Below are 56,079 nucleotides of genomic sequence, written 5' to 3'. Positions count from 1 at the left end.
GATACTGCACGTACCAACTATGGCCGGTGATGTCCAAATCTCGCGGCAAGTGGTCGCCTTCGAGGGACTGTTTTCTTAGAGCGAACTCAGCCGTCAGGCTCCATAGCTCTTCGTTGTATTGCAACGAGGCAATCCAGGGCTGAAAACTAAAGTCTGCAGCATTGCCTGCTAAGTCAGCGTCTAGCTTCACGTTGGCAGCGCTTAAGGCAGCAAGAAACTTACCGTTCTGGTCTTCGTATAAAAGCTGAGAAATCGCCGATAGCGATGACGAGGAGACGTGAGCGTCAGTATCACCAAATAGCTGTTTAGCGAGCAGGGAACCTGTTTGTGGTTGGCCAACGCCGCTAACGAGTCGCAGCGTCCCTGATGGCAGGCGCTCCTCCAGATAAACATTAACGCCATCGGCGGCCAGCCCCAGCGCCCGGGTGCGGTCAAAATAGATCGATTGAGGCAGTAAGATGCTTGGCCGTGTAAAGGCCACGTCACGGGTTTGATTGTAAAGCCCAAACGGGTTTTTGAACCTGCCCGCCTGTACGCCCAGCGTACGCGCTTGGTTCGAGACCATCTGATAATCAATCACGCCATAGTCTAACGTGGGGCGCGCATCGCTGGCGTCACCGCCTGCCCGGCGGCTTAGTAACTGGGCCGCAACCAGTACATTTTGATGAGGGCGAAGCGAGGCGTTAACCCCAAGCTCGGTAAACTCTACGCTACCCGCATCGTGACTGCTGGGGCCAAAAAAATTGTTCTCGTCGGTGACGATAAGCGCCTGGCTCAGAAAGCCGTGCACCTGCAGCGTATCCAGTAGGCGCTCATCGGCCAGGCTGGCCGCTGGGGGCGTTAACGACACAAAGCACGCCATCAGCGTTTTGGCGAATTTGCGATCACTCCATTGAAATGACTTGGACGCTTTCATCCAGGTACTCCCTTTCAAGGTATCCCAGCGCACCGGGCGTATTGGCAACTTTTTCGTGCATTTCAGTCAGGTTGCTCACCCGGTTGGGTGCTTGCCCCCTGCCAGAAAACACCACGCGATCCCAGGCCAATTGAAGCTGATGAGGGTAAACAGCGAGCTGCTCTTTGGTAAAGCGTAGATGGGCGGGGTCGCGGTTGGGTAGCACAAACACCTGTACGGCTTGGCCATCTGGCCAAGAGCGTTGGCGCATGGCGAATATCGCGCGAGTGGTGTCCCGCGTTAGCCAGCGGGTGGGAACGTCGGGGTGTGCCACTAATACAATCACGCTTTCATCGGCGACCGACTGGGCTTGTGTAACCCCTGGAACCAGCGCAAGCATCAGGCAGATGGTGACCCAAGCAAACGGCTTGCGTGTAGCACTAAAAAAGCAGAACGGCGCGGAGCGTCTAGTCATTGCCCGTTAAACGCCAAGCCTTGCACGCTGCAGGCTTTGCCCACACGGAAGATGTAAATGCGTAAATGACGTTTCTCCTTTGCAGCCGCTATTTCAAAAGTCCTTAAGTGAGGAGCTTATCGGTATTTTTTATTGACGGAAACTACAAAATAATTAGGCCGACGTAACCTGTTATACCTAGCAACACTACAGTATCGGTAGGGCATTGACCGATACACAAAACGTATCATTGTTACATGACATGAAGCCTGCATAACGAAAGCGCCCGGCAAAGGCCGAGCGCTTTATCACTCTACCACACAGGCTTACTGGATAAGTTCAAGCAGGCGGTCAGGGTAGTCAGTAAACAGCCCGTTTACGCCCCAGTCTAGCAAGCGCTGCATCTCGTCGGTCTCGTTGATCGTGTAAATATGAACCGGTAATCCATTGGCCTGTGCTTGGCGGATAAAGTCTGCGTCTATGACATCATTGCCATCATAGGTCACGTTAGTGCCAATCCCGACAGCGTATTCAGCGACGGCCTGGAAGTCTTCATCAGTTATCTCGGCTGGCCCCGGCGTTACGTCTGTCCACTCTTGTAGCGATGAATCATCCTCTTCGCTGGTGTAGTACCACACCAGTTGGATAAGCGGTACGTTCTCGTTTAGCTCGCGCATTTTAAGCAGACTATCTTGCTCGAATGACTGAACCAGCACGCGGCCCGTTTCAATCATATCGTGGGCTTCTAACACTTCAACCAGGGCTTCTTCCAAACCGGGGTTTAACTGCGGTGATTTGGTTTCAATGTAATACCGTGCATCATGGCCAAAACGCTCAAACAGTTCGTTTAACGTAAGCATTTGGGCGCCTTCAAAGTCGGCGTTTGCCCGATCAGCATTGGCTTCATTGAACCAAGCGCCAGTGTCCAGCGCTTTTAGTTCTTCCAGTGTGTGGTCATTAATCTTGCCCTCACCGGTGCTGGTGCGATCAATGGCATCATCATGAAATACCACTAGCTCACCGTCGGCAGTGATTTGAACATCCAACTCTAGGTAATCGGCACCCCACTCATGGGCCAGCTCGTAGGCGGCCATCGTGCTTTCCGGTGCATGGCCGCTGGCGCCACGATGGGCAATCACCTGGAACGACTCGAGATCTTTTAGCTGCTGCTCCAGCGGTGTTGTTTCAGCCAGCGCAGAGGACGTGGCAGCACCAGCGAAAAGACCTAGCGATATAGCGGTAATCAACGGATGACGTGGCATAGAGGTTCCTTAATTGAATGGTTGTTCAATTATCCTACATGCCCTCACAGTAGAATGCCAAAAAGGACATTTTTGGGCGTTTTATCGAAAAGCGCGGAATACTCCATCCAAGCGACCGCATTGGGTGGAGATGGATAGCGCGGCGTCCGCTAGGGCGCCCTATACCTTGCAGCCTTACATAAATATACCTAATCTGTAGGGTATGAAAACCGAACGCGCCTACCAATACCGCTTCTATCCCACGCCCGAGCAGGCAACCTTGCTGGCGCGGACGTTTGGGTGCGTGCGGTTTGTCTGGAACGCGGTGCTGCGCTACCGCACCGATGCGTTCTATCAGCGCCAGGAAAAGATCGGTTACACCGACGCCAGCGCGTTTCTCACCCAGTTGAAAAAGCAGCCGGATACGGTCTTTTTAGCCGAGGTCAGTTCGGTGCCACTGCAACAATGTCTGCGCCACCAACAAACCGCTTTCAAGAATTTCTTTGCTAAGCGGGCGCGGTATCCCAACTTTAAATCCAAGAAGCACCGGCAGTCAGCCACCTTTGCCAGTTCGGCATTTTCGTACCGTGATGGTCAGATCACGCTCGCCAAGTGCCGTGAGCCGCTGAACATTCGCTGGAGCCGCGAGCTACCGTCAGCGCCTAGCACCGTCACCGTGTCAAAGGACGCAGCAGGCCGCTACTTCATTAGCTGTCTGTGCAAGGTAGATACTGAGGCGCTGCCGATCACACCGAAGATGGTTGGTATCGACCTGGGGCTGAAAGACCTGTTCGTGACCAGCGAGGGTCAACGGGTTAATAACCCGCGCCATACGGCACGTTATGAGAGGAAACTGGCGCGGGCGCAGCGCCAACTCAGCCGTAAGCAAAAAGGCTCCAACAACCGTGCCAAGGCACGGTTAAAGGTCGCTCGCTGTCACGCCAAGATCGCTGACACGCGACGTGACCACCTGCATAAACTCACCCGTCAGATCGTTAACGAGAACCAAGTGATCGCAGCGGAGAGCTTGCAGGTGAAGAACATGGTCAAAAATCGCCATCTCTCTAAAGCCATCAGCGATGTTGGCTGGGGGGAGCTGGTGCGCCAGCTTGAGTACAAAGCGGCGTGGGCAGGACGCCAGTTCGTCCAGATCGACCGTTTTTACCCCAGCAGCAAACGCTGCCATGGCTGTGGCTTTGTGATGGATTCACTACCGCTTGATGTGCGCACCTGGGACTGCCCAGATTGCGGCACCGAAGGCATTGACCGTGACCTCAACGCCGCCCGCAACATCCTACAAGCAGGCACCGCGCTATTAGCCGGTGCCGAGCGTTGAAGTAACTACCGAGGGGCACTCGGGAATTGACGCCTGTGAAGTTTGTGTAAGACCGGCAGTGCCAAGGCATTGATGGCAACGGACAGCGAAGCAGGAACCAGGAAGGCAACAACCTGGGAATCCGCCACTACCATCTCTGATTTAGTGGTCGGAGGATGTCAAGTATAAGCACGGGTATCACCGCTGTTTTTGAGACACACCATAGCGCCTAGCAACCCGGTCAAGGGTTGAATTTCGTCGATGTGTCTACACTCATGGTAGATACACCATGGGTAGGTAAGCCATTAGTCAATATGCGCGTAGCAGGCCACTATCTAGCCAGTGTCTTGTTCAAATGAAGCATGCAAGAAAGACATTCAAGAGTGACATTCACAAGGAGTCGTTATGACAACGTTAGTGATTGGAGCCAATGGACAAATTGGTAAACATTTTTGCGAATTGGCCCAGCAGGCGGGCACGCCTGTTAAGGCGATGATCCGCAGCAAAAAGCAGGCGCCGTGGTTTGAAGAGCGCGGCATCGAAACCGTGATTGCCGACTTAGAGGGCGAGCTTGAGCACGCTTTTGAAGGCTGCGACCAGGTTGTCTTCACCGCGGGCTCAGGCCCTCACACCGGGCCTGATAAAACGCTGATGATTGATTTATACGGGGCTATTCGCGCTGCTGATATCGCCTATCAAAAAGGCCTTTCCCGCTACATCATGATTAGCGCGATGCGCTCTGAAAAACCGCTGGAAGCGCCTGAAAAAATGCGCCCCTATATGGCGGCGAAATTTGCCGCCGATGCCCATCTAGCGAACAGTAAAATTCCCTATGTGATTCTGAAGCCAGGGCGTTTAACGGATGAACCCGCAAGCCGCGAGTTTGCTAGCACTGTTGATGAAGCAGGCGATAACCAGATTTCACGGGCCAATGTCGCCCATGCGCTGCTGCATGTGGTGCAAACCCCCAATGTGGTGAATCAAGAGTTCCTGCTGTTAGATGGTAAGCGCCCCATTAAGGAGCTTATTGGCTGAATCGGCACGTGTGAAACTAGGCCAAATCGTCGGTAATGACGCTGTAGTAAGGGGCTAATACCCACCTGTTAAAGCTTCTTGCTAATTTTAGCTCTACACGCTCTGCGTGTGCTCAGTGACTCAATAAATAACGATAAGGAGCATAGAGATGAGCAGTAAACAAATTTTAATGATTACCGGCGACTACACCGAGGATTATGAAACCATGGTGCCTTTTCAGGCACTGATGGCGGTCGGGCATCGTGTTGATGCGGTATGCCCTGGAAAAGCCTCGGGGGAGACGGTGGCCACCGCCATCCACGACTTCGAAGGGGACCAAACTTATTCTGAAAAGCCCGGCCACCGCTTCGCTCTCAATGCTGATTTCGCCAGCATCAACCCTGCCGACTACGACGCCCTGGTGGTGCCGGGTGGTCGTGCGCCAGAATACCTGCGCTTGAATAAAGACGTGCTCACCATGGTTCAGCACTTTTTTGAGACGAACAAACCTGTCGCCGCCATTTGCCACGGTGCTCAGCTATTAGCCGCGGCTAAGGTGCTGGAAGGCCGGCAGTGCTCCGCCTACCCAGCTTGCCAGCCGGAAGTGGAGCTGGCAGGGGGCCACTTCGCCAACCTAGAAGTGACCGATGCCGTTACCGATGGCAACTTGGTAACAGCGCCAGCTTGGCCTGCTCACCCGGCGTGGCTCGCACAGTTCATGGCATTGTTGAATAAGTAGGCATCAAGGGTGGGCGTCGTTTGATAGTCGCGCCCAGACGTTTGCTGGGCGCCTTTCATGATGCCCGCTATCCTGAGATGAGGCCTGAACGTAAAGAGAATCCTCATGTGTAAACTGTTTATTAAAGCCGATCCCGAGCTGTGGCGCAGCGCAACGCATTCGCTACGTATCGATGGCATGGTAACAAGCGTGAGAATGGAGAATTACTTCTGGCACATCCTCGAACAGATTGCCCAGCGGGATGGTATGAACACTGCCCAGATGATTACGCGTCTCTATCATGAATCGATTGATGCGGGGCACGATTTGGGAAACTTCACCTCCTTCCTGCGCGTGTGCGCACTGCGCTACCAAGCGCTTCAGTTAACGGGGGATATTCCCAGTCATCAAGAGGTGCCCATCGCTACCTTGGATGCTGATGATATTCTCGCTCGCGAACGGCACAGTGGGTTTAATCAAGTCCACTAGCGCAGGGCAGGAGTAGAGCAGATAAATAGCGGCGCACTTAAGAGTGAACGCAAAGATCAGCGCGGGTGATTGCCTAGCCGGTAGCTTCTGAACCACATCAGCGGTAGGGTCAGCGTTAAAGGTCAACTGACTGAGGCAGTTATGGAACTCTTTCTAAACGCTACATCCCCCTATGCCCGCATGGCGCGCATCATCCTGCTGGAAAAAGGCCTAGCTGGTGACGTAACGCTGCGCTGGTGCGACCCCTGGGTAGACGACCCCGCGCTGCTGGCCGTTAACCCTGCGGGTCGAATTCCCGTGCTGATCACCCATAACGGCACCGCACTTAGCGAATCGCTGCTGATCGCGATGTATCTGGACGCGCAATACCCAAATACGCCGATTATCCCTGATGCCCAGCGCGGCGATGTGCTGCACCTAGCGGGGCTGGCGCAGAACCTGATGGATGCCGCCTTCACTACGGTGATCGCGCGAAAACATTACGGCCCTGAAATCGATCAAAGCGAACTCGGTTTAAGGCGCCAGCGTGCTATTCAACGGCTAATAAAGCGGCTTGGCGAAGAGCTTCACGAAAACCAGCTAACCGAATCGCTCACCCTGGGTGACATCGCAACGGCAGTGGCGCTGGATTATCTTGCGTTCAGGCTCCCCGAGGTGGACTGGCAAGCAGCGTGCCCGCCGCTTCAGGCATGGCAGGTCAAGGTGGTCAGGCGCGAAAGCTTCCAGCACACCGCCTTTGCATAATCCGAGCGTCTTAACCGACACGCTGGGGAGTTTGCGTGGTTGCTATGCCTTCAGTTTTTCCTTAAGCCAGTTGGCCAGCGCATCGCTACGGCGAGCGTTGGCGTGTTTGGGCAGCCACAGGCAGAGCTGTGCCGGGGTTTCGATGCTGCCCCAAGGGGCGACAAGCCGTCCGTTTTTGAGATCATCTTCTACGAGTAGTTTCGGGGCGATGGCGACCCCCAGGCCCGCAACGGCAGCTTCTATGAGGTAGTACAGGTGCGCAAAGCCTTGGCCCTGTTGGAGGGCTGTTTTCAATGCGGCGGTTTCCAGCCCTTGGGCGTCTGCCCACTGGGGCCACGCTTGGGGGCGTGAGGCGGTATAAAGCAGTTTGTTGGTAAACAGCGATGCGGGATGAGAGGTATGGCACGCATCCGCCAAACGTGGGCTGGCCACGGCGCAGATTTCCTCAGACATCAGTGCAATTAGCTCGCCCTCGTCAGGCCAAGGTGGCTCGAAAAAGGCCAGTGTTGCGCTGGTCTCCGGCTGGCCGGGCTGCTCAGAATCGCTCACTACTACCTGAAGTTTTAGCTCCGGCAGCGCCTGGTTTAAGCGGTCTAAACGGGGAATCAGCCAGCGGGCCAGCAGGCTGCCGGGGCAGGCCAGGGTAAACGGCGCTTCTTCCACCTCATGCTTGAGCCGGGTGCAACTATCCCTGAGTTTAGCGAAGGCTTCCCCCACGCCGCTTTGCAACCGTTCACCGTGGTGAGTGAGCACTAGCCCCCGCCCAGCTTTGGTGAATAGCGCCACGCCAAAATGCTCATCCAGGCTCTTAAGCTGGCGGCTTACCGCGCCGTGGGTCACGCTTAGCTCATCGGCGGCGGCGGTCACGCTGCCTAGCCGGGCGGTGGCTTCAAAGGCGCGCAGAGCACTTAAGGGCGGCAGGCTGTGTTGCATGGGTGCCTCTTCAAATAGTTGCGTAAAACTCACAGGTGATTGCCATCTTATCGATTTTTCTTCCCGCCTGCCTGCGCTAACGTCATCACAACCCTAAATCGCACCCAAAACGCAGAGGTCGTGATGAACAAACCTTTAAGCCTACCCGATGCCAACGGGCTGTTTGGCAGTTTCGGTGGCCGCTTTGTCGCTGAAACCCTGATGCCGCTGATCCTTGAGCTGCAGGATGAGTACACCACCGCCAAAAACGACCCGGAGTTTCAGCGCCAGCTCGCCTATTTTCAGGGCGACTACGTAGGCCGCCCCAGCCCGCTCTACTTTGCCGAGCGGCTCACCGAGCACTTCGGCGGCGCGAGCATTTATCTCAAGCGTGAAGAGCTTAACCACACCGGCGCGCACAAGATTAACAACTGCATTGGTCAGGTGCTGCTGGCCAAGCAGATGGGCAAAAAGCGCATCATCGCGGAAACCGGCGCGGGCATGCACGGCGTGGCGACGGCTACCGTAGCGGCCCGCTTTGGTTTGCCCTGCGTGATTTACATGGGCGCGACCGACATCGAACGCCAGCAGCCCAACGTGTTCCGCATGAAGCTGCTGGGCGCAGAGATCGTGCCGGTCACTTCCGGCACCGGCACGCTGAAAGACGCCATGAACGAAGCGCTGCGCGACTGGGTCACGAACGTCGACGACACCTTCTACATCATTGGTACCGTGGCAGGCCCGCACCCGTACCCAGCGATGGTGCGCGATTTCCAAGCGGTCATTGGCCACGAAACCCGCACCCAAATGCTCGAAAAACAGGGCCGTTTGCCGGATTCGCTGATTGCCTGTGTGGGCGGCGGCTCCAACGCTATGGGCCTGTTTTACCCGTTTATTGATGATGAAAGTGTCCACATGGTGGGCGTAGAAGCAGGCGGCAAAGGCGTCAACAGCGGCCTGCACGCCGCCAGCCTTAACGGTGGCACCCCCGGCGTGCTGCACGGCAACCGCACCTATCTGCTGCAAAACGAAGATGGTCAGATTATCGACGCTCACTCGATTTCCGCAGGGCTGGACTACCCCGGCATCGGCCCCGAACACGCTTGGCTGCACGAGCAAGGGCGGGTCGAGTACGTTTCCGCCACCGATGACGAAGCGCTGGAAGCGTTCCAAATCTGCTGTCGTCAAGAGGGCATCATCCCCGCGCTAGAAACCGCCCACGCTCTGGCCGAAGTGGCTAAGCGCGCGCCAACGCTTCCCCGCGAGCACCTGATGGTGGTCAACCTCAGTGGTCGTGGCGATAAAGACATGATGAGCGTGGCCCACCACCTGGGCGATAAATTCGGAGTGAAAAACGTATGAGCGCGCTACAGGAGAACGACATGACTAATATCTCTCGTCTTGAACACTGCTTTACCGCGCTCAAAAAGCAAAACCGCCCGGCGCTGATCAGTTACCTCACCGCAGGCGACCCGGACGCCGAGACCTCCCGCCGACTGTTGCACGGGTTACCGGAAGCAGGCGTGGACATCATCGAACTCGGCATGCCGTTCAGCGACCCCATGGCCGATGGCCCCGCCATACAAAAAGCCGCCCTGCGAGCGCTGGAAAACGGCCAGACCCAAGCCAAAACGCTGGAAATGGTGCGCCAGTTCCGTGAACAGAACAGCACCACCCCCATCGTGCTGATGGGCTATTACAACCCGATTTACTGCTACGGCGTCGAGCGTTTTCTAACCGATGCCGCCAAGGCCGGGGTAGACGGGCTGATCGTGGTAGATCTACCGCCCGAACACGACGAAGAGCTGTGCCAGCCCGCCGCTCAGCACGGCATCGATTTTATCCGCCTCGCTACGCCCACCACCGATGCCAAGCGCCTTCCCAAAGTGCTGGCCAACGCCTCCGGGTTTATCTACTACGTTTCCGTGGCGGGGGTGACGGGCGGCAGCGCCCCCACGCCCGAGCGTTTAGAAAGCGCCGTTAATCAGCTGCGCGAACACACGCCGCTGCCCATCGCGGTGGGCTTTGGCATCCGCACCGCCGAACAGGCCGCTACCATTGGCCGCTACAGCGACGCCGTGGTGGTAGGTTCTGCGCTGGTAGATTGCATCGAACACGCCAGCAGCGGTGATGACGCCGTGACGCGGGTGCATGGGCTGGTGAAAGAGCTGGCGGAAAGCGTGAGAGGTTGTCGAGAAGCCCAAGAGGAGCACGCAAGTTTGCCAGCCTGATGGGAAGCCGTATCAAAAAAACAGAGCGGGCAATGGCTCGCTCTGTTTGTATAACGTTATGAAAGATTGAGGCAAAAGTCAGACAGGGAAGCCGTGATGGCTACCGTCGGGTAGCTCAATATCAACGCGAACACGGCCACCCAGTGCCTCGACGTAGCGTTTTAGAGAGCTAAGGCGCATGTCCTGGCCTACCTTCTCAAGTCCTGCAATCGTTGGTTGTTTTACGCCCATGGCATCGGCAATGTCAGCTTGGGTTTTTTCTGCCAGCAGCCGAATTTCGGCAAGTCTAATGTCAAGCAGCATATCGCCTGCTTTCGCCTTAGCCGCTGCTACCACCTCCGGCTTTTCCTGCGCCAGCAAGTCTTCTAATTTTCTTGCCATGATGCTCACCTCACTTCAGCGTTTCCAGATGCGCCGCGTATTCACGGTCCGCTACCGGTATCATCTCATCGTAAAACCGTTTGTCGTTCCCACCCTTGTCGCCAGCGCATAAAATGATGCCTGTTCGAGTCGGGTCAAACGCAAAAAAAGCTCTAAGCGGTCGACCAAAACTTTGAATTCGCAACTCTTTCATGTTGGCAAACTGCGAGCCTTTCACTGTATCGGCATGCGGTCGAGACAACATTGGGCCGCGTTCCTGTAGCAATAGTACTGAGGCCAGCACATTCTCACGGTCAGCATCGTCAAGCGAGAAAAACCACTCTTCAAAAATTGGCGTTTGTTCAATCGACCACATAACACCCTCCCTGGTATAGCTTATAAGCTATATAGGCTATCGCCTATTTTCAAGTGGTGTTTCTGAAAAGATTGTGTGAATTTGTGGATACGAAACCACCACGCTCCACTTGCCGCTGTTTCTAGAAAACAGGCATCATCCAGGTTTGATAGTGGCGGCAACGCGCCACGACGACACAAACAGAGGCAAATAATGGGCAAGCTCTTTTCATTGCTGGTACTGCTGGGGCTGGGCTACGCAGGACTCTATGTCTACTACGGAGTGGTGATCGAGAAGGAAGTCGAGGAGCAGTTAGAAGCCCGTGGGCTTTCATCGGTAAGCGTGGATAACGTCGAGTACGACTGGCTGGCCCCAGTGAGCGACAGCACCAATATCGCCGTTACCGTGGGGTATCGTGGCTCCCAGGCAGCGGTCAACGTGCGCGTGCAAGGCCACCCGCTGTTTTCTGATGAGGTCACGGTACAGCTCGATAGCCTACAAGCGCTGCGCTTGGGCCTTAGCTTTGGGCAGTAGTGCTGAATAGCCGCCTCGTGCAAACAACCACCTAAAAGGACACCCCCATGTTTACCGGCCTGAGTGCGTTTCCGTTAACCCCCATGAATGAGCAGGGCATCAACGAGCAGGAATTTACCCAGCTAGTGGCTCGTTTGGCCCAGGCGCAGGTGGATTCCATTGGCGTGCTGGGTTCTACCGGCAGCTACGCTTATTTAAGGGTGCAAGAGCGGGCGCGGGTGGCCAAGCTGAGTGTGGAGAGTGCGGCGGGGGTGCCGGTGGTGGTAGGCATTGGTGCGCTGCGCACCCGCGATGTGCTGGCCAATGCCGAGCATGCCCAGCAGGCCGGGGCGAGTGGGCTGCTGTTAGCGCCTGTGTCGTACCAAAAGCTGACCGATGACGACGTGTTTAACCTGTTCAGTACCGTCAGCCGGGCCATCAGTGTGCCGCTGTGCGTGTACGACAACCCCGGCACCACGCACTTTACGTTCAGCGATGAGCTGCACGGGCGCATTGCCGAGTTGCCCCAGGTGCGCTCGATTAAAATTCCGCCAGTGCCCAACAATCTGGAAGACGCCAAAGCCCGCGTGGCGAGGCTGCGGGCGCTGATTCCTAGTGATGTAACCATCGGTATCAGCGGCGACCCCGCCGCCGCGACGGGCCTGCTGGCAGGCAGCGAGGCGTGGTATTCGGTGATTGGCGGGCTCTACCCAGAACTCGCGCTGGCGCTCACCCGCGCCGCCCAAGCGGGAGACGCCGAACAGGCTCAAGCCCGCTCAGACGCTTTAGCGCCGCTATGGGCGCTATACAATGAATATGGCGGCAGCCTGCGGGTAGTGGCGACTATTGCTGAACTCACCGGTCGCGTTAGCTCACCCTGCTTGCCCCAACCGCTGAACACCCTGCAAGGGGAGGCCCGCCAGCAGGTTGCAGCGGTGATTGAGACGCTTGGGCTTCATTAAATCGCTCAAAGCCCTTGTGCGCCGCGCCGCAGCCAGTCGTGAACAAACGCCAGCTTTTTCATCGCGACATCGGAAAGCACAAACGGATAAAGATCCGACAGCCCCATCGAGCGGTTCACATGGTTCACGCCCGCCACTAACGAGGCGGCAATGTGAATCAGCCGCTCGGCATCCGGCTCGGCGTAGGCATCCCAGTTGTAGGTATTGGGCAAGGCCGGAGAGGTCATGCCTGAAGACACAAAACTGTCGGTAATATCGGTTAAGTGCAGCAAGTGCGATGCGGTTTCAGCAAAGTCTTCATGCGGGTGTGCTGATGCGTAGGTAGTGAGGAAACGCTGGCGCCAGTCGGGCGGCGGACCATCTTGGTAATGGCGTTGCAACGCCGCTGGGTAGTCCGCTCGCTCATCGCCAAACATCTCACGAAACGCATCCAAAAAGTCATCCCGCAGGCTCAGCCGCCACCACAGCATGTGGGCAATTTCGTGGCGCATATGGCCAATCATGGTGCGGTAAGGCTCATCCAACGCCTCTTTGCGGGTGGTGCGCAGCACCGGGTCTGCCTCGGCCACGCTAATCGTCACCACGCCGCCCACATGCCCCATGGGCACCGGGATGCCGCCTTCCGCCAGCATATGAAACACCGGCGGTGCGCCGGGGTCTTCCGGGCGAAACCAGTTCCAACGGCCCAGGTTGTCAATCACCCAGCGCTTGGCTGCCTCGGTTTGCGTCCAGTTGGGTATCGCATCGGAAATGGAAGGGTCTGGGGCCAGGGCGGTCATCGCGCAGGCGCGGCAGAACTCGCCCTGCTTCGGGGCAATCCAGTTACAGCCAATCACGTCGCGGTTGGCACAGAAGGGCGGCATGGGAATAAACGCCCGCGCCTGGGGGTCGTAGGCCACCGGCACACCATCCGCCGTGACCAAATTATCAAACCAGAGTGAACCGGCACCGACCGGATTAGAAAAAACGCGCATAGGTCGGGTATCTCAAGAGAAACGAAACTTCAGTCTAGGAGCCGAAGCCTGGGTACGCCAACGGCGATTGCAGGCATGCTCTATTGCGATAAACCCACACGCTGCTACTCGCGCCGTGAGGCAATGGTAAATTAATCATTCCAAACAACGATGCACAGCTAAGGTGACATGTTATGCAACCTCGCCACCCTTGGGCCGAAACGCTGCCCCAGCTTCACGACCACCTGTGGGCACGCTTGATTCGCGGCGTACACGACCGCCACGCACCCGCGCGGCATCCTACCTTGGCAACCGTCAGCCCAACCGGCATGCCTCAGGCACGCACAGTGGTACTGCGTAGCGCAGACAAACAGGCCGCCACACTCACGCTATATACGGATGTGCATTCAGATAAGGTGAGGGCGCTGCACACCACGCCCGTTGCCGCGCTGCATGTATGGGATGCCACCGCCCATCTGCAAACGCGTATTGAGGCAAGCGTGACGGTGTTAACCGACGATGCTGCTCACGAACACTGGCAGCGGGTGCCTGAACGCTCGCGAAGTGCGTACAGCAGTGGCTCCGCTCCTGGCCAATCAATAGCCGAGTCGTTGGCTTATTCCAAAACGCCAGATCAGCAGGCCTTTGCCGTGCTGTTACTCCAGGTCAACACCATCGATGCGCTGCACCTGGGCTCGCAGCACCGCCGCGCCCTGTTTACGCGTGAAGACGGCTGGGCAGGGCAGTGGGTGGTTCCCTAACGCACTAGCAACGCAAGCGGCCACCGCCACGCCCCAGTCGCCAAGGCCGCCCTGGCTCAGTATCATCACCCGCTCATTCACCACAGAAGCCACTGCTTATGTCTTGCCCGCCATGCCCCCGCTGCCAGTCCGAATTCGTCTATCAGGATCAACGCCTGTTCATCTGCCCCGAATGCGCCCACGAATGGAACCCTGAAGAAGCCGCCGCCGAAGAGGCCGTGAACGTGGCGGATGCCCACGGCACCCCGCTCGCCGAAGGCGACAAGGTCACGCTAATCAAAGACCTCAAGGTGAAAGGCAGCTCCCAAGTGCTCAAGATCGGCACCAAAGCCGTCATCAAACGGCTAAAAGAGGGCAAAGACCACCAGCTAGACTGCAAAGTAGACGGCGCAGGCGACATGATGGTGACCGCGCAGTTTGTGAAGAAAGCTTGAATTAACGAAGGACTGTTCCAAGAGGCAATCAAACATGGCTGATCGAAACCTGGGTGCAGAAATCCTCAATGGTATCCACGAGATCCAGCAATTCAAGAAAGGTAACGTGGCTCTGCGTACCCATGAGCTAGCAGAGCCATCACACCCCAAAGTCATTCGACACAAATTGAACTTATCGCAACTCGCTTTTGCGGGCTTGTTAGGGGTTAGCGTACGTACATTGCAAGACTGGGAGCAAGGCCGTAGGGAGCCCCAAGGCCCGGCTTTGGCACTTTTGCTCATTGCGGAACAACATCCAGAGGTGTTTGATTAGCTTCACTAAATCCAACGACGCTTTTTACCTACTGTGCTGAGCGATTTTCCGTTACTGCTCGATCGTACCCCCAGGTTAAAGGCAACAAGGTCGCTGCAGATGTTGGTGGAAAGCCTGCTCTGTTTCGCCACAGTGAGCAACTGATGAGCGCCGACCTACTGGCCTCGATAGTTTCAACGGTACAAAGCTATGAAAACGGTGTCGTTTAAAGAAGCGAGTAGCGATTTAAAAGCGGTACTAGATAGTGTTGCTAATGAGACAGATATAACAATTATCACACGCAAGGGTGCCGATGATGTCGTGGTGATGTCATTGGACCATTACCATAGCCTCATGGAAACAGTACACCTGCTTCGTTCACCTAGGAATGCAGAGCATCTAAACCGTTCAATAAAGCAATATCGCGCGGGTCAAACATAATCTGGCCGCTTATTACGCCCCTGGCCACGAAAGCGGCCTAATCAACGTTAACAGCACCCGCATCGCCCTGGCCGTTTGCGCCGACTTCACCCACCAAGACCACGCCGCTACCGCCGCCGCCCAACAGGCGGACGTTTACCTCGCCAGCGCGCTGATCTCCCCAGGTGGCTATGCAAAAGATGCCGAGCTGCTCACCGCCATCGCAAAGCGCCACCAACTGCCGGTACTGCTCGTCAACCACGTTTCTACTACAGGAGGTTGGCAAACCTGCGGCAATAGCGGCGGCTGGAATACAGCCGGGGAGTTAGCGATTAACGCCAAAGGCACGCAACCCAGCTTAGTGATGTGCCGCATTCACAACGGTGACATAAGTGGTAGCGTGGAAGTGATGACTAACTTACATAGCTAAGTATGAGTTACCGACTAAAAACTAACCATCTAAAGTTGGCTTAACCTAGATTAACTGCTAGTCTCGAAGCATTAGAGCAAACAATGCCGCAGGGACTACACGATGCAGGATGCCCGCATAACGCTTCACTCTAGTCAGCAGCGCATGCAAGTGCGGGTGGATGGCATTCTGCTAGTGGAAACTATAAAAAGTACCAATACGCTGGAACTCCACGAAACACGGCTACCCGCCACGCCACTATTTCCCACGTAAAGACGTGCGTATGGACTTACTCACTGTTTCGGAAACGACCACTTATTGCCCGTTTAAAGGACATACAGTGTCTTTTTCGCTGGGTGATCGGCGGGATATTGCTTGGAGTTATGAGGAGCCGATTGAGGGTGTGGGAGCTATTGCGGGTAGGGTGGCGTTTTATAGAAAAGGTAGCAAATGATGCTGTTCGGAGCACAATGGTCATGCCGATAAATGCTGCAAGAAAATTAATTATGCTTTATATGTCAGGCGCAATGGTTGGTGTTATGCTGATAATTTTATAATTATTATTTATTTTATTTCAGTGAGTTAGGTTATGGGTGGATTCCTAGGTAGCATTTTGTACATGCTGGTGCATGCATCTTAAGTCACAGCTTTATGCCTAGTTAATATTAGCTTTCTCGTTTTTGGTCTTTCAAGTAAGGAGTATGGTTTGTCGAAATTGTCACAATCACAGAAAGTGGTTAAGTATCTTCAGGATAATCCGAAAGAACGATTCAGCGCGAGAAGTATTGCTGAGGCCATAGTTAATCTCTACCCAGATGACTATGCAGAAAAACGCAATAATCCTAGGTTTGTTGATGAAAAAGCATTCATCACTCAGATTGTTGCAGAAATAGGTGCACAGAAGGAGCAAATTGCAAATCAAAGCTCCCATGTCTTTTGGCAAGATAAGCCTCGCCCGAGACTGTATTGGTATGACCCAGATAGAAAGTCAACAGATATTCTCAAGAACACAGATTTTGACGGTTATGATGATGATGAAGTTGAAGTAGACACTGCGCCAGCTACAAATCATGTATTGTCAGAGCATGAGCTTTATCCATTACTGATTGAGTACCTCAAAACGGAGCTAAAACTTTACTGCCTCCGGATAGATGAGAAACGATCCAGAAATTCAAGAGGTAGTGGTGGAAATCAATGGTTACATCCGGACATAGTTGCGATGCAGCCTATTGATAAAGAATGGAATGAGCTAATCAGAAGCTGTGTGAAGCAAGGGGCAGGTCAAAGTGTTCGCCTGTGGTCGTTCGAGGTGAAAAAAGAACTCAATGGTTCCAATGCTAGAAAAAGTTTCTTTCAGGCTGTGAGTAATTCTAGCTGGGCAAATGAGGGTTACTTGGTAGGTACCTCTATTGCTGACGCAAACACTGAAAAAGAATTAAGAATGTTATCTGCGTTACATGGAATAGGCGTAATTTTGCTCAATCCTGAAAATCCAAGTGAAAGCGAGATGATATTACCTGCACGCTCTCGCTCAGATGTTGACTGGGAGTCTACGAACAGGATATTAATTGAGAATGAAGACTTTCGTGACTATATCGAGCTTGTTTCTACCTACTATCAGACTGGAAGAGTCCGTCCTAGAGATTGGAACAAGTCGTAAAGTTTACAAGTCACTGCTGACGGACAGATTTGTTGCAGAGCGCAGCGTCATATAAAAATTCATTAAAACACCTCTTTTGGTCTTAACAGAAACCTGGCACTGATAGAACCAATGCTGTCAGCTTCAATTAACCCCCAACCCCACTAAACCTAACCACTTCCCTCACCACCGCCTCATTCAACACCCCGCGCTTGGCTTCCACCACCGTTAGCCATTCGCGGGCGCGGGTGATGCCGGTGTACACCAGCTCGCGGGTCAGAATCGGGTTCAGGGTGGGCGGTAGCAGTAGGGCGGTGTGCAAAAACTCCGAGCCTTGGGATTTGTGCACCGTCATCGCAAACACGGTTTCTACCGCGTGCAGGCGTGAAGGCAGCACCCAGCGGATGGGCTTGTCGGTGTCGCTGGTTGGGAACGCGACTCTTAATAGCTTCTGCTGCGGGTTGCGCGGGTCGGGCACGGCCAGGGTGATGCCGATATCGCCGTTCATTAGTTTTAGGCCATAGTCGTTTTGGGTAATCAGTACCGGGCGGCCTTCGTACCAGCCTTTCTCTAGCGTGTAGTCACTGCCGAACAGCAGCTTTTCACTTCGCAATGTGCTGGCGATGCGCTGGTTTAACCCTTCTACTCCCCAGGGGCCTTTGCGCAGCGCGCACAGCAGTTGGAAGTGGCTGTAGGCGCTGAGTACCTCGCTGGCCCAGGCGTCAAAAGCGGTTTGGTTTTTCTCGAACGACTCCCCCCGTGGGCGCTGTGCGTGCAACACGTTGAGGTAGTGGCGGTAGCCGGTGGGCGGGGCGATGGGCTGGCCTTCGTGGTCGGTGCGGCCTTCGCCGTTGCCCGCAAAGCCGCTGGGGCTGCCGTGAATCACCAGCTTATCCAGCGCGGTGTCTTCACTCATCACCAAGTGGTGAATATCCGGGTAGCCGTGGCGCAGCACGGCGCTTACCGCCTGCTGTTTTTCCCGTTCGCTTTGCGCATGGCCCGGCTGGTTAATGGCTTTTGCCAACTGGCCGATGCCGCTGTGTTCATTGAAGCGGTGGCTAACCCGCAGCATGGTAATGGCTTGGTCGAGTGGTTGGCCTGCGGGGTCGATGAACTTGGCTGGCAGCGGTTGGCCGGTGGCTTGGGCCAGCCATTCGGCGGTGGTCGGGGTGTAGTGGGCGGCGTCGGCGCGGCGGCATAGGTCGCCGAGTACCGAGCCTGCCTCTACCGAGGCGAGCTGGTCTTTATCCCCCAGCAGAATGCACTGGGCGTGGGCGGGCAGGGCGCTGAGGGTCGCGGCCATCATTTCGATATCCACCATCGAGGCTTCGTCGATCACCAGCACATCCAGCGCCAGCGGGTTGGCGGCGCTGTGGCGGAAGTGGCGGGTATCGGGGCGTGCGCCGAGTAGGCGGTGGAGGGTGGTCACTTCCGTGGGAATCGCGATCTCGCTGGATGCCGCAGAAGGTGAGTGTTCACTGAGTAGCGTTGCCAATTCAGCGAGCGGTAACGCATTCACCTGCCCGGCGATGGATTCATTTAAGCGGGCGGCAGCTTTGCCGGTGGGGGCGGCTAGGCGAATACGCAGCGGCTGGCTAGTGTGCTGGGCCAGTTGCAGGGTTTGCAGCAGGGCGAGCAGACGTACCACGGTGGTGGTTTTGCCGGTGCCGGGGCCGCCGGTAATAATGCCGAAACGGCTGCGGGCGGCCAGGGCGCAGGCGGTTTTTTGCCAGTCTAGGCCGTTGCGTTGCTTGAACAGGATATTCAGGGCTTGGGGGAGTAACACCGAGGCGCTGGCGTCATTCGTCGTTTCCAGGCGTGCGGCGATGTGTTGGTGCAGGCTTTGTTCGTACTGCCAGTAGCGACGCAGGTAGAGCCGTGTGCTGGGGGTGCCGCTGGCTGAGTGAGTGGTTACTACTACCAGCGGCGTGTTGCTGGGGACTTCGCTGGTGAGCAGCGGGTGGTGCAGGGCGGCTTGCCATTCGCTAAGCGTGAGCGTGGCCAGCACGTCGCTGGGCAGCGGCGGCGGGTCGGTGAGGTCGTCCCCTTCGGGCGGTAGCGAAAGGGCGAAATCCGGCGCGTTCAGCGTGGCGTTAATATCCAGGCATACGTGGCCGCGGTCTAGCTGGTGGCTGGCCAGCGCGGCTGCCAGTAGCAGCAGTGTGGGGGCGTCCGGGGCTTCACTGGCAAGAAAGCGCACCAGGGCGCGGTCTAAATCTCGCAGCCAGCCTCGCGCTACCCAGCGTTCGCACAGGGCCAGTAGTTCTGGGGTGCTGCCGAGTGCTGGGTGGGCGCTGGCGGCATCGCCGAACATATCGAAGGTGTGGCTATCGTGTTGGCGGCTCATGCCGTGGCCTCCTGCTGGGTGGCGTGTGGCTCGCCTGCAAACAGGCTATCCAGGGCTTCGATGAGTTCAACCGGGGCGGGTTCGCCCACCACGCCGCGCCCAGGGCTGCGGCTGCCGCGTAGAAATACCGTCATCGAACCGCCCAGGTGCTGGTGCGGGTCGTAATCCGGCAGGCGCGCTTTTAACAGCCGGTGCATGGCGAGTAAGTAGAGCGCGGCCTGTAGGTCGTAGCGTTTGGCGAGCAGCGCGTGGCGTAAGGCCTCGGGTTCGTAGGCGCTGTCGTTGGGGCCTAGGTAGTTTGATTTCCAGTCCAGCACGTAAAAGCGCCCCTGGTGCTCGAAGGCTAAGTCAATGAAGCCTTTCAGCATGCCGTTGAGGGTGTCGGCATCCAGCGCGGGGCGCTCTACTCCTGGCAGTAAGTGCTTGCTCACCAGCGCATCGATGGCTTGGGTGTTCACCCGCTTGGCGGCAAACCAGAACTCTAGCTCTACTTGGTAGCTTTCTAACTCATTCAGCGCCACGCTTTGCGGGGTGGGCGCGGCCAGCGGTAGCGGCGTGGTGAGCAGGGTGCTTAGCCAGCCCGCCAGCGGTTCTTGCCATGCCTGCCAGCCGCGTAGCTGCACCCGCCGCCACAGCATGTCGTTGAGGGCGTCCATATCGTTCGCGGCGGTATCGAAGCCTTGCTTGCCCGCCCACTCCAGCAGCCCGTGCAGAAAGGTGCCGGGGCCGGGGCCACGTGGAAACTTATGTAAGTGAAACGCTTCTAGTTGAGATCGTTCTTGAGACAGTTCTTGAGACAGTTCTTGGGGTTCATCCAGCACTTCAAAGGCGGTGGCTTCTTGGGCGGTGGTGGGTTCCAGCGGTGGCAGCACCGGGGCGGTGAGCGTGCCGGAAAGCCGCAGCGCGGAGTAGCTGGCAATCCACCAGTGCTCTTTGGCGGGGCGCGTGGGCGTGCGGGCGTGGCCCAGCGCACTGCTTTGCTCCACGATGGCAACGCGCTCTGCGGTGAGCGCGGGTGGCTGGTGAATCTGTATCTCGCTGCCTTCCACTAGTTCGTTGAGCGCGTTATTGAGCGCCTCCGGTGAAAGGGCATTGCCGCCTTTTAGCAGGTAACCCAGCGCGCTGTTCTCCAGCCCTTTCAGCGGGGCCAGCCCCAGCCAGGTGGCGTGGCGGGCGCGGGTAAGCGCGACGTAGAGTTTGCGCAGGTCTTCCCCCAGCCGTTCGCGGTCGGCGGTGGCGAGTATCGCGTCATCCGCTTCTAGGCTGAGCTGTAGGTTGCCTTCGCCATCGTGCCAGCGCAGCGGTACGTCTTCGGCTTTGACCGGGCGGTGGTTGGCGATGAAGGGCAGGAACACCAGCGGGTACTCCAGCCCTTTGGATTTGTGGATGGTGACCACTTTGACCAAATCCGCGTCGCTCTCCAGGCGTAGCTTGTGGCTGTCGCCGTGGCTTTCCGGGTCGGCAATGGCGTCAAACAGAAAGCGAATCAGCGCGTGCTCGCCGTCCAGTTCGGCGCTGGCCTGCTGCAGCAGTTCGCCCAGGTGCAGCAGGTCGGTGAGCAAGCGCTCACCCTCTTTAAACTCCGCCAGCAGGCGTGCGGGAATATCAAAATCCACCATCATGCGGCGCACCAGCGGCAGCACGCCTTGGCGCTGCCACAGGCGGTGGTAGTGGCTGAACTGCTCTACCCGCGCTTCCCAGGCCAGCTCGTTTTGCTGCAGGTAGTCCAGCTCCGCCAGGCTTAGCCCCAGTACCGGGGTGGCCAGCGCGGCGCGCAGGTGCGCTTCGGCTTGGCGGGAGCTGGCCAGCGGCTCGGCGCAGGCGCGCAGCCAGCGCTCTACCTGGGCGGCCATGGGCGAGCTAAACACCTTATCGTGATCCGAAAGGTACACGCTCTTCACCCCACGGCTGGCCAGCGCTTGGCGAATGGCGCGGGCTTCCTGCAGGCCGTTTACCAGCACCGCCATATCGGAAGGTTTGAGCGGGGTGAGCGCGTCGTCGGTTTGAAAGCCGCTCTTGCCTTGCTGGCCTGCGCTGAGCAGTTCCGCCATGTACGAGGCGCAGCATTCGGCCATCTCGGTTTGGTAAGCGGTTTTGGAGAGCGCCTCATCGGTTTCCAGCGGCCAGAGCGTCATGGCGGGCAGCGGTTGGCCTTGGTGAACAAGCTGTTCACTTCGGCCTTTGGCGTCTACCGGCAGAAACGGCAGCGGGTTGTCGCCGCCTTCTTCGCGGAATAGAAACGCTCCGGCCGGGTGCTGATCGGCGTAGCGGAAGCAGTGGTTCACCGCCTCTACCATGGCGCGGCTGGAGCGGTAGTTGGTGCCCAGCGTGACGTGGCGGCCTGCGGTGTCTTCGCGGGCTTTTAAGTAGGTGAAGATATCCGCGCCGCGAAAGGCGTAAATGGCCTGTTTGGGGTCGCCGATCAGCAGCATGGCGGCGTCTCGGCGGGGCTTGGCGACCTCATACACCGCGTTGAAAATACGGTACTGGATGGGGTCGGTGTCCTGGAACTCGTCGATCAGCGCCACGGGGAACTGGCGCAGTATCTGCGCGGCCAGCGCCTCTTTATTGGGGCCTTGCAGGGCGCGGTCCAAGTGGGTGAGCAGGTCGTTGGGGCCCATTTCGGCGCGGCGCTCTTGCTCCCGCTCCAGGCGCACTTTGCACCACTGCACGGCGTGAATCAGCAGGTCGTTACGCGGTTCGGGCAGGGCGTTTAGCGCGGCGGGCAGCTCGGCTAGCGCTTCCCAGGCGGCGGGGCAAGGGGGCGCGCCCTCTTTCCATATCTCGGCCATGCCGTCTGGAGTGAGGCGTCTCCAGGCGGCATCGGTGAGTGCGGGGCGGGTGGCGTCGCTGTCGCTCCACTCCCGCAGTGCGCCTAGCCAGTTGGCGCGGCTTTTGGCGTTGAAGCTTTGGCCTTTGAAGGCTTTGCGCTTGGCGGCGTCTTCCAGTGCGGGCACTAGGTCATCCAGCCAGGCGGGCCAGGGGGCTTTTAGCTCGGTTAGGCGAGCGCTGCGCTCGGCTTGGGCGGCGCTTAGGGTGTGTTCGGGCGAGGGGCGCTGGCTGCCTAGGGCCTCGCTTTCGGCCAGCAGTTTGCGCACCTGCCCGTGGAGTTGGTCCGGCGACTTCCAGTAACCGGTAATGCTGCCCAGCGCCTCGGCGTCCAGCGGGTAGTAGAAGGTGCGCCAGTAGTCGCGGACTACTTCTTGCTCCAGCTCTTGCTGGTCGTTTTCTAAATTGAGCGAGAATAGGCTGCCGCTATCGAAGGCGTGCTCCCGCAGCATGCGGTAGCACCAGCTATGGATGGTGGAAACGGCGGCTTCGTCCATCCACTCGGCGGCTAGCTCTAAGCGGCGGGCGCAGGCGGGCCACGTGGCCTCGGGGTATTGGCTGCGCAGTGCTAGCAGAAGTGAGTCTTCACCCTGATGCCGAAACACCGCCGCCGCTTCCACTAGCCGGTGGCGGATACGTTCACGCAGCTCTTGGGTGGCGGCGTTGGTGAACGTGACCACCAGGATTTCCGGCGGGGTGAGCGGGCGTACGAAGGCGGTGTCGTCTTCGCTGTGCTGCCCGCCCAGCACTAGGCGCACGTATAGCAGTGCAATGGTGAAGGTTTTCCCCGTGCCCGCGCTGGCTTCAATCAAACGGCTACCGTGAAGCGGTAGCGTCAGCGGGTTCAGCGGGGCGGGCTGGCTCATTCTTATTCTCCGAACATCACGGCAGGCGGAAAGCAAAGCGCCTTTGGCGGGAGGCCAAAGGCACCGGCACTATATCGCGTTGCCAAGAGCTGGGCAAAAGAGCAAAGCAGCGTTAGAGGCTGGTTTGAAAGACGGCGTCGAATTCGTTGTAAACAGGTAGGCACGCTCGGCTTCCATGGCCGTAAGCCACAGTAAACAGGGGTTAGGCTGTGAGGTATCGTCGCCAACTGGTAATCTAGCGGGCTAGCCGCTCTTGGCGATCTGTTGATGCTGGTGAAGGGATCTCATGCTGACCTCGCTTCTGGATAACGATTTTTACAAGATCACGATGCAGAATGCCGTGATTAAACGCTTCCCCTATGCCCATGCCCGCTACGCGTTTATCAATCGCGGCGAGCATGCGTTTCCTGAGGGTTTTGGTGAGGCGCTGCGCGGTGAAGTGGATCGCATGGCGACGCTGCGCTTGTCGGATGAAGAGAAGCGCTACCTGCAAACCACCTGCCCTTACCTAGACCCCACCTATCTCGATTTTCTGGCGGGCTTTCGTTACGACCCCAGCGAAGTGACGATCGAGCAGCAGGGCAGCGAGCTCTCGGTGGTGATGGAAGGCCCGTGGTACCGCACCATTTTGTGGGAAGTGCCGCTGATGGCGCTTATCAGTGAGCTTTGGTATCACCTGCGCGGCGTGAGCGTGTCGGAAGATGACGAAGCGCTCATTGAGCAGCGCACGCGAGAGAAAATCGAACTGTACCGCCAGCACGGACTGAAGATTGCCGAGTTCGGCACCCGTCGGCGTTTCTCGTTTGCGGTGCACGACCGGGTCGTCAAAGCGCTGCGCCACTATGGCGGGGAGGCCTTTAGCGGCACCAGCAACGTGCTGCTGGCCATGCGCCACGGGGTGAAGCCTATCGGCACCCACGCGCATGAGTGGTTCATGTTCCACGGCGCTCGCTTTGGTTTCAAAATGGCCAACAGTTTGGCGCTGGAGCACTGGGTGGATGTCTACCGGGGGGATCTAGGCATCGCGCTGACCGATACGTTTACCACCCGTGCCTTTTTCGAGAGCTTCGATAAGAAGTTCGCCAAGCTGTTCGATGGCGTGCGCCACGATAGCGGCGACCCGATTGAATTTGCCGATGCCACCATTGCCCACTACCAGCGCCTGGGCATTAACCCGCTGAGCAAAACCATCATCTTCTCCGATGCCCTTACGCCTGAAAAAGTGGAGCGCATCCGCGCCTGCTGCCAGGGGCGGATTGGCATGGCCTTCGGGATCGGCACCAACTTCACCAACGATATTGGCGTGGCGCCCATGAACATGGTGATCAAGATGGTCGAGGCCCGCCCCGAAGGGCAAGGCTGGCTGCCGGTGGTGAAGCTTTCCGATGTGCCCACTAAAAACACTGGCGACCCGGAGATGATTGCGTTGGCCAAGCGCATTTTATCGCTGGGAGGAAAGGGGGATGAAAGCCTGCTGATCTGACGCTGCCGGAATCAGCTCCATGCTAAACTGTTTTTCGTAGCGCACTTTTTTTCTGGAGGCCGCCGTGCAGGATGCCCATCGCCGTAAGCTCCCCATCGGGATTCAGACGTTTTCGGATATCCGCGAGGGCGGCTATTACTACGTCGATAAAACTCCGCACATCGAGCGTTTGGTTAACCAGAACAAATACTACTTTCTCTCGCGGCCGCGCCGCTTTGGTAAAAGCCTGTTGCTGGATACGCTGCGCTGCTTGTTCGAGGGCCGCCAGGCGCTGTTTGAAGGGCTCTATATTCACGACAACTGGGACTGGCAACAGCGTTACCCGGTCATTCGTATCAGCTTTGCCGATGGCGTCATGCAGAGCCGTGAAGAGCTCGATGAGCGTATTCGTGAGCAGCTTCGGGTTCAGCGTGAGCGGCTGGGCATTACTCAATACCATGAAGCCGATATTCCCGGCGAGTTTTCCGCCCTTATTCGCATTGCCCACCAGCAATACGGCCAACGGGTGGTCGTGCTGATTGATGAGTACGATAAGCCGATTCTGGATAATATTTTGGTGCCAGAGCGCGCTCGGGAACTGCGCGAGGGGTTGAAGAACCTGTATAGCGTGCTGAAAGATGCCGACCCTCATTTGCACTTTGTGCTGCTCACCGGCGTATCAAAGTTCAGCAAGGTCAGCCTATTTTCGGGCTTGAACAATCTCAACGATATCACCCTAGACGCTCCTTTCAGCACGATTTGCGGCTATACCGACGAAGACATCGACAAGGTGTTCGCGCCTGAGCTACCCGGTTTGGATCGTGAGGCCATTCGTCAGTGGTACAACGGCTACCGCTGGGGTGGGCGCGAGGTGGTGTCTGTCTACAACCCCTTTGATGTGCTGCTACTGTTCCAAAAGCGCGAGTTTGCGCCGTACTGGTTTGAGTCTGCCACGCCGACGTTCCTGGTCGATATTCTCAAACAGCGGGGGGTATTTACGCCTTCTTTAGATCACTGGGAAACCGAGTATGAACTGCTCAGCCAGTTCGATGTGGATCAGATCAGTACCGAAGGCCTGCTGTTTCAAACCGGCTACCTGACCATCCAGCAGGTAGAGGAGCCGCTGCTGGGATACCGCCAGTACACGCTGGGCTTTCCTAACCGTGAAGTCGAAACCAGTCTCAACCACGCCTTGCTGCCATCGCTGGGGGTCGAAAATGCCCCACGCGAACGCAGGACGCTGTTCCGCCATTTAAGCCAGCATGATCTTGTCGGGCTAGAAGCGCATCTAAAGGCGCTCTATGCCGGACTCCCTCACGATTGGTATCGCAACAACCCGATTGCTCGCTACGAAGGGCATTATGCGAGCGTGTTCTACAGCCACTTCGCGGCCCTGGGCCTGGATGTGACGGTGGAAGATGCCAGCCACCACGGCAAGGTGGATATGAGCGTGGATTTTGGTGGGCATATCTACCTGTTCGAGTTCAAAGTGGTGGAGCAGCTGCCGGAAGGTCAGGCGCTGGCTCAAATCAAACACAAAGGGTATGCGGACAAGTACCGCGCCTCTGGCAAGCCCATACACCTGATCGGCGTCGAGTTTTCCAGCGCCAAACGCCAGATCGTGGCGTTTGATGTGGAAACGCTCGATGCTGTTTAAAAACGGGCACCGGGTGCTGCTTTGTCATTTTTTGACTGCTTTATAAAGCGGCGCGTAGAGCGTCTCTGTGAGCGTGGCAAAGGTGTGCCCGTTGGCTTGCTCGAAGAACAACCGCTCGAAGCGGGGCCACTGGTGGCTTAAATACGCGCTTTGGGCCACTTCACCGGTTTGGTAGCGGCCGCCTTCATAGGCGGTTTCGGCGGCGGCGTAGGCGTCGCTGTCTCGGCCTTTTTCTTGCGCCATGTCCGGCGTGCCTTGCTTACTTAGCCAAGCAAACGCGGCTTGCGGTGCAAGCGGCAGCGGGGTTTCTAGGCCCGCTTGCCACGCGGCTAGCTGGGTTTCTAAATGCTGGCGAGCGGTCTCGGCACCCACTGGCGCTAACGTGACATGCCCCGCTTTGGAGAGCAGCTGCGTCGTCATCGGGCCATCCAGGTTGCCCGCTAGGTGCGCAACCCAAGGGCGCAGCAGGTGGCTCCAGCGGTACTGGCCGCGCCCACTGCCTTGGCTAATCAGGCTGCTACTGAGCAGCAGCAGGCGGCAGCGGTGGCCTGCTTCATCCTGGCGCAGTTCGCCCAGGGGCTCTTCTAATGTGAGGCCGTGGGCTTCGAAGTGAATCATGGTGTCGGGCAGGGTATGCGGCCACGCGTCTAGTGCTTCTTCGTAGGCGTTGAAAAGCGCCTCCATGGGTTCGGCGAGTGCTGCGCGCATGCGTTCGCCGAACGCGCCCATGGCCAGCACGCCTTGGCCTTGAAAGCGCTCCAATGCTTCGTGCAATGCTTCCATACGCGGCTGGCCGTTATCCACTGCGTGGCGCTGGGCGGCAATTAGCTGGTCTTGGAGCTGCCAGTTTTGCAGGCCATCCAGGGCGAATGGCTCGGCGTCCAGCTCGGCGATGGCTTCCTGCTCGAAATAGACCCCCAAGCGAGTATTAAAGAAGCTGCGCACCGGCTCGCGCAGAAAGCTGCCTAGCTGCCCAAGCGAGAGGCTGGTGGGGGCGTTTTCCGGCGCTGGCAGCGTGCGGCTAGCGGCGGGTGGCGTGCGCGGGGCGTGCACCTCGCGCCATTCGTGGGCATAGGTGAACAGTCGGCTTGCTGGGCTTTTGAAGTAAGCGCGGCTGAAAGGCTGCAGCGGATGCTCGGTGGTGAGTGTTTCCAGCAGCGGCGCGCCGTTTTCCGTTTGCCAGCCGGCTTCCAAGTGGTCGCGCAGTTGGCCCACCAGCACCGAGGGTGGCAGCGGCGTGTTATCGATCTGGCTGCGGCCGACCCAGCTCACGTAGAGCTGGTCGCGGGCGGAGAGCAGCGCTTCCAGAAACAGGTAGCGGTCGTCTTCCCGGCGAGAGCGGTCGCCGGGGCGGTAGTCGCTGCCCATTAGGTCGAAATCCAGCGGCGGCTGGGAGCGGGGGTACTCGCCGTCGTTCATGCCCAGCAGGCACACCCGCTTGAAGGGAATGGCGCGCATGGGCATCAGCGTGGCGAAGTTGACCGCTCCGGCCAAGAAGCGTTGGGAAAGGCTGTGTTCATCGATCTGCGCTAGCCAGTGCTCACGCACCATAGAGAGCGGCAGCGGGTCGTTGAGTTCGGCTTCCCGGCTGCTTTCCAGCATCTGCTGCAAGCCGCTTTCCAGCTTGGTGAGCATGATGCTCTCTTGGGCGTCGTCGGTGAGGAAGAAAGTCTCCAGCAGCTCCCGTAGCCGCGCGACCCAAGTAGCGGCATCGGTGGGTTGGCAGAAAGCTTCCCAAGTGGCTTCGAGCTTCTCTAGCAGCGTCGCAAGCGGCCCCGCTAAGCCCGCTTCCAGCCCGCCGATATCATCAAACGGTTCGATACCTTGCCACGCGTGGCCGTCGCCCACGGTGTAGCCCAACAGCAATCGGCGCAGGCCGAATGCCCAAGTGTTTTGGCTTAGCCCGCCGGGCAGTTCCAGCCGCTGGCGCTGCTTGGCGTTAAGCCCCCAGCGGATGCCCGCGCCTTCCATCCAGCGCTCCAGCACCGGCAGGTCGCGCTCTTCTAGGCCGAAGCGCTGGCGCAGGGCGGGGACATCCAGCAGGTCGAGCAAATCGCTCACCGACAGGCGCAGCTCCGGCAACCGTAGCAGCTTTTCCAGGGCAATCATCAGCGGCAGGCGGTGGCGGCTGGCTTGGTCGGAGAGCGTGTAGGGAATGTGCCGCGGGTCATCGGTGGGCAGCTGGCCAAACACCGCTTCGATGTGCGGTGCGTAGCGGTCGATATCCGGCACCATGACGATGATATCCCGTGGGCGCAGGTGTGGGTCGGCGCTGAAGGCGGCCAGCAGCTGGTCGTGGAGAATCTCCACTTCCCGCTGGGGGCCGTGGCCGATATGAAACACGATGGAGTCATCGGAAGCGGGCAGGGCGGGCCAGTGGCCTTGCGTTTCCGCCACGGGGCGCAGCTCGCGAATATCGTCTTGCAACTGGCTGAGCAGGCAGTGGCGATCCTTGCCGCTGAACGGCTCGAACATATCGATGCGCAGTGCCTGCTGCTCGAATAGCGTTTGGTAGTTGCCTGCGTCGTCGTGCTCATCGAGCAGGCGCAGGTAGTCGCGGCCCTGCTTGCCCCAGGCGGCTAGCAGCGGCTGGGCGTGCAGGTGCAGGGCGTCATCGGCATCGCCGGTGCCCAGTACATCCAGTGCTTCGGGCATGCCGGTTTTGCGCCGCTGGCGGTAGCGATGGGCGCGCAGCAGGTCTTTGTGCTCGATGATATCCGCCCAGTAGAACTGGCAGGGGTTGTGAACGCACAGCACGATTTGGCAGCAGCGAGAAAGCGCCGCCAGTGCTTCCAGGGTTTGCTGGGGCAGCGATGAGATACCAAAGATAATCAGCCGCCGAGGCAGCCCCGGAGGGCAGTCTTGGCCTTCCAGGTGCTCGGTGGCCTTCAAGAAGCGCTGGTGAACCTGGGCGCGGCTGCTGTTCAGCCCGGCATCGCCTTGGGTGGCGGCCACATCGTCACGCAGGATGCGCCAGAGTGCGGGCTGCCAGCGCTGGTGCTCTTCCAACGGGCGGTGCTCGCCTCTGGCGGTAATTAGCACATCGTGGCCGTTGGCCCAGGCGTCCAGCCAGTCGGCGCGGTAGACCTGGTACTGGTCAAACAAATCCGCCAGCCGCTCGGCCAGTTGGTAGTGCTTGCGATGGTCGCGGTCGATTTCCAAAAACTGTGCCAGCGGCTCGAACACCGGCTGCCCGGCCAGGGTAGGCAGCAGGCGCAGCAGCCGCCACACTAAGCGCGATTTATCAAACGGCGAGGTTTCCGGCACGGCATCGGTATTTTGGGAAACGTGAGTGAGCACCGTGCGGTAGGCCTGCCATAGAAACCGCGCGGGCAGCATCACCTCTAGCGCCGCCGCAATGCCCGCGCCGCCATTCTTAGGGTCTTCCGCCAACGCCAGTTTCAGCCACTGCCCAATACCGTTGCTCTGCACCAGAATGGTTTCGTTCTCCAGCGGCCCCAACGGCTGGCGGCGCATCCACTCCACCGCCAAACCGCGTAAATCTTCCAAACGGTTAGCATGTACCACCATAAAACCGGGGGGCAGCGAAGTGGGGGAGAACAAGGCATTGGCAGGCATACGGCGGCGTTCCTTCACGGCAATCAGCGTCACGGGTGGTGGTGACGCTATGGTGCCATAAGATGAAGGTAGACGGTGTATGGGATGTTTTAGTTGCGTGCTTCTGGCTGCGATAGGGGCTTAATGGAAAGCCGCATGCCTAAAGAGTTAGCGATTTTGCTGATGGTCGAGTAGGCCGGATTGCCTTCACCTGAAAGAGCCTTATAGAGTCCTTCGCGGCTCATGCCAACGTCTTTGGCGAGCTGGCTCATGTTGCGCGCACGGGCGATATCGCCGAGAGCGGCAGCCAGCAGCGCGGGATCATTTTCTTCCATGACGGCATCTAGATAAGCGGCAATATCTTCTCCGGTTTGAAGATAATCAGCAGTATCGTAATGACTGAAAGTGACAGTAGGAACGGTCATGAGGTTACTCCTTCCATTGGGCGGCGATGGCTTTGGCTTGCTCGATATCGTGGGATTGGCTGGCTTTATCACCACCGCACAGTAGCACCACGATTACTGGCCCTTTGTTCATAAAATAGACTCGATAGCCTGGGCCATAGGGAATGCGTAGCTCGGAAACACCTTTTCCGACCGGTTTTACATCGCCCGGGTTACCCAGGCTCAAACGGCGGACGCGGGCTTCAATTTTGGCGCGGGCACGAATATCGCGAAGTTCGCGCAGCCACCCATCGAAGACATCGGTTTTGATTAACTCGATCATCTGATAACTGTAGTTGGCAGTATGTTAAGTGTCAACTTTGGTTAACACTTTGTGAGAAATAAAGCACGATGCCAGTGAAGGCGTTAGCGCCATCAGTTAAGCAGCTTGCGGGATGTAAGATATATCGCCAAGCTGTTGCCTTTGCCATGCCATTGAGAGGAGTCCGTGATGACCGAGCCGACCAACCATAATACCCGCCGCCACTCTGCCCAGGTGGTGGATGGCCCCGGTAAAGCGGCTAGCCGCGCTATGCTGCGCGCCGTGGGCTTCAACGATGACGATTTTCAAAAACCCCAGGTGGGCGTAGCGTCTACCTGGAGCATGGTGACGCCGTGTAATAGCCATATTGGTGAGCTGGCGGAGTTTGCCCGTGATGGGGCTGATGCTGCCGGTGGCAAAGGGGTGATTTTTAATACCATCACCATTTCCGATGGTATTGCCAACGGCACCGAAGGCATGAAGTACTCGCTGGTCTCGCGGGAAGTGATTGCCGACTCCATCGAAACCGTGGCGGGCTGCGAAGGCTTTGATGGCCTGGTGGCGATTGGCGGCTGCGATAAGAACATGCCGGGTTGCATTATGGGCTTGGCGCGGTTGGATCGCCCCAGCGTGTTTGTTTACGGCGGCACCATCATGCCCGGCAAGGGCCACACCGATATTGTCTCGGTGTTTGAAGCGATGGGCGCCCACTCCCGTGGCGATATCGACCTGATCGAGCTGAAAAATATCGAAGAGACCGCGATTCCTGGCCCTGGCTCCTGCGGGGGCATGTACACCGCCAACACCATGGCGTCTGCCATTGAGGCACTGGGCATGAGCCTGCCGGGCAGCTCGGCGCAGAATGCCATCTCCCAAGAGAAGCGCGATGACTGCAAAGCCGCTGGCGAAGCCGTGCTGGCGCTGCTGGCTCAAGACATCAAGCCCTCCGATATCATGACCCGCGAGGCGTTTGAGAACGCCGTGACCGTGGTGATTGCCCTGGGTGGCTCTACCAACGCGGTGCTGCACTTGATTGGCATGGCGCGCACCATCGGTGTCGAACTGAGCTTGGCAGACTTCACCGAGATCGGTAAGCGTGTGCCGGTTCTCGCTGACCTGCGCCCCAGCGGCCACTATATGATGAGCGAGCTGGTGGCGATTGGCGGTATTCAGCCGCTGATGAAAATCCTGCTGGATGCTGGGCTGCTAAACGGCGATTGCTTAACCGTAACCGGTAAAACGCTAGCAGAGAACTTAGCCGAGGTGGAACCCTACCCCATTGATCAGCAGATCATCGCGCCGCTGGGTAACCCGATCAAAGCTGAAAGCCACCTGCGTATTCTGTTTGGCAACTTAGCGCCGGAAGGGGCGGTGGCTAAAATTACCGGTAAAGAGGGCACGCGCTTTAGCGGCTCGGCGCGGGTATTCGGCTCGGAAGAGGAAGCCCAGGGGCGCATCAACGACGGTACCGTGGTCGCGGGCGATGTGGTGGTGATTCGCTATGAAGGCCCGAAAGGCGGCCCGGGTATGCGCGAAATGCTTACCCCCACCTCGGCCATTATGGGCCGTGGCTTGGGCAACGACGTGGCGCTGATTACCGATGGCCGATTCTCTGGCGGCAGCCACGGGTTCGTGGTGGGGCATGTGTCGCCTGAAGCGTTTGATGGTGGCCCGCTGGCGCTGGTGGAGGATGGCGACGCCATTACCATTGATGCTGAAGCCGATACCATTGAAGTCGATATTAGCGATGAGGAGATGATGCGTCGCCGCGCGGCTTGGCAGCAGCCTGAGCCGCGCTATCGTAAAGGCGTGTTGGCGAAGTATGCCAAATTGGTCAGCTCTGCCAGTACCGGCGCGGTGACCGACCAAGAGTAACGTGCACAGTTAGGCTGTCACTAAGTCGTCAAGCGCAAGGCGTATCCTAAACGCTTTGCGCTTTTTCATGAGTCAACGGTGAGAATATGGCGGTAGAAAATCAGGTTCGAGGGCGAGCCAGCGAGGTGTTTTGGGCGTTTTTGGCGCTGGGGTTAACCTCGTTTGGCGGGCCAGTGGCGCACTTAAGCTATTTTCGCACGGCGTTTGTGGAGCGGCGAAAGTGGCTAAACGAACAGGCGTATGCAGATTTGGTCGCGCTGTGCCAGTTCTTGCCGGGGCCAGCCAGTAGCCAGGTAGGCTTTGCCTTAGGGTTGATGCGCGCTGGCCCCTGGGGGGCGGCAATGGCGTGGCTGGCGTTTACGCTGCCCTCTGCCATCGTGCTGGTGCTGTTTGCATTGGGCGCGGCAGTGCTGGATGGCCCGGTGGCCAGCGGCATCATTCACGGCTTAAAAGTGGTGGCGGTGGCTATTGTGGCCCATGCGGTGTGGGGCATGGCGCGCAACCTCTGCCCGGATAAAACCCGCACGGCGATTGCGCTGGCGGCGGTGTTGGCGGTGGTGCTGGTTAGCGGGCCGTTGGGGCAGGTGGCGGCGATTGTGCTGGGCGGCGTGGCGGGTCTGCTGTTCTGCCGTGAAAGCGCTGCGGCGGCGACGAACGATTCGCTTCACTTCCCAGTGACGCGCCGAGTGGGCACGCTGGCGTTACTAATATTCGCGGGGCTGTTGTTGCTCTTACCGCTGTTGGCGGCGAGTGCGGGTTGGCTGAACGTGGTCGATGCGTTCTACCGTTCAGGCGCGCTGGTATTTGGCGGCGGCCACGTGGTGCTGCCGCTGCTAGAAGCGGAAGTGGTGCAGTCGGGCTGGGTCACGGCGGATGAGTTCTTGGCAGGTTACGGCGCAGCGCAGGCGGTGCCAGGACCGCTGTTTACGTTTGCCGCATATTTAGGGGCGCTGTTGCCGGGAATTCCCAGCGTGATTGGCGCGTTACTGGCGCTGCTGGCGATTTTTGTACCGGGGTTTTTGCTGCTGGTCGGCGTGCTGCCATTTTGGAACCAGTTCCGCCAGTGGAGCAGTGCTCAAGCGCTGATGCGCGGTGCCAATGCGGCGGTGGTGGGGATTTTAGGCGCGGCGCTGTATCAGCCGGTGTGGACCAGTGCCATTCTTGGGCCTTACGAGTTCGTGCTGGCGTTGACGGGCTTTATGCTGCTCACCGTATGGAAGTTGCCTGCATGGGTAGTCGTGATCGTCGTCGCTTTGGGTGGGGTAGTGATCACGCTGTAGCGTCACTACCCCAGCCGGTTTATACGCGGCTTACTTTAACCGGTAGGCCTTGGCGCACGCTGGCGCCGCTAATCGGTTCAAGCCAAGTGCCGTCTACGTTGCGCGTGGGGTCTTTAAAGCCGAGTTCGTTAATATTGATGCCTGCGCGCATCCAGGGCATGTCAGGCTGGGATTCACCGTCAATGATGTGTGGCGTGGCGCCTAAATCTTTGTGTCCGTAGCCATGTTCAATACCCAGGGCACCGGGCATAACGCTTTCGCTTACCAGGGCTAGCCCCACTACGCTGCCGCCGGGGCTTTCGATGCGGATGGTGTCGCCGTGCTGAATGCCAAAGCGTTCGGCATCTTGGCGGTGCATTTGCACGGGGTTGTAGGGCTTGATCATCCGCAGCCGTTCGTTACCGATGGCGTAGGAGTTCATCAGATTGGATTTGAACGAGAATGCCAGTAACGGCCACTCTTGCTCTGAGAAGATCTCCCGCATGGGCTGCTTATTCGCCATTTGAGGCAGCGAGTGACACGGTACGCCCCGGTTTGGCAACCCATTGGTGGTATCAATGCTGGTGCCAACCGCTTCGTTATAGACACACAGGGTTTCTTTCCACTGGCGTTTTAAATGCTGGCCTACGAAGTGTTCGCTGGCATCTTCAAAACGTCCACCTCGGGCGTACAGGTAGGCCACACGGCTGCGCTCATCGGCTTTCAGCGTACGTTCAAGCTTAGGCAGCAGCGGTGCAATGCCACTATGGGCAACGTCAGTTTCGTTCGCTTCTGGTAGCGGCGCCTCTTGGAAAGCAATATTGGCCGCTGCCCGCAAGTAGTAATCATCAGCGCGGTTGAGCGGGTGAAGGTTACCGTTAGCATCGGGTATGGCGTTATCGCCAAAGCCCGGCAGTCCTAACCGCTTAGCCACGGCAATGAAGAAGCTATCCATAGACACCGGCTCGCCTTCGGCGGTTTTTTGTTGGCGCGGTTCAACCACCGGCCAGCACGCGGTGGTCAGCTTGCCCAGCGTGCCTTTCCAGGAGCCTGCAAAGCCCCATACTTCGTACATCACTGAATCCGGTACGATGTAATCGGCGTAGCGGTTGGTCTCGTTGATAAAGCCATCAACCGCGACAAACAGCCCCAAGCGCTTGGGATCTTTCAGCTTATCAACAACCACGCCTTTTAAGCCCGCTTGGCCATAAATCGGGTTAGCCATGCAGCCAATTACCGCTTTAATAGGGTAAGGGTAGCCATCCAGCGCGGAAGGTAAATGTTCGGTGAGTGTTGGCGGCGCGAGCGAGCGCCAAGGAGCCTTAGCAGGGTAGGGGTTTTCGCCAGCCGCTACCTTGCGTTTATACTCCGACGATTTTTCATAGGGGAAACGTGAGCGCGAGAGAAACACGCCCTGCGGGCCACGCTTGCCGGGGAAATTGGCTAAGTCGTAGCGTGGGCCTTCGCCGGTGCCTTTATAGGTGCCGCCCCCCACCGCGCTGCCGCCTTTCATGTTGTAGTTGGCTGCCAGCAGGTTAAGCATTTGAACGCCAAAAGCAGCGTAGAAGCCGTTGCCTGACATCATACCGCCGTGGCAGTTAACGGCGGCCTTACGGCCGTGGCTGGCATACTTTTTGGCTAAGTCGATAATCGTTGCTTTGGGAATACCACAATGTTCAGCATAGGTGTCCATGTCGTATTCATGGGCCGATTCACGCAGCAGCGTTAGGCTGGTTTTAACGGTGACGGTGCTGCCATCGGCAAGCTCCACTGCGCGCTCGGCAAATAAATCGGCGGCCATGACATCTTCGCTGAGCGCGAATTCGCCGTCTGACACGACGACGGGCATATCCGCATCGCTACCGGCCTCAGCAAGGCCCAAATCGCTTGCGCGCAAAAAGTAGCCACGGCGCGGATGTTCAAACGTATCAATGACCAAATGCGTCGCGTTGGAGTGGGTGGTCTCGCCTGTGGCATCGGCGGCGGTCTGGCCCGGCAGGGCGAGGAAGTCGCTGGCGTAACCCTCGTTATCCAGTAGCCATTGAATGATTGCCATGGCAAAGGCGCTGTCGGTGCCGGGGCGAATGGGCACCCAGCGATTATTATCCGCCGCATGGGAAGTGGCGGCATTTAGCGCGGGGTCGACTACCACGTACTCAAGGGTTCCTGCAGCGCGTGCCTGAGCAAGCAAGCGGCCCTGCCGCTTAAACGGGTTGCCTGCTTGGCTAGGCGCGCAGCCGATATACATGATGAACTGTGCGTTCTGAATGTCGGGTTTTACATGGGCATTAGTGACAATATTGTTCATCACGGCCCCCGACCCCATGCGGAACGCCAAGCCGCAATAAGCGCCGTGGTGGCCGTAGTTGCGGGTAGCAAAGGCGTTGAGCGTGAAGCGCTTGAGTAAATCGGAGCGCCCGTAGTCGGTGGCTTCCATGACCATCAGCTGGTTCGCCTTGGGGCCGTACTCTGGATTGGCAGGGTCGATAGGCGTGTCGTGGTCGTGAATGGCGCGCAGCCCATCTACATGGCCTTCACCAAACAGATCGCCCCCCTCACAAATCTCTTCAATCAGCTGTTCAAACGAGATTTTTTGCCACTCCCGGTTACCGCGCTCGCCAACGCGCTTCAAGCAGTGGTCGATACGGAACGGGTTAGTGATCTGGCTCATCATGGCATTGCCGCGGGCGCAGGCGGTAGAGCGGTTAACCTGCCCTTGTTCGCCGTAGGCGCTGACGCTGCGAAGCGCATCGGCCACTGGGGTGCGCATCGGTAAATGGTCATCCGCAGAGAGCGGATGGTAAGGATTGCCAGATACCCGCAGCACTTCGCCCTGGGTGTCATCAATGCGTACCCGTACGCCGCACTGGGTGGTGCAGCCGTAGCAAATGGTAAAGGCGGTGCGTTGATCGGGAGTGAGGGTTAGCTCGCCAGTGGCTAAGTCAACGCGGTACTCCGGCGTAAGCGAGTTGCCGTGAATGTTGTGCTTGGGTTTTTCCCCCGCGCTGCCGCTGAGTCCTTTGGCCATCTTGGCAAGCGGGTCAGCGTAGCCTACTGCAAAGGTGGCGGCACCGCCTGCGGCAGCAGCGCCTTTAAGAAACCGGCGGCGTGAGGGGTCTTGAGCAGACTTAGCCATGGTTAGGCGCTCCTTGTTCGGCGTTAAGCGAGTCACTGGGTGTATTGGTATCGAAAGAGGGCGGCGGTTTAACGCCACCTTGCTGGGCTTGCCGCCATGGAATAAATAGCTCAATCAGTAAGATAGCGGCGAGCCAAAGCCCAAACGTACCGACAATACCTAACAGGCCGGAAGAGCCAGCGGGGATGCCATAGTGGTGAAAGCCTGCGCTGTTACGAGCGACGTGCTGCACGTCCATCAGCACCACCCAGCGGAACATCCAGCCCATATGAATCGCCACTAGGCCTAGTAGCCATGCCCCGGCAAACAGTGCGGGTTGGCGTTGGGCAGAGCGCGAGAGTAACCACGCCACCGCTATAAAGAGCGCTATGCCAGTAATGCCGCCCCATAGCGCGGTGCTACGCCAGGAAGGGCTGTGACGAACAGACTCCAGCGCTGCTGCGACCGAGCCAACGTTGGCGTTAATGCCATCTAGGAACCAGCTAGCCGCGATTAAACCCGCCACGGCACAGAAGGCAAGTAGGACATACAGCATTTGCCGAACGGTGGCGTGCGAACACAGCCCGCTTACCCGGTTGATTACCAGCACTAGCCCTGCTGCCGCGATGAAGCCTGTCGCGACCAGCATGGGCGGAAGCCATACGGTGTTCCATAGCGGGCGTGCTTTCACAATGGCAAGCTCCGCGCCGGTATAAAGCATAATGCCGCTGGAAAGCAGTAGTGCGGCTAGCCCCACAATGGCCACGAGCGCTCTGGGAGTGGCGCTATCGCCGAGGCTTAGCCATTTAGCCATCCATCCGCTCAGCCCTGGCGCATTGCGCTGGGCCTGGAGCGCCGGGCGCCAAGCCAGCCAGGCAAGGCCCAGTACGCTGACGAGATAGAGCGGCAGAACCACGCTGCCAATGGACATCCACGAGTGGGTGTTGGCGTAAGCGTAAAAGTGCCAAAAGCGCAGCGGTTGGTGTAGATCTGCAAGTAGTGCAACAGGTGCGACCAGCGTGGTGCTGACGCAAGCGATGAGTGCAAGACGTGCGGTGGGCAGCCACGCTTTTTTGCCAAATATTAATGCTGGGGCAGCGAGCCACAAACTTGCGTAGGAGATCGCGATCATAAAAAAGTACTGTACCGCCCAGGGGTACCAGGCAATGTCATAACGCGGGGCGAGCAGTTCAATGGTGGAATTCATAGCCCATCTCCTGGCCGTGGGGGTCAAACACTTCAAGCGCCACGGGTTCCGCCACGGGGCGTGTGGTGAAGCGTTCATCCATCCCGAGGTAGAACACTTGGGGAAGCGTATTTTTTTCTGGCTGAAGTACCATCAGCGCATCACGGTGCTCTTGAATCATGCGGCTGATTTGGCTGTCAGGATTGCGCATATCTCCAATAATCCGCGCACCTCCAACACAGCTTTCAACACAGGCGGGCAGCAGCCCTGCCTCTAAACGGTGCGCGCAGAACGTGCATTTGTCGGCGGTTTGGGTGCGCTCGTTAATAAAGCGGGCGTCGTAAGGGCAGGCGTTAACGCAATAAGCGCAGCCCACGCAGCGGTCGCTGTCCACCACCACGATGCCATCCTGCTGTTGGTAGGTAGCTTCAACGGGACAAACGGGTACGCAGGGCGGGTTTTCGCAGTGATTGCACAGCCTGGGCAGCATAAACGTGGCCAGCTCACCGCTCTCCTGGTGCTGCACTTCGTACTGGGAAACCGTAGTGCGAAACTGGCCAAGCGGGGCGGCGTTCTCAATATGGCACGACACCGTGCAAGCCTGGCAGCCGATGCACTGACGAAGATCAATCAGCATGCCGTAGCGCTTTGTGGGATCACCTTCGCGCCGGGCAGGCTGCTGATTAATGCCTGCTTGGGCAAGGCTAGAAAAGGGTACCAGTGCAGCGCCTGCGCTTAAGCGGGCCAGCTGGCCGAGTAGCGAGCGGCGTATGGCGTCCATAGCGCCTCCTTAGCGGGTAAAACGTCATTCGCAGGGGCGAATGGTCGGGGTACGCTAAGACTACGCCTTACGTTGAAGGGGAAAGTTGATTCTCGTCAATGAGTTAGCGCGCTTTTCTTAATGCTCACTTAATCTTAAAACGCTAACTGATTGTTTTCATGAAAGACGTCCTATTAAGCGTGACAAACAAAAACAGGCTGACCCAATGGGCCAGCCTGTATGAAAGAGGGGGTAGATTCTGATGTAGTAGCTGTTGCTATGGCGCCTCCAGCTCTAAGGTGCGACGCAATACATTGAGTTCATCAATGTTGAGGTGCTCGAGCCTTCCGGCGAGCAGGTCGCTGACCTTTTGCACTGGAAGACCCGCCCGGCGGGCGATATCACGGCTTCCTAAGTCTGAGATAGCAATCAGACGAGTAATTATACGCATTAAGCGCGTACGTTTTTCTAAATCCCTGACGTCGAGGTCAGGGCTGCTTCGCGGAGGATCCAGCGATTCTGCGTAAGCGGTTGAGTATGCCGTACTCATGGGACTCCATCAGTCTGAAATGACAATCACACAATGCCGCCAAGTCGCACTGTTTTCAATGCCTAATTTGATGAAAATTTCACGACCACGCAAACGCCCGCAAACGCCCACGGCTCTGGTAAACTACGCGCCTTCCTATTTTTGAGTGAGTTGCGCACTGTGTGCGGCTTTTTTCACTACTTTTTTGCTTAACGAGGCCGTTGGCCGAGGAGTTTTTGCATGTCGAACAGCGCACCTAAAGTGGGCGTGATCATGGGGTCAAAATCTGATTGGCCGGTCATGGAGCATGCGGTGGCGATGTTAGAGCGGTTGGGCGTTGCCTATGAAACCCGTGTGGTGTCGGCGCATCGAACCCCAGACCTACTGTTCGAATATGCGAAAAGTGCCGCTGAGCGTGGCCTCCAGGTAATTGTGGCGGGTGCAGGCGGTGCCGCCCATTTGCCGGGCATGGTGGCCTCGCAAACGGCGTTGCCGGTCTTGGGTGTGCCGGTTGAATCGAAAGCGTTGAAAGGCTTGGACTCGCTGCTCTCTATTGCGCAAATGCCGGGCGGTATCGCGGTAGGCACGTTGGCCATTGGCAAAGCGGGTGCTACCAACGCAGGTTTGCTGGCCGCGCAGATTGTGGGGTTGCAAGACGCCGCTATCCGCAATGCGGTAGAGGCCTTCCGCGCTGAGCAAACCCAGCTGGTGTTGGACAACCCCGATCCCCGGCCTGATACAGATGCGCAAGCACAATAGGAGGCCACACTAATGAACACGGGCATTGCAAAGAGTATCGGTATTTTAGGGGCGGGGCAGCTAGGCCGCATGCTGGCGCTGGCGGGCTATCCGTTGGGCAACACGTTTACGTTTTTGGATACGACGGGCAATCCTAGCGCGGGCATTGGTGAGGTGATTGTCGACCCCGATAACCAGCGATTGGCAGAATTTCTTGATAAGGTCGATGTGGTGACCTATGAGTTCGAGCACTTGCCGGTCGAGTTAGTAAAGCAGATCGAGCAGCACAAACCGGTATACCCAAGCAGCCGTGCTATCGCCGTTTGCCAAAACCGAGTGGAAGAGAAAGCGCTGTTTGATCGTCTGAGCATTCCAACCCCTGCTTATCGTGTTGTCGAAAGCGCGGCACAGCTTGAAGCCGCAGCGGCGGAACTAGGGTGCCCAGTTGTTGCGAAATCAGTCACCGAAGGCTACGACGGCAAAGGCCAAGCGGTACTGAAAACGCCGGAGCAGGCGCGTGAGGCGTGGCAGGCCATTGGTCATAGCCAGCTTATCGTCGAGGCGTTTGTCGACTTCGTACGCGAAGTCTCGCTGATTGCCGTACGCGGCCGCGATGGAGAAGTGGTGTTTTACCCCATGGCGGAGAACCAGCACGTTGACGGTATTTTGCGCTACTCCGTTGCACCGCTGCCGGATGTAGACGCTAGCGTTCAGCAAACCGCCGATAGCTATATTCGGGCATTGTTGGATGAGCTGGACTACGTAGGCGTGCTGGCGCTAGAGCTATTCCAGACCCGTGACGGTAGCCTGCTGGCGAATGAAATGGCGCCTCGCGTGCATAACTCAGGCCACTGGACCATGGACGGCGCGGTCACCAGCCAGTTCGAAAACCACCTGCGTGCGGTGCAGGGGCTACCGTTGGGCAGCACTGCCGCCATTGCCCCGACCTGTATGGTCAACGTGATTGGCCGCGAAGGCGATAACGCTGCGCTGCTGGCGCTTAGTCACACACATCTACACCGCTACGACAAAGCCGAGCGCGCTGGGCGCAAGCTAGCCCACGTTAACGTGGTGGCCGAGAATCATGCGGAATTAATTGAAAAAGTGCGCGCTTGCCAGGCGTTGATACCGGACGCCCCGCCCGTTGCGTGGAGTTTTAATATTTCTCAGTAAAGCAGCTTCTTTTATGAGCCGCCTACCTCAGGCGGCTTTTTTTATTAGCGCAATAGGCTACTTTTATTTCGTAAACGTGCTAAAACAAACGTACGAATACTATTCGTATGAGCAAATAAGATTGGTTGATAAGCCGACATCTATACAGGGAGTTTGTATGCCGCCCCCGAGCTTTATAGCCACAACGGCTACGGCGTCTGGGCTGCGCAGTGGTTATCTGCGCGACCATCATCTTACCCAGCAGCGCCTGCGCTGTGAAAAAGTGCGTTTACTCTACGATAATCTGTGGCAGCCGGTGCTAAGCAGCGTGTTAGCAGGTGGGTTATTGGTGGCTGCCATGTGGCCCGTGGTGAATGCAACGCTGCTGCTCTGCTGGTTTATGACACTGACGGTCATTTCGGGCCTGCGGCTTCTGTTGGCGTACCGTTTTAAGCAGATGCCTCTTACGCAGCAGCATCGGCGCCGCTGGCTGCGCTGGTTTGCCATGGGGGCGATTGCCTCAGGCTGTGTGTGGGGGGCATCTGGGCTGCTGCTGTTCAGCGCAGAACACCCCGGCCAAGTGGCGGCACTTTCGATTGTATTAGCGGGTATTGCGGCAGGCGGCGTTACCACGCTCTCTTCAGTGTGGTGGGTGGCGCTGGGCTTTGTGCTGCCTATTTTATTGCCGTTAAAAATTCAGTTCATGCTGATGGGCACGTCTCTGTCAATTTTGATTGGCCTGATGCTCGTGCTGTTTTTAGCCCTGATTCTGATTGCCAGCCGCCGCTTTAGCTATACGATTCACGACAACATCGCCCTGCGGGTAAGCATGGCTGCTCGTGAAGCACAGCTGCAGGAGAGCGAGAATCGCTACCGCTCTATTTTTCACCACTCGCCATTAGGGGTGCTGCATTTTGATGCCCAAGGCTGGATAACCGACTGTAACCACAAACTGCTAGAGATACTCGGTGTTGACCGTGCTCAGCTCATTGGTTACCGGATGCTGGCACGCTCAGCGGATGGTGAGGTAGCGCAAGCAGTAAAGGATGCCCTAGAAAACGGCTCGGGGTATTACGAAGGTACTTTCCGAATGCCTAACGCTAGCGAAGGTACACCGCTGCGTGCTTTTTTTAACGGTGTGAATAGTGCCAACGATGAGCGCGTCGGTGGGGTGGCGATTATTGAAGACTTCACTGAGCGTAAGCACAATGAGGCGATTATTTATCGACAGGCTTACTATGACGCGCTAACTGACCTGCCGAATCGCCGACGATTTATTGAGCGTTTAAAAGCGCTGTGCCATGAGCACGGTAGTAAAACGCGCACTGGATTAGTGATGTTTATGGACATGGATCGCTTTAAGCTGATCAACGATACCTTGGGCCACGCCGCAGGGGATGAGCTGTTAGTTCACGTTGCGCGCCGACTTGAACAGTGCTTAAAGGAGAACGACATGGCGGCCCGCTTAAGTGGCGATGAGTTTGTGTTGCTGGCGCTGTTTGATGAGATGGCCCCTGACGCGTTGGAAGCCCAGGCAGAGCGCTACATGCAGAACGTACAGCAGCGCTTATCCGGCCATTATCCGTTAGAGAATCGTATGGTCGAAGTAACGCCTAGCATGGGTTATACCTGCTTTAATGCTGCAGAGTGCGACCATGCTGAGGTCTTAAAAGAGGCTGATACAGCGATGTATCAAGCGAAAACCGAGGGCCGGGCGCGGTTGCGGCGCTACCAGCCCTGGATGCGCGATGAAGTGAATAAGCGCATGGCTGAAGAAGCGTCTAGCCTGCCAGCTGGCCGCTAAGTAGTAGCCACAAGGCAATAAGGGCAAAGTGACCTGGGTACCACGCTAACCAGAGGCGGCGCGGCATGGCCAAAACCACCGGCGGCACCCGCTGAGCAGCGCCTGCGGCGAGCATGAGCACGATCACGCAGGTAGCCACCGTGAAAGACTTTGCCATGTCGGAGGCGTTCATTTGCCCTGCAATCCATAGCACTGGAAACGCGGCCAGCCCCGCCCAAAGGCGCGATACGAGTGCATCGCGGGTGTCACTCAGTGCCTGCATCGCAAACATGAACAGCGGGATCAGCAGCAGCCCGTTATGACCATACTCCACCCAAAAACCTAGAAAGTACCATACGGTTACGCTCACCCCAGCGCCGAACATCAGCCAGCCTAATCCTAAGGTTTGCTGCTGACAGTGCTGCCAGCCTTGGCGGACCAGCGCCCCCAGTGCCAAACCGCTCGCCAGGGTGAAGCAGACATTAAGAATAAAGGCATCGGAGGCGCGGGGCATCAGCATATAGGGCACTTGTGCGGCAATGCCGATAATGAGAATTCGCCAGGCGTAACGCAGCGGATTGCGCGTATTAAACAGCCCGTGCCACGCTACCATGGCCGCAAATAGCGGAAACGCAATGCGCCCAATAGAAGACCCTGCCCAATCGAGTTGCCACGCGCTAGGCAGCACGTAGCGGGTCAGGTGATCGACCGTCATGGTGAAAAGTGCGAGCCACTGCCCCCATGCCGTCCAGTGGGATGAGGGGCGAAGTGTCTCAATAGGGCGGGATGCAGATGGTGAGTGCAGAGCCGTTTGTTCAGCCATGGTACCTCCTTGTCAGTGGCCACGCTGGAGTAAAGACCCGATTTTACGAAGCAAGTTCGGCGCTTAATACGGTGGCATCTGTCATCTCACGCTATTGCCGAATTCACTATCGTAAATGGGCTTACCTAATGCCCACACTTGATCAATCGCCCAGCGCTCCTCGGAGAGCACGAGAAAGTCGGCGTCTGTGCCTTTTGCAAGCCTTCCTTTGCGAGGCAGCTTTAGAATATCGGCCGCGGTTGTTGAGGCGCACCTTAACGCATGCTCCATATCAACACGGTGCTCATTGATACACTCTCCCAGCACCTCAAACAGGCTGCCTAGCCGACCGGGCTTTAAGCCAACAAAGCGGCGCTGCTCGTCAAATTCTGGCAGCGAGGCATTGGCATCAGAGGATAAGCTTATCTGGCGGTGATCAATACGTGCTTTTAGTGCCCTGGCCACGGCTTCTGAGGCCGGTACTTCGCCGCCTGCTAATAACTCTGGTGTCGTACTGGTCGTGAAATCGATGCAGCCGCCTTCACGGGCAAAGCGTAAGCCATCCTCAAATAATTCAGCGGTTCGATTGATGTGGGTAGGGTAGAACTGCGAAAGTGGAATCGCGCTCTGTTTAGCAACGTTGCGCAGTGGTTCCAAGTGAGTGTCGGCATCCCCTGTGTGAATGAAGACAATCCCTGATTTTCCTGCCAGCAAGCCAGCGGTTCGCGCATCCGAGGCAAGCCGCGTCAGCTCTTGGGTTGTGGGTTGTGAACCTCGGTGGTCGCTAATGGCGACTTCCCCCACACCGATAAACTCTGGAATATAGAGAATATCGCTGGCGATGGAGCCGGTAAGCGTGACCGGGGGAAGTTGATAAGAGCCAGTGTAAGCATAAGCGGTAAGGCCGCCAGCGGTGAGTTCTCGCGCTTTACCAATTAAGTTAGCCGGCGTGCGGGTCAGTGCATCGGTACCTAAAGCACCAATAAGCGTAGTGACGCCTGAGGCGCAAGCATCTTCTAAGCTGAGCTCCGCGGTGCGGTTGCCAAAGCCGCCTTCACCACCGCCGCCAATGTAGTGCACCAGCGGGTCGACTAAACCTGGAATCACACGGCGCCCGGCAAGATCAACGGTAGTCACGAATGGCCCTAAGTTCACCGCTTCGGAGGCGTCTATTACCGCTGCAATGCGCTGGTCAGCAATAAGCAGATGGCACAGGCCGCGGGGTTCTGGCGAGAAAAGCTGGGCGTTTTTTACAAGTGTCAGCATAGCGTTCCCAGGAGAGTCATCAGCAAATGATAAGCGCCGACCTGAGGCCGGCGCTCGCATTAACGTCGTAACGCTGTTTAAGCGGGGCTTTTATAACCGCACATCGTAGTTAAAGTAGCGGTTCATAATTTCATCATAGGTGCCGTCTTCCTTGAGCGCGCTCAGTGCTTCGTTGAAACGCTCAGCCAAGGCTTCGTCACGAGGGCGAAATGCCACTCCAACCCCTTTACCGAAGATATGCTCAGGCTGTTTGATAAAGCCGCTAATACGCTGGAAATCACTCTCTGGCGTATCAATTTCAATCGCAGCTTCCGCAATAGGGTAATCCATAAAGGTGAGATCTAAACGTCCGGCCATCAGGTCGGTCACGACATCATCGACGCCGGTATAACGACGGATTTCCAGTACGTCGCCGTAGAGTTCGGTAACGTAGTTATCTTGAAGCGTTGCCCGCTGAACTCCCACTATCAGTCCTTCTAGGCTGGCGCGGTCTTCGATGTCGATATCTCGTTCTTGCGTGGTGATCCAGGCGCTGGGCGTTGTGTAGTAGGCGTCTGAAAACAGCACACGCTGTGCACGCTCATCGGTAATCGCCATAGAGGACATGATGGCGTCGTAGTTACGAGCGAGAAGGCCGGGAATAATACCGTCCCAATCCTGTTCGACCCAGGTGCAGTTGGCTTCTAGATACGCACAAACCGCGTTGCCCAGCTCAATCTCAAAGCCGGTCAGCGTGCCGTCTGCTTCACGGTACATAAAGGGTTCGTAGGGGATATCAACGCCTAGGCGAATATCATCATAGTCGCGGGCTTCGGTCTGGGGAGAAACAACAGCCGTAGAAAAACCAACCGCGAGGATAGCGGCAAGGGGTAGCGTTGCATAACGCATAGGTAGTCTCCTGAAGCGATTTTTAGTAGCAATTTTTAGTAGCTATGGGGGTGTTGCTTGATGCCAAACGCCGCACAGGGCAGCTATAGCATGTGGGGCGCTAGGCGCCGGTGTGCCGTGCGTTGTTCACACAGGGCAACGCTCACACGCAGGGGCGTGAGATGGCACGGGCGTGCCAAAAGGGGAAGGCTATTCGTCGAACCATTCGCTCAGGTAAAAACGGGCAATGGTGCCACGGATACCTGGGCGAAGCGCATGCAGCGCGGGGGATAAAGAGAGATGTGAAGGCATGGTGGCGTCTCGCTTTCATGCCTCCCCGGGCGGGGAGGCAATCTTAGGCAGCTAGCGCTTACTCTTCGCCGAAGTAACGGGCGAAGATTTCATCGTAAGTGCCGTCTTCTTTAAGCTCAGCAAGGGCTTCATTGAATTTCTCAGCCAGTGCTTCATCACGCTGACGGAAGGCGATGCCAAAGCCGTCGCCGAAGTACTCTTTTGGCTCGCTGATGCGCTCACCGACGACAACGTACTCGGCTTCTTCGCTCTCTAGCAGCGTGGACTGGCCGATCGGGAAGTCGAGGAACACGATATCCAGACGCTGGGCTTCCATATCCAGCACCATGTCATCGGCAGTGGAGTAGCGGCTAATGCTAGCAACGCTTGAGAAGTTGTCGGTCACGAAGTTGTCTTGAAGTGTACCGCGCTGAACGCCAATTGTTTTGCCGGCGAGCGTCTCTTGATTCGCTTCACTGATGTCCAGGCTGCTCGGTGCAAACCAGGCTGAAGGCATGGTGATGTAGGGGTCGGAGAACAGCACCTGCTGGCGACGCTCGTCGTTGATGGTCATTGAGGACATGATGGCGTCGTAGTTACGCGACATCAGGCCAGGAATAATGCCATCCCACTCCTGCTCAATCCACTCACAAGTAACCCCCATCTGCTCGCACAGGGCATTACCTAAATCGATATCAAAGCCGGTCAACTCGCCATCAGCGGTGCGATACTCCATCGGCTCGTAAGGTACGTCAACGCCAATACGCACGTTGTCGTAGTCGCGCGCCTGAGCAGAGGAGGCCGCCGCAATCGCTAAGCCAAGCACCGAAACAGTTAAGAGTTTTTTCATTTTTTATACTCCATAGGTAACAGGTTCACGTGTAGTGATCCCTCTTAACGTAACCCAGGTTGGCGCTAACGGGAAGAGGGAGTTTTCAACAGAACCAACGTTTGTTTGACGGTTGTTTTATTTTTATTTTTGGTGACTTAATTCGTTTGGGGTCTTAAGTGAGCCAGCAGCTTTTTCTCCAGGAAGCGGAAAAAATACAAAATCGCAAAGGTGAGGCAGAGATAGATAGCGGCCACGAACAAAAAGGCCTCGAAGGGAGCATAAAAGCGTGCGTAGACGAAGCGTGCGGCACCGGTGAGATCCATCAGCGTAACAACGCTTGCAATAGCGCTGGCGTGGAGCATAAAGATCACCTCGTTGCCGTAGGCGGGTAGCGCCCGGCGAAACGCGCTAGGCATAATAATGCGCCGCATCATCAGGCTTTGCGACATGCCGTAGGCCCGTGCTGCCTCGATTTCACCTTGCGCGGTGGCTTTAATCGCCCCACGGAAAATCTCGGTGGTGTAGGCTGCGGTGTTCAGCGTAAAGGCGATGAGCGCCGGATAGAACGCTTCGCGGAGGACAGGCCACAAAAATGTTTCTTGGATGCCGTCAATAAAGACAACGCCGTAGTAAATGATATAGAGCTGAATAAGTAGCGGCGTTCCGCGAAACACATAGGTATAGAGATAAACCGGCAGGCTGATCCATTTACGTTTGGAGCTGCGCATGATGGCTAGTGGTATCGCGAGCACCAGTCCCGCCACCAGCGATAAGAAGACAAGCTGCGTCGTAGTGACCAGCCCCTCCCAGTAGTAGCCCAACGTGGTGGGCGTGAAAATCAGATTGCCAGCGAGCAGGTCGTTGAACCACGCAGAAATATCTAGCATCTCACTGCCCCCCAAAGCCAATGTCGTAACGTTTTTGTAGCCTCACGAAAATCCATTCGGATACGCTTGCGATAAGCAGATACACTGCCGCGACAGGAAGTAGGAAGGCAAAGGGTTCATGGGTTGCCCGCGATGCCTCAGCGGCGACACGCACCATATCGGTTAAACCGATAACAGAGACCAGCGCGGTAGTTTTGAGCAGTACCATCCAGTTGTTGGATAAGCCGGGCAGCGCATGGCGCATCATTTGTGGGAAGCGGATGCGCCGAAAGACCAAGGCATTGCTCATGCCGTAGGCTTTACCCGCTTCAATTTGGCCGTTATCCACCGCCATAAAGGCACCGCGGAAAGTCTCGCCCATATACGCGCCAAAGATAAAGCCAATGGTAATTACACCTGCGGCAAAGGCATTGAAATTGATATAAATATCAATGTCGTAGTTGTAATAAAGAACGTCGCTGATAGCATTCACGCCGATCTGCCCACCGAAAAACAGCAGCATCATCAGAACAAGATCAGGTACACCGCGAATGACCGTGGTGTAGACCGTCGCCGTGCGGCGTAAAAACCAGTTACGTGACATTTTGGCGGTAGCGGTAAACAGGCCAAGCACAATGGCCAGTATCAGTGATAGCACCGCTAGCTGAATGGTGACGCCCGCCCCTTCGATCAGGCGGGGGCCGTAACCTTGCAAATCAAGCATAGTGTACGTGCCTCGCAGATCAATATTTGGGGGCCAGGAACTGCTTTAAGCGCGGCGACTGTGGGTTGCCGAGCACTTCTGCAGGTGGGCCAGCTTCTTCTACCAAGCCCTGGTGAAGATAAATTACTTTGCTGGATACATCCCGTGCAAAGCTCATCTCGTGGGTGACCACCACCATGGTGCGTCCTTCCTCGGCCAAGCCGTGCATAACTTTCAAAACGTCGCCCACCAGCTCTGGATCGAGGGCAGACGTGGGCTCATCAAACAGCATCACCTCTGGGTCCATGGCCAGCGCTCGGGCGATGGCGCCGCGCTGCTGCTGGCCACCGGACATTTGCGCCGGGTAGGCATTGGCGCGCGCGCTTAATCCGACGCGATCCAACAGGGCGTGGGCGTGTTCGATAGCCTCTTTTTTCGGCTTGCCGAGCACGTGAATCGGCGCTTCGATGATGTTTTCCAGCAGCGTCATGTGTGCCCACAGGTTAAAGCTCTGGAACACCATGGAGAGCTTGGCGCGCATTTGCACCACCTGTTTCCAGTCGGCGGGTTCGCGGCCGTGTTTGGTGGTCTTAAAGCGGATCTGCTCGCCATGAACATACAGCTCGCCTTCGTCAGGTTGTTCTAGCAGATTCATGCAGCGTAAGAAGGTGCTTTTGCCTGACCCTGAGGCACCGATGAGGGTGATAACATCACCTTTTTGGGCTTCAAGGGAGAGGCCTTTCAAGACTTCTGTATCGCCAAAGCGCTTTTTAATATTACGCACTTCAAGGGGAGTAGGCGTATCAGCCATAACTTAGGCTCCAGTACAGGGTTGCCGCAACAGCAACGAGTTTAAAACGTGTGCTTGATTGGCGGCTGGCGCGAAAAAGGGGCGATTCTATCAGGACTCTGCAGGATGCGCGTGTTTTATAAGAACAGCTTTTATCGTAACACCTATCTAGCAGCCTGAAATCACCTCTACGTTGTTGTTATCAAAGCTTTTCACAGATGTTGATATGGGTAATGTGGGTAGCATCAAAGCGGCTACGCCGGTTGATAGGGCGCCACTAGCAGCGCTGCCCGTGCGCCGATTTCTACATGGGCGTTAGGAAACACCACGTGTAGCGGCGTTTCTTCTACCACAAAGTCGCCCGCCACGCCGTCTTTGGCTAGGCAGGTGCCGGGTTCGAAGCGGCTGAAGTTGGGCACGTCGTCGTCAAAGCAGAGGCTAAAGGCTTCCGCTTGGCGCATCAGTTCATGCTTTACTTTGAAGAAGGCCATGGTCTCTGACGGCTTTTGCGGCGGTTCTTCTCCTGCGCTGAGCGCGCTTAGCAGGGTTAACATCGGTGCCAGCGCAGCCATGTCGTTTTCGCCAAAGGGCGCGACGCGACCAAGCTCAAAGGTAAACGCCTGAGCGTGATGGTAGTGCTTGCTGTAGTGAGAGAACGTCCAGCTGTGCTGATGCTGATGAAGAACGGCTTGCATATCAGCAGCGGCTAGCCACTGCCACTGTTCCACCTTGGTGGCGGAAAGCGCGTAAGGCTCTACTACAAAACGAGTATAGAGGCTGCCCCGGATAGCGGTATGCAGGTCGTAGTGCAGCTTGGGCAATGCATGGTGGCGGGCGAAGAACGTATCCACCGCTTCCATCAGTTCCCGCGCCCGATCCGGCTCGCTGCCCTGTTCGTCTAGCTCTCGCTTGAACAGCCGATTGAGGTTGGTGGTGATAAAACGTTTCTGCGCCTTTAACGCGGGAATGTTGCCCAAAATCACTAATACCGGTGCACCCAAGGAGAGCGTGTTGGCTTCCAGGGTGCTAAGCCAGTCACCCACAAGCTCCACCGGCGCGGTTTCATTGCCGTGGATTGCCGCAGAAAAAATGCAGGCATGGGCGCCAGGGCGGGCAGTATTGGGCGTTAGCTCCAGAATGCCTGGCCCGTGAAGATGGTAAGTGCCGCTGGGAAAGCAGCCGATGCGCGGGGAAGGGGATTCCTCGTCGAGCGTCCAGTCGAGCCATTGGCCTAGCATAAAAGTGTCCTTAAGCATGGGCATTTGCTTTTTTATGGCGTCTACCATTAACCATGCTCGCGGCTGTTCACAAGGGGAGGCGTCGTTCGCGTGAAAATGGCCGGTGGGATGATGAAAGTGGCCGGTACAAAAAAGCGCTTATGGCCCATCGCCACAAGCGCTTTGATCACCGTCGCTCTTGAATCTATCGCGCGCGAGACTCTAACCCGCTCGCTGTCGCTGCATCTCTTGTTGATACTCGTTGGCTAGAGAAGATTTTTGATTCTCCTGAAGGCCTCGGCCTGCCAGCTGAAAGACCTCCTGCTCCTCTTCATCTAGGTGATGCGTCACCAGATGCTGAAGCTGCTTAGCATGGGTGAGCCAGTGGGTGGCGCTGTACTCGGTCTTGTCCAGCAGCTCAATCAGCTCGTCGATTTCGTGGTGCTCTGCCACGCTGTGGCGCGCTTTTTCCTGAGTCAGGTCGATATCCATCATAGGGATATACAAGGCGCGCTCTTCCGCGTTGGCGTGATACTTCAGCTCGGCGCGCACCTGCTGATACAGCGTGTCGCGCTCTTCACTATCGCCATGGGTCTCTACCAAGCGTGCCAGCAGGTCCCGCTGAATATCGTGATCTTTACGCAGTGCTTCGAAAATCGTCATGCCGAACTCCTTGGCGGATAAATGGAATAAAACGTTTGGTAAGAACAGTACAAAAAAATTAGTGGTGAAATAGCAAAAGCGCAAGGTCGGCACATCGATGAAATCGAAGCGCGGCGTCGAAAACATTCGCTTTTATATAGGCTTAACTACGCTATGTTTTAGTGAGTTTTCGACGCCCGCGATGGGCAACCTGTCTGATGCTTGAATGCATGTGCAAAGGAGTGAGTAATGACGAAGGTACTGGTGCTTTATTATTCCATGTATGGACATATCGATACCTTAGCAGCCGCTGTGGCGGAAGGTGCAAAAGGTGTTGATGGCGTAGAGGTCACGGTGAAACGCGTGCCCGAAACCATGCCAGACGAGGCGTTCAAAAACGCGGGTGGCAAGCAGGACTTCACCACGCCAGAAGCCACGCCCCAGGAGCTGGCCGATTACGATGCCATCATCTTTGGCACGCCGACTCGCTTTGGCAACATGGCCGGCCAGATGCGTACGTTCCTTGATCAAACGGGTGGCTTATGGGCCAACGGCGCGCTGCGTGGCAAGGTGGCGAGCGTATTTACATCAACCGGTACCGGCGGTGGCGATGAGATGACCATTACCTCCACTTGGACTACCCTGGCCCACCACGGCATGGTGATTGTGCCGATTGGCTACGGCATTGAAGAGCAGTTTGATATTTCCAAGGTAAGCGGCGGCACGCCCTACGGTGCTGCTACGCTTGCCGGTGGTGATGGCTCTCGTCAGCCGGATGAACGCGAGCTAAAAATCGCTCGCTTCCAGGGTAAACATGTCGCTGAGATTGCCGCTAAGCTAGCGAGTTAATCTTTGGCTGAAAATTCTTGTTGAAAACGTACAACGCCTCGCTGCTGATGCAGTGAGGCGTTGTACGTTATGGGGCGTTGTTTTTATAGGGGATTAGCTGCCAATCCGCTCGGCAATGGCTTTACCCAAACTGACCGTGGTGCCCTGTCCACCTACATCGCGGGTGAGCACGTGGCTATCGCCTTCGCTCAGCACGGCTTCAATGGCATCGACCATGGCATCGCCAGCCTCTTTATAGCCCAGGTGCTCCAGCATCATCGCGCCAGACCAGATTTGGCCGATGGGGTTGGCAATGCCTTTACCGGCGATATCCGGCGCGCTGCCGTGTACTGGCTCGAACAGGCTGGGGAATTTGCCTTCCGGGTTGATGTTGGCGGAGGGCGCAATGCCGATGGTGCCGGTGCAGGCCGGGCCTAAGTCGGAAAGAATATCGCCAAACAGGTTGCTACCCACCACCACATCAAACCAGTCCGGGTGCAGCACAAAGTTCGCGGTCAAAATATCAATGTGGAACTTATCCACGGCGATCTCTGGGTAGTGCGTGGCCATCTCGGCCACGCGCTCGTCCCAGTAAGGCATGGTGATGGAGATACCGTTGGATTTAGTGGCTGAAGTGAGCTTTTTACGCGGGCGAGTTTGCGCTAGATCAAAAGCGTACTTCAGCACGCGGTCCACGCCGGTACGACTCATCACCGTTTCCTGGATGACGATTTCACGCTCGGTGCCTTCATACATTTTGCCACCGACGCTGGAGTACTCGCCCTCGGTGTTCTCACGCACTACGTAAAAGTCGATATCGCCGGGCTTGCGGCCCGCCAGCGGGCTTTTAATGCCGGGCATTAACCGGCAGGGGCGCAGGTTGATGTACTGGTCGAATTGACGACGGAACTGCAGCAGTGAGCCCCATAGCGAAATATGGTCCGGCACTTTGTCCGGCCAGCCCACCGCTCCATAAAACAGCGCGTCAAAGCCTTTGAGCTGCTCGAACCAGTCGTCGGGCAGCATTTTGCCGTGTTCCAAGTAGTAGTCGCAGCTACCGAACTCAAACGTGGTGAATTCCAGGTCGATATTGAAGCGCTTGGCGGTGGCTTCTAGTGCGCGGATGCCTTCGGGCATCACTTCGGTACCGATACCGTCGCCAGCGATGACTGCAATACGATGGGCCATGGGGGCTCCTTGTTTTATTAGACGTCACAAAAATAGCAGGGCGTGTTTCCGTGGTATGAGTGTAGCGCCTGTTGGCGACGAGATAATCAGGCTACTATGCAAGCTATTGTTGCATTAAAGTGAAGAATCCCATGATGCTGGATGATCTTGCCTTTTTTCAGCAGCTTGCCCGGGCAGGGAGCTTAACCGCTACCGCCCGAGAGCTGGGGCTGTCACTCTCGGCCGTCAGCAAGCGCTTAAAGCAGCTAGAAGCACGGCTTGGCGTGACGCTGGCGGCGCGCACCACCCGCCGCTTGACGTTGACCGCCGAAGGGGAACGCTATCTCACTCAGGGCGGGCTGATTTTAGAAGAGCTGCAAACGCTGGAAAGCGCGCTTAGCGATACCGCGCGCCAAGGGCTAACCGGACGGCTGCGGGTTAACGCGACCTTTGGCTTTGGCCGGCGGCATATTGCGCCGCTGCTCTCACGCTTTTGCGCAGAGCACCCGGCGGTGGAGAGCTGGCTGGAACTGACGAATTTCCCGCTCAATTTAAGCGATCACGGTTTTGACGTGGGGATTCGCATTGGCGAGCCGCCGGATTCGCGCCTAGTCGCCAAGCGTATTCTGCCCAACCGGCGAGTGCTGTGCGCTTCGCCAAGCTATATGGCGAAGATGCCCGCGCTGCACGTGCCGAGCGATCTTGCCCAGCACAGCTGCCTGGTAATTCGTGAAAACGATAGCGACTTCCCACTATGGCGCTTTGAGCATCGCCACTCGCCGCAGCGCCAGGCGGTGAAAGTTAGCGGGCAACTGGCTAGCAACGACGGCGAGGTGATTACTCGCTTAGCGCTGGATGGCCACGGCGTGATGCTGCGCTCTTGGTGGGATGTGAACGAGCACTTGGCCAGCGGGGCACTGCACACCCTGCTGCCCGATTGGCAGGGCGTGCGCGCTGACTTTTACGCGGTGTTTGAGCACCGCCGCCATGTACCGACGCGCATTAGTGCCTTCATTGATTTTTTACAGCAGGAAATGGCGGGCAGGGTGCCCGCCTTGCCCAATGGCTGACAGGCGGAGTGCGCTAGCGGCCTGGGCAGGTTTGGTCCTGCACCACATCAATCAGCTCATCGGTGGGGAAGTCCAGCTCGGCGGCGCGCTGGCGCAGGCGCTGCTCCACGTCGCCTTCAAGGGTTGGCGTGCGGGCCAGAATCCACAGGTAGTCGCGGTTGGGGCCTGCCACCAGCGCCCACTGGTAGTCATCATCTAACTCAAGAATGTTGTAGCCGCCGTAAAACGGGCCAAAGAAGCTGACCTTCAGCCGACCAACGCTCTCATCATCAATAAAGTAGGCGCGCCCCTCGGCTTCATCCCAGGCTTGCTCTTCCAGGTTGTAGCCTCGGTTGATTACCTTGACGCCGCCATCGTCACGCAGGCTGTAGGTAGCTGTGACGCAGTCCAACCCCTCTTCAAAGGAGTGGTCCAGGCGGGCAATTTCGTACCACTCGCCCAAATAGCGCTCTAGCTCAAAACCAGAGACAGGTTCGGTGCCATCGGGAATGCCGGTGCAGCCGATCAGCAGTGTGCCAGTAGCGGCAACCGCTGCCAGCGTGGCCATGCTCCTTGGCCGCCATGCGGATTTCATCATCTCGCTCCTTGGTGAGTACTTGAACAAACAGCGTTAAATCTATCAGTGCGAGACTCTGAGCGCCACGGCTTACCACCGGGGGTAGTAAGGCCAGCAAAGGAAATAGGCTATGGTATGTCTGTTACCGTCTCCGTTTACAACGCTGATAACAAGGGAGGGATTATGTGTTTTGTACTCTGAGTATAGTAACAATTTATTGACTTAGAGTTCCAAGTAGCTATTCTAATTTGATATACAGTGCTTAGGAATGCTAATGGATCTCCTCTTTTCCACTCCCGATTTTCAAATCAGAGGACAGTCCTACGAAGGATTCCCTATTCTTTTGGACAAAAAAAACGATGTGTTCATAGAGGGGATGGAATTTCTAGTTTATTACTGCTTGAAAAGAGGAAGCGTACAAAGTAGCAGGAGCTGGGAAACGTTTGGGCGAGACCTTTACGACTTTTTTGCTTTTCTTGAGGCGAATAATTTGTCTTGGAGAAAGCTGTCAGATAATCATAATGAGACTTTACTAGCAATATACCGGGATGCCTCGTTTGAGCATTTTAATCTGTCTGCTTCAACGGTTAACCGTAGACTAAACCTCGCAATCAAATTCTATCGGTACGCTCTGAAAAAGGGGTGGGTGAATACACTTCCTTTCGATTTGGAAACTGTCAAGGTAAGGCAAGCAAGGAGCTTCTTAGCACATACTGATACGTCAGGGGGCTATCTCGTTAAACCTGATGTCATGCTAAAAACGCCGACCACTAAAATAAAGCTTCTGAACAGAGAGCAAATTGAAGTTCTGTTGAATGCCATCAAAAATCGCACACTTAGTTTGATTGTTCGTTTAGGTCTTTTAACAGGGCTCAGAAAAGAAGAACTCCTGACCTTCCCTGTAAGTTATGTGATTTCGCCAGGGAAAAAAGTGTCAAGAAGTCATATTGTAGTTGAGTTAAAGCCTCAGGAAATACGCCTAAAAGGAAATAAGGGACGTTCTATCCATGTTCCTGTTTCTATTATGCGGGATCTCTGGGACTATGTGATTCACGACAGAAATCAGCTAATTCAAAAATACGGAACAAATCCGCGAACACTTTTCGTGACATCGAAAGCAAAAAGCTGGAGTTTGAAGAGTCGGACGTTGAATAATCAACTTCAAGCCTTAAACCTTCCTTTTCCCAGTCATCCTCATGTTCTTCGCCACACCTATGCAACTCACACGTTAAAGTCGTTGATGGAGCGCA

The 56,079-nt window shown here is 56.9% G+C and carries 54 protein-coding genes (2 of these 54 running past the window's edge); 26 read left to right on the top strand and 28 right to left on the bottom strand.

The window, feature by feature from the left end; genetic code table 11:
- The 3 genes from LG301_RS11570 to LG301_RS11560 form a co-directional block, all read right to left on the bottom strand.
- A protein-coding gene (locus LG301_RS11570) for a hypothetical protein (RefSeq protein ID WP_404471306.1) crosses the window boundary here: on the bottom strand, positions 1-916 show its 5' portion. The gene continues 296 nt to the left of window position 1, outside the view; 916 of the gene's 1,212 nt are visible here — the first part of the coding sequence; it begins with the start codon at positions 914-916; the stop codon falls past the left edge of the window.
- On the bottom strand, positions 885-1,295 hold the full coding sequence (locus LG301_RS11565) for a hypothetical protein (protein ID WP_404475242.1): 411 nt from the start codon (positions 1,293-1,295) through the stop codon (positions 885-887). Before LG301_RS11565 ends, LG301_RS11570 begins: the two co-directional genes overlap by 32 nt.
- Before the next feature lie 380 nt (positions 1,296-1,675).
- Positions 1,676-2,611 (bottom strand): glycerophosphodiester phosphodiesterase, encoded by a 936-nt coding sequence (locus LG301_RS11560; protein WP_404471305.1) that lies wholly within the window; start codon positions 2,609-2,611, stop codon positions 1,676-1,678.
- Positions 2,612-2,813: 202 nt separating this feature from the next.
- Between LG301_RS11560 and LG301_RS11555 the strand changes: the two genes are divergently transcribed.
- From LG301_RS11555 to LG301_RS11535, 5 genes are all read left to right on the top strand, one after another.
- On the top strand, positions 2,814-3,926 hold the full coding sequence (locus LG301_RS11555; protein ID WP_404471304.1) for an RNA-guided endonuclease InsQ/TnpB family protein: 1,113 nt from the start codon (positions 2,814-2,816) through the stop codon (positions 3,924-3,926).
- Positions 3,927-4,310: 384 nt separating this feature from the next.
- Positions 4,311-4,940, top strand: a complete 630-nt coding sequence (locus tag LG301_RS11550; protein ID WP_404471303.1) for an SDR family oxidoreductase — start codon at positions 4,311-4,313, stop codon at positions 4,938-4,940.
- Between the two features lie 148 nt (positions 4,941-5,088).
- Positions 5,089-5,658, top strand: coding sequence for a DJ-1/PfpI family protein (locus tag LG301_RS11545; RefSeq protein WP_404471302.1), 570 nt, complete (start codon positions 5,089-5,091; stop codon positions 5,656-5,658).
- A 105-nt stretch (positions 5,659-5,763) separates the two neighbouring features.
- Positions 5,764-6,126, top strand: coding sequence for a ribbon-helix-helix domain-containing protein (locus LG301_RS11540; protein WP_404471301.1), 363 nt, complete (start codon positions 5,764-5,766; stop codon positions 6,124-6,126).
- 141 nt (positions 6,127-6,267) lie between these two features.
- Positions 6,268-6,870 carry a glutathione S-transferase family protein gene (locus tag LG301_RS11535; protein ID WP_404471300.1) on the top strand — a complete coding sequence of 201 codons (603 nt, stop codon included), beginning with the start codon at positions 6,268-6,270 and terminating at the stop codon, positions 6,868-6,870.
- A gap of 42 nt (positions 6,871-6,912) precedes the next feature.
- Here LG301_RS11535 and LG301_RS11530 read toward each other — a convergent pair whose 3' ends face one another.
- On the bottom strand, positions 6,913-7,803 hold the full coding sequence (locus LG301_RS11530) for a LysR family transcriptional regulator (RefSeq protein ID WP_404471299.1): 891 nt from the start codon (positions 7,801-7,803) through the stop codon (positions 6,913-6,915).
- Between the two features lie 123 nt (positions 7,804-7,926).
- Here LG301_RS11530 and trpB point away from each other — a divergent pair, with 123 nt between their 5' ends.
- Positions 7,927-9,144 (top strand): tryptophan synthase subunit beta, encoded by a 1,218-nt coding sequence (gene trpB, locus LG301_RS11525; protein ID WP_404342792.1) that lies wholly within the window; start codon positions 7,927-7,929, stop codon positions 9,142-9,144.
- Positions 9,145-9,164: 20 nt separating this feature from the next.
- Positions 9,165-10,013, top strand: a complete 849-nt coding sequence (trpA, locus tag LG301_RS11520; protein ID WP_404471298.1) for a tryptophan synthase subunit alpha — start codon at positions 9,165-9,167, stop codon at positions 10,011-10,013.
- Positions 10,014-10,091: 78 nt separating this feature from the next.
- Here trpA and LG301_RS11515 read toward each other — a convergent pair whose 3' ends face one another.
- Positions 10,092-10,394, bottom strand: a complete 303-nt coding sequence (locus LG301_RS11515) for a helix-turn-helix transcriptional regulator (protein ID WP_188639313.1) — start codon at positions 10,392-10,394, stop codon at positions 10,092-10,094.
- 10 nt (positions 10,395-10,404) lie between these two features.
- Positions 10,405-10,749, bottom strand: a complete 345-nt coding sequence (locus LG301_RS11510; RefSeq protein WP_404463500.1) for a type II toxin-antitoxin system RelE/ParE family toxin — start codon at positions 10,747-10,749, stop codon at positions 10,405-10,407.
- Positions 10,750-10,941: 192 nt separating this feature from the next.
- Between LG301_RS11510 and LG301_RS11505 the strand changes: the two genes are divergently transcribed.
- Both LG301_RS11505 and LG301_RS11500 read left to right on the top strand, forming a co-directional pair.
- On the top strand, positions 10,942-11,262 hold the full coding sequence (locus LG301_RS11505) for a hypothetical protein (protein WP_404471297.1): 321 nt from the start codon (positions 10,942-10,944) through the stop codon (positions 11,260-11,262).
- Positions 11,263-11,309: 47 nt separating this feature from the next.
- On the top strand, positions 11,310-12,203 hold the full coding sequence (locus tag LG301_RS11500) for a dihydrodipicolinate synthase family protein (protein WP_404471296.1): 894 nt from the start codon (positions 11,310-11,312) through the stop codon (positions 12,201-12,203).
- A gap of 5 nt (positions 12,204-12,208) precedes the next feature.
- On the opposite strand, the gene LG301_RS11495 is transcribed toward LG301_RS11500, so the two are convergent.
- A complete protein-coding gene (locus LG301_RS11495) occupies positions 12,209-13,177 on the bottom strand; it encodes a putative zinc-binding metallopeptidase (RefSeq protein WP_404471295.1) in 969 nt (322 codons plus the stop codon).
- A 173-nt stretch (positions 13,178-13,350) separates the two neighbouring features.
- On the opposite strand from LG301_RS11495, the gene LG301_RS11490 reads away from it, so the two are divergent.
- The 4 genes from LG301_RS11490 (at position 13,351) to LG301_RS11475 (ending at position 15,084) form a co-directional block, all read left to right on the top strand.
- A complete protein-coding gene (locus LG301_RS11490) occupies positions 13,351-13,917 on the top strand; it encodes a pyridoxamine 5'-phosphate oxidase family protein (RefSeq protein ID WP_404471293.1) in 567 nt (188 codons plus the stop codon).
- Positions 13,918-14,015: 98 nt separating this feature from the next.
- Complete coding sequence (locus tag LG301_RS11485; protein ID WP_253507406.1) at positions 14,016-14,351, top strand: zinc ribbon domain-containing protein YjdM; 336 nt, start codon at positions 14,016-14,018, stop codon at positions 14,349-14,351.
- 34 nt (positions 14,352-14,385) lie between these two features.
- Positions 14,386-14,664, top strand: a complete 279-nt coding sequence (locus LG301_RS11480; RefSeq protein WP_404471291.1) for a helix-turn-helix domain-containing protein — start codon at positions 14,386-14,388, stop codon at positions 14,662-14,664.
- A gap of 189 nt (positions 14,665-14,853) precedes the next feature.
- Positions 14,854-15,084: a type II toxin-antitoxin system Phd/YefM family antitoxin gene (locus tag LG301_RS11475; RefSeq protein WP_404471289.1), complete on the top strand. Its 231-nt coding sequence runs from the start codon at positions 14,854-14,856 to the stop codon at positions 15,082-15,084.
- A 37-nt stretch (positions 15,085-15,121) separates the two neighbouring features.
- Here the strand turns inward: LG301_RS11475 and LG301_RS11470 are convergent, their stop codons facing one another.
- On the bottom strand, positions 15,122-15,325 hold the full coding sequence (locus tag LG301_RS11470) for a hypothetical protein (RefSeq protein WP_404471288.1): 204 nt from the start codon (positions 15,323-15,325) through the stop codon (positions 15,122-15,124).
- Between the two features lie 270 nt (positions 15,326-15,595).
- On the opposite strand from LG301_RS11470, the gene LG301_RS11465 reads away from it, so the two are divergent.
- The 3 genes from LG301_RS11465 to LG301_RS11455 all read left to right on the top strand — a co-directional run bounded on the left by LG301_RS11465 (position 15,596) and on the right by LG301_RS11455 (position 17,132).
- Positions 15,596-15,745 carry a hypothetical protein gene (locus LG301_RS11465; RefSeq protein ID WP_404471287.1) on the top strand — a complete coding sequence of 50 codons (150 nt, stop codon included), beginning with the start codon at positions 15,596-15,598 and terminating at the stop codon, positions 15,743-15,745.
- 10 nt (positions 15,746-15,755) lie between these two features.
- Positions 15,756-15,926, top strand: coding sequence for a DUF427 domain-containing protein (locus LG301_RS11460; RefSeq protein ID WP_404471286.1), 171 nt, complete (start codon positions 15,756-15,758; stop codon positions 15,924-15,926).
- A 252-nt stretch (positions 15,927-16,178) separates the two neighbouring features.
- Positions 16,179-17,132, top strand: a complete 954-nt coding sequence (locus tag LG301_RS11455) for a COG2958 family protein (protein WP_404471285.1) — start codon at positions 16,179-16,181, stop codon at positions 17,130-17,132.
- Positions 17,133-17,259: 127 nt separating this feature from the next.
- On the opposite strand, the gene recD is transcribed toward LG301_RS11455, so the two are convergent.
- On the bottom strand, positions 17,260-19,458 hold the full coding sequence (recD, locus tag LG301_RS11450; protein ID WP_404471284.1) for an exodeoxyribonuclease V subunit alpha: 2,199 nt from the start codon (positions 19,456-19,458) through the stop codon (positions 17,260-17,262).
- Entirely contained in the window at positions 19,455-23,153 is a 3,699-nt protein-coding gene (recB, locus tag LG301_RS11445) for an exodeoxyribonuclease V subunit beta (RefSeq protein ID WP_404471283.1), read from the bottom strand. Before recB ends, recD begins: the two co-directional genes overlap by 4 nt.
- A 286-nt stretch (positions 23,154-23,439) precedes the next feature.
- Between recB and pncB the strand changes: the two genes are divergently transcribed.
- Positions 23,440-24,636, top strand: a complete 1,197-nt coding sequence (pncB, locus tag LG301_RS11440; protein WP_404471281.1) for a nicotinate phosphoribosyltransferase — start codon at positions 23,440-23,442, stop codon at positions 24,634-24,636.
- A 64-nt stretch (positions 24,637-24,700) separates the two neighbouring features.
- On the top strand, positions 24,701-26,272 hold the full coding sequence (locus LG301_RS11435; RefSeq protein WP_404471280.1) for an ATP-binding protein: 1,572 nt from the start codon (positions 24,701-24,703) through the stop codon (positions 26,270-26,272).
- Between the two features lie 24 nt (positions 26,273-26,296).
- Here LG301_RS11435 and recC read toward each other — a convergent pair whose 3' ends face one another.
- From recC to LG301_RS11420, 3 genes are all read right to left on the bottom strand, one after another.
- A complete protein-coding gene (recC, locus tag LG301_RS11430) occupies positions 26,297-29,851 on the bottom strand; it encodes an exodeoxyribonuclease V subunit gamma (protein ID WP_404471279.1) in 3,555 nt (1,184 codons plus the stop codon).
- A gap of 89 nt (positions 29,852-29,940) precedes the next feature.
- The gene (locus tag LG301_RS11425) at positions 29,941-30,255 is read right to left on the bottom strand and encodes an addiction module antidote protein (RefSeq protein ID WP_404471278.1); all 315 of its coding nucleotides are present in this window, start codon (positions 30,253-30,255) and stop codon (positions 29,941-29,943) included.
- 4 nt (positions 30,256-30,259) lie between these two features.
- On the bottom strand, positions 30,260-30,556 hold the full coding sequence (locus LG301_RS11420; RefSeq protein WP_287808292.1) for a type II toxin-antitoxin system RelE/ParE family toxin: 297 nt from the start codon (positions 30,554-30,556) through the stop codon (positions 30,260-30,262).
- A gap of 168 nt (positions 30,557-30,724) precedes the next feature.
- On the opposite strand from LG301_RS11420, the gene ilvD reads away from it, so the two are divergent.
- Both ilvD and chrA read left to right on the top strand, forming a co-directional pair.
- Positions 30,725-32,410: a dihydroxy-acid dehydratase gene (gene ilvD, locus LG301_RS11415; RefSeq protein ID WP_404471277.1), complete on the top strand. Its 1,686-nt coding sequence runs from the start codon at positions 30,725-30,727 to the stop codon at positions 32,408-32,410.
- 86 nt (positions 32,411-32,496) lie between these two features.
- Positions 32,497-33,690 (top strand): chromate efflux transporter, encoded by a 1,194-nt coding sequence (gene chrA, locus LG301_RS11410; RefSeq protein WP_404471276.1) that lies wholly within the window; start codon positions 32,497-32,499, stop codon positions 33,688-33,690.
- Positions 33,691-33,709: 19 nt separating this feature from the next.
- On the opposite strand, the gene LG301_RS11405 is transcribed toward chrA, so the two are convergent.
- From LG301_RS11405 to LG301_RS11390, 4 genes are all read right to left on the bottom strand, one after another.
- Positions 33,710-36,805 carry a molybdopterin dinucleotide binding domain-containing protein gene (locus tag LG301_RS11405; protein ID WP_404471275.1) on the bottom strand — a complete coding sequence of 1,032 codons (3,096 nt, stop codon included), beginning with the start codon at positions 36,803-36,805 and terminating at the stop codon, positions 33,710-33,712.
- On the bottom strand, positions 36,798-37,991 hold the full coding sequence (nrfD, locus tag LG301_RS11400) for an NrfD/PsrC family molybdoenzyme membrane anchor subunit (RefSeq protein WP_404471274.1): 1,194 nt from the start codon (positions 37,989-37,991) through the stop codon (positions 36,798-36,800). Before nrfD ends, LG301_RS11405 begins: the two co-directional genes overlap by 8 nt.
- Positions 37,975-38,751, bottom strand: a complete 777-nt coding sequence (gene dsrO, locus LG301_RS11395) for a sulfate reduction electron transfer complex DsrMKJOP subunit DsrO (RefSeq protein WP_137094539.1) — start codon at positions 38,749-38,751, stop codon at positions 37,975-37,977. The genes nrfD and dsrO overlap by 17 nt, the downstream gene beginning before the upstream one ends.
- Positions 38,752-39,007: 256 nt before the next feature.
- Positions 39,008-39,280 carry an XRE family transcriptional regulator gene (locus LG301_RS11390; protein ID WP_404471273.1) on the bottom strand — a complete coding sequence of 91 codons (273 nt, stop codon included), beginning with the start codon at positions 39,278-39,280 and terminating at the stop codon, positions 39,008-39,010.
- A 219-nt stretch (positions 39,281-39,499) separates the two neighbouring features.
- Between LG301_RS11390 and purE the strand changes: the two genes are divergently transcribed.
- The 3 genes from purE (at position 39,500) to LG301_RS11375 (ending at position 42,953) form a co-directional block, all read left to right on the top strand.
- On the top strand, positions 39,500-40,018 hold the full coding sequence (gene purE, locus LG301_RS11385; protein ID WP_404471272.1) for a 5-(carboxyamino)imidazole ribonucleotide mutase: 519 nt from the start codon (positions 39,500-39,502) through the stop codon (positions 40,016-40,018).
- 12 nt (positions 40,019-40,030) lie between these two features.
- Positions 40,031-41,170 (top strand): 5-(carboxyamino)imidazole ribonucleotide synthase, encoded by a 1,140-nt coding sequence (locus LG301_RS11380; RefSeq protein WP_404471271.1) that lies wholly within the window; start codon positions 40,031-40,033, stop codon positions 41,168-41,170.
- Between the two features lie 157 nt (positions 41,171-41,327).
- The gene (locus LG301_RS11375; protein ID WP_404471270.1) at positions 41,328-42,953 is read left to right on the top strand and encodes a diguanylate cyclase domain-containing protein; all 1,626 of its coding nucleotides are present in this window, start codon (positions 41,328-41,330) and stop codon (positions 42,951-42,953) included.
- Here LG301_RS11375 and LG301_RS11370 read toward each other — a convergent pair.
- From LG301_RS11370 to LG301_RS11330, 9 genes are all read right to left on the bottom strand, one after another.
- Positions 42,931-43,755 carry a TraX family protein gene (locus LG301_RS11370; RefSeq protein ID WP_404471269.1) on the bottom strand — a complete coding sequence of 275 codons (825 nt, stop codon included), beginning with the start codon at positions 43,753-43,755 and terminating at the stop codon, positions 42,931-42,933. The genes LG301_RS11375 and LG301_RS11370 overlap by 23 nt on opposite strands.
- Before the next feature lie 81 nt (positions 43,756-43,836).
- Entirely contained in the window at positions 43,837-45,000 is a 1,164-nt protein-coding gene (gene iadA, locus LG301_RS11365; protein ID WP_404471268.1) for a beta-aspartyl-peptidase, read from the bottom strand.
- A 90-nt stretch (positions 45,001-45,090) separates the two neighbouring features.
- A complete protein-coding gene (locus LG301_RS11360; RefSeq protein WP_404471267.1) occupies positions 45,091-45,888 on the bottom strand; it encodes a transporter substrate-binding domain-containing protein in 798 nt (265 codons plus the stop codon).
- A 349-nt stretch (positions 45,889-46,237) separates the two neighbouring features.
- Positions 46,238-47,008 carry a transporter substrate-binding domain-containing protein gene (locus LG301_RS11355; RefSeq protein ID WP_404471266.1) on the bottom strand — a complete coding sequence of 257 codons (771 nt, stop codon included), beginning with the start codon at positions 47,006-47,008 and terminating at the stop codon, positions 46,238-46,240.
- Positions 47,009-47,145: 137 nt separating this feature from the next.
- On the bottom strand, positions 47,146-47,877 hold the full coding sequence (locus LG301_RS11350; RefSeq protein WP_263067953.1) for an ABC transporter permease: 732 nt from the start codon (positions 47,875-47,877) through the stop codon (positions 47,146-47,148).
- A 1-nt stretch (position 47,878) separates the two neighbouring features.
- Positions 47,879-48,580, bottom strand: coding sequence for an ABC transporter permease (locus LG301_RS11345; protein ID WP_404471265.1), 702 nt, complete (start codon positions 48,578-48,580; stop codon positions 47,879-47,881).
- Between the two features lie 19 nt (positions 48,581-48,599).
- Entirely contained in the window at positions 48,600-49,370 is a 771-nt protein-coding gene (locus LG301_RS11340) for an ABC transporter ATP-binding protein (protein ID WP_404471264.1), read from the bottom strand.
- Positions 49,371-49,603: 233 nt separating this feature from the next.
- Positions 49,604-50,587, bottom strand: a complete 984-nt coding sequence (locus LG301_RS11335) for a succinylglutamate desuccinylase (protein ID WP_404471263.1) — start codon at positions 50,585-50,587, stop codon at positions 49,604-49,606.
- Between the two features lie 201 nt (positions 50,588-50,788).
- The gene (locus LG301_RS11330; protein WP_404471262.1) at positions 50,789-51,229 is read right to left on the bottom strand and encodes a hemerythrin domain-containing protein; all 441 of its coding nucleotides are present in this window, start codon (positions 51,227-51,229) and stop codon (positions 50,789-50,791) included.
- A gap of 228 nt (positions 51,230-51,457) precedes the next feature.
- Between LG301_RS11330 and wrbA the strand changes: the two genes are divergently transcribed.
- On the top strand, positions 51,458-52,057 hold the full coding sequence (gene wrbA / locus LG301_RS11325) for an NAD(P)H:quinone oxidoreductase (protein ID WP_404471261.1): 600 nt from the start codon (positions 51,458-51,460) through the stop codon (positions 52,055-52,057).
- A 93-nt stretch (positions 52,058-52,150) separates the two neighbouring features.
- On the opposite strand, the gene LG301_RS11320 is transcribed toward wrbA, so the two are convergent.
- Complete coding sequence (locus LG301_RS11320; RefSeq protein ID WP_404471259.1) at positions 52,151-53,224, bottom strand: tartrate dehydrogenase; 1,074 nt, start codon at positions 53,222-53,224, stop codon at positions 52,151-52,153.
- Positions 53,225-53,355: 131 nt separating this feature from the next.
- Between LG301_RS11320 and LG301_RS11315 the strand changes: the two genes are divergently transcribed.
- The gene (locus LG301_RS11315) at positions 53,356-54,273 is read left to right on the top strand and encodes a LysR family transcriptional regulator (RefSeq protein WP_404471258.1); all 918 of its coding nucleotides are present in this window, start codon (positions 53,356-53,358) and stop codon (positions 54,271-54,273) included.
- A gap of 13 nt (positions 54,274-54,286) precedes the next feature.
- Here LG301_RS11315 and LG301_RS11310 read toward each other — a convergent pair whose 3' ends face one another.
- Positions 54,287-54,847 carry a lipocalin family protein gene (locus LG301_RS11310; protein ID WP_404475241.1) on the bottom strand — a complete coding sequence of 187 codons (561 nt, stop codon included), beginning with the start codon at positions 54,845-54,847 and terminating at the stop codon, positions 54,287-54,289.
- Positions 54,848-55,103: 256 nt separating this feature from the next.
- On the opposite strand from LG301_RS11310, the gene LG301_RS11305 reads away from it, so the two are divergent.
- A protein-coding gene (locus tag LG301_RS11305; protein ID WP_404471257.1) for a tyrosine-type recombinase/integrase crosses the window boundary here: on the top strand, positions 55,104-56,079 show its 5' portion. The gene runs 167 nt beyond the window's last position; 976 of the gene's 1,143 nt are visible here — the first part of the coding sequence; its start codon is at positions 55,104-55,106; its stop codon lies beyond the right edge, outside the window.

The sequence above is a fragment of the Vreelandella venusta genome, from assembly GCF_044809155.1.
Taxonomy (GTDB): Bacteria; Pseudomonadota; Gammaproteobacteria; order Pseudomonadales; family Halomonadaceae; genus Vreelandella; species Vreelandella venusta_B.
The sequence above is the reverse complement of the archived record's forward strand: the minus strand, read 5'-3'. Positions and strand labels throughout refer to the sequence as shown.

What these genes read in the sequence shown, in the direction of transcription:
- LG301_RS11565 (WP_404475242.1), bottom strand. Translation starts at nt 1,295, where the DNA reads ATGCTTGCGCTGGTTCCAGGGGTTACACAAGCCCAGTCGGTCGCCGAT.
- LG301_RS11560 (WP_404471305.1), bottom strand. Translation starts at nt 2,611, where the DNA reads ATGCCACGTCATCCGTTGATTACCGCTATATCGCTAGGTCTTTTCGCT.
- LG301_RS11555 (WP_404471304.1), top strand. Translation starts at nt 2,814, where the DNA reads ATGAAAACCGAACGCGCCTACCAATACCGCTTCTATCCCACGCCCGAG.
- LG301_RS11550 (WP_404471303.1), top strand. Translation starts at nt 4,311, where the DNA reads ATGACAACGTTAGTGATTGGAGCCAATGGACAAATTGGTAAACATTTT.
- LG301_RS11545 (WP_404471302.1), top strand. Translation starts at nt 5,089, where the DNA reads ATGAGCAGTAAACAAATTTTAATGATTACCGGCGACTACACCGAGGAT.
- LG301_RS11540 (WP_404471301.1), top strand. Translation starts at nt 5,764, where the DNA reads ATGTGTAAACTGTTTATTAAAGCCGATCCCGAGCTGTGGCGCAGCGCA.
- LG301_RS11535 (WP_404471300.1), top strand. Translation starts at nt 6,268, where the DNA reads ATGGAACTCTTTCTAAACGCTACATCCCCCTATGCCCGCATGGCGCGC.
- LG301_RS11530 (WP_404471299.1), bottom strand. Translation starts at nt 7,803, where the DNA reads ATGCAACACAGCCTGCCGCCCTTAAGTGCTCTGCGCGCCTTTGAAGCC.
- trpB (WP_404342792.1), top strand. Translation starts at nt 7,927, where the DNA reads ATGAACAAACCTTTAAGCCTACCCGATGCCAACGGGCTGTTTGGCAGT.
- trpA (WP_404471298.1), top strand. Translation starts at nt 9,165, where the DNA reads ATGACTAATATCTCTCGTCTTGAACACTGCTTTACCGCGCTCAAAAAG.
- LG301_RS11515 (WP_188639313.1), bottom strand. Translation starts at nt 10,394, where the DNA reads ATGGCAAGAAAATTAGAAGACTTGCTGGCGCAGGAAAAGCCGGAGGTG.
- LG301_RS11510 (WP_404463500.1), bottom strand. Translation starts at nt 10,749, where the DNA reads ATGTGGTCGATTGAACAAACGCCAATTTTTGAAGAGTGGTTTTTCTCG.
- LG301_RS11505 (WP_404471297.1), top strand. Translation starts at nt 10,942, where the DNA reads ATGGGCAAGCTCTTTTCATTGCTGGTACTGCTGGGGCTGGGCTACGCA.
- LG301_RS11500 (WP_404471296.1), top strand. Translation starts at nt 11,310, where the DNA reads ATGTTTACCGGCCTGAGTGCGTTTCCGTTAACCCCCATGAATGAGCAG.
- LG301_RS11495 (WP_404471295.1), bottom strand. Translation starts at nt 13,177, where the DNA reads ATGCGCGTTTTTTCTAATCCGGTCGGTGCCGGTTCACTCTGGTTTGAT.
- LG301_RS11490 (WP_404471293.1), top strand. Translation starts at nt 13,351, where the DNA reads ATGCAACCTCGCCACCCTTGGGCCGAAACGCTGCCCCAGCTTCACGAC.
- LG301_RS11485 (WP_253507406.1), top strand. Translation starts at nt 14,016, where the DNA reads ATGTCTTGCCCGCCATGCCCCCGCTGCCAGTCCGAATTCGTCTATCAG.
- LG301_RS11480 (WP_404471291.1), top strand. Translation starts at nt 14,386, where the DNA reads ATGGCTGATCGAAACCTGGGTGCAGAAATCCTCAATGGTATCCACGAG.
- LG301_RS11475 (WP_404471289.1), top strand. Translation starts at nt 14,854, where the DNA reads ATGAAAACGGTGTCGTTTAAAGAAGCGAGTAGCGATTTAAAAGCGGTA.
- LG301_RS11465 (WP_404471287.1), top strand. Translation starts at nt 15,596, where the DNA reads ATGCAGGATGCCCGCATAACGCTTCACTCTAGTCAGCAGCGCATGCAA.
- LG301_RS11460 (WP_404471286.1), top strand. Translation starts at nt 15,756, where the DNA reads ATGGACTTACTCACTGTTTCGGAAACGACCACTTATTGCCCGTTTAAA.
- recD (WP_404471284.1), bottom strand. Translation starts at nt 19,458, where the DNA reads ATGAGCCGCCAACACGATAGCCACACCTTCGATATGTTCGGCGATGCC.
- recB (WP_404471283.1), bottom strand. Translation starts at nt 23,153, where the DNA reads ATGAGCCAGCCCGCCCCGCTGAACCCGCTGACGCTACCGCTTCACGGT.
- pncB (WP_404471281.1), top strand. Translation starts at nt 23,440, where the DNA reads ATGCTGACCTCGCTTCTGGATAACGATTTTTACAAGATCACGATGCAG.
- recC (WP_404471279.1), bottom strand. Translation starts at nt 29,851, where the DNA reads ATGCCTGCCAATGCCTTGTTCTCCCCCACTTCGCTGCCCCCCGGTTTT.
- LG301_RS11425 (WP_404471278.1), bottom strand. Translation starts at nt 30,255, where the DNA reads ATGACCGTTCCTACTGTCACTTTCAGTCATTACGATACTGCTGATTAT.
- LG301_RS11420 (WP_287808292.1), bottom strand. Translation starts at nt 30,556, where the DNA reads ATGATCGAGTTAATCAAAACCGATGTCTTCGATGGGTGGCTGCGCGAA.
- ilvD (WP_404471277.1), top strand. Translation starts at nt 30,725, where the DNA reads ATGACCGAGCCGACCAACCATAATACCCGCCGCCACTCTGCCCAGGTG.
- chrA (WP_404471276.1), top strand. Translation starts at nt 32,497, where the DNA reads ATGGCGGTAGAAAATCAGGTTCGAGGGCGAGCCAGCGAGGTGTTTTGG.
- LG301_RS11405 (WP_404471275.1), bottom strand. Translation starts at nt 36,805, where the DNA reads ATGGCTAAGTCTGCTCAAGACCCCTCACGCCGCCGGTTTCTTAAAGGC.
- nrfD (WP_404471274.1), bottom strand. Translation starts at nt 37,991, where the DNA reads ATGAATTCCACCATTGAACTGCTCGCCCCGCGTTATGACATTGCCTGG.
- dsrO (WP_137094539.1), bottom strand. Translation starts at nt 38,751, where the DNA reads ATGGACGCCATACGCCGCTCGCTACTCGGCCAGCTGGCCCGCTTAAGC.
- LG301_RS11390 (WP_404471273.1), bottom strand. Translation starts at nt 39,280, where the DNA reads ATGAGTACGGCATACTCAACCGCTTACGCAGAATCGCTGGATCCTCCG.
- purE (WP_404471272.1), top strand. Translation starts at nt 39,500, where the DNA reads ATGTCGAACAGCGCACCTAAAGTGGGCGTGATCATGGGGTCAAAATCT.
- LG301_RS11380 (WP_404471271.1), top strand. Translation starts at nt 40,031, where the DNA reads ATGAACACGGGCATTGCAAAGAGTATCGGTATTTTAGGGGCGGGGCAG.
- LG301_RS11375 (WP_404471270.1), top strand. Translation starts at nt 41,328, where the DNA reads ATGCCGCCCCCGAGCTTTATAGCCACAACGGCTACGGCGTCTGGGCTG.
- LG301_RS11370 (WP_404471269.1), bottom strand. Translation starts at nt 43,755, where the DNA reads ATGGCTGAACAAACGGCTCTGCACTCACCATCTGCATCCCGCCCTATT.
- iadA (WP_404471268.1), bottom strand. Translation starts at nt 45,000, where the DNA reads ATGCTGACACTTGTAAAAAACGCCCAGCTTTTCTCGCCAGAACCCCGC.
- LG301_RS11360 (WP_404471267.1), bottom strand. Translation starts at nt 45,888, where the DNA reads ATGCGTTATGCAACGCTACCCCTTGCCGCTATCCTCGCGGTTGGTTTT.
- LG301_RS11355 (WP_404471266.1), bottom strand. Translation starts at nt 47,008, where the DNA reads ATGAAAAAACTCTTAACTGTTTCGGTGCTTGGCTTAGCGATTGCGGCG.
- LG301_RS11350 (WP_263067953.1), bottom strand. Translation starts at nt 47,877, where the DNA reads ATGCTAGATATTTCTGCGTGGTTCAACGACCTGCTCGCTGGCAATCTG.
- LG301_RS11345 (WP_404471265.1), bottom strand. Translation starts at nt 48,580, where the DNA reads ATGCTTGATTTGCAAGGTTACGGCCCCCGCCTGATCGAAGGGGCGGGC.
- LG301_RS11340 (WP_404471264.1), bottom strand. Translation starts at nt 49,370, where the DNA reads ATGGCTGATACGCCTACTCCCCTTGAAGTGCGTAATATTAAAAAGCGC.
- LG301_RS11335 (WP_404471263.1), bottom strand. Translation starts at nt 50,587, where the DNA reads ATGCTAGGCCAATGGCTCGACTGGACGCTCGACGAGGAATCCCCTTCC.
- LG301_RS11330 (WP_404471262.1), bottom strand. Translation starts at nt 51,229, where the DNA reads ATGACGATTTTCGAAGCACTGCGTAAAGATCACGATATTCAGCGGGAC.
- wrbA (WP_404471261.1), top strand. Translation starts at nt 51,458, where the DNA reads ATGACGAAGGTACTGGTGCTTTATTATTCCATGTATGGACATATCGAT.
- LG301_RS11320 (WP_404471259.1), bottom strand. Translation starts at nt 53,224, where the DNA reads ATGGCCCATCGTATTGCAGTCATCGCTGGCGACGGTATCGGTACCGAA.
- LG301_RS11315 (WP_404471258.1), top strand. Translation starts at nt 53,356, where the DNA reads ATGATGCTGGATGATCTTGCCTTTTTTCAGCAGCTTGCCCGGGCAGGG.
- LG301_RS11310 (WP_404475241.1), bottom strand. Translation starts at nt 54,847, where the DNA reads ATGAAATCCGCATGGCGGCCAAGGAGCATGGCCACGCTGGCAGCGGTT.